This is a genomic window from Bifidobacterium sp. ESL0775, assembly GCF_029395475.1.
Classification (GTDB): domain Bacteria; phylum Actinomycetota; class Actinomycetes; order Actinomycetales; family Bifidobacteriaceae; genus Bifidobacterium.
The window spans coordinates 403,701-461,371 of sequence record NZ_CP113917.1; the positions used below are offsets into that span (position 1 = coordinate 403,701).

The 57,671-nt window shown below is 54.7% G+C and carries 42 protein-coding genes and 3 tRNA genes (2 of these 45 cut by a window edge); 27 read left to right on the top strand and 18 right to left on the bottom strand.

Annotated features, from left to right (window positions below; translation table 11 throughout):
- Positions 1-191, bottom strand: the beginning of a protein-coding gene (locus OZX73_RS01245; protein WP_277149899.1) for an ABC transporter permease. Its footprint begins 673 nt before the window's first position; 191 of the gene's 864 nt are visible here — the first part of the coding sequence; it begins with the start codon at positions 189-191; the stop codon falls past the left edge of the window.
- Positions 192-356: 165 nt separating this feature from the next.
- Between OZX73_RS01245 and OZX73_RS01250 the strand changes: the two genes are divergently transcribed.
- A complete protein-coding gene (locus tag OZX73_RS01250; RefSeq protein ID WP_277149901.1) occupies positions 357-1,193 on the top strand; it encodes an NAD(P)-dependent oxidoreductase in 837 nt (278 codons plus the stop codon).
- 70 nt (positions 1,194-1,263) lie between these two features.
- Here the strand turns inward: OZX73_RS01250 and OZX73_RS01255 are convergent, their stop codons facing one another.
- From OZX73_RS01255 to OZX73_RS01270, 4 genes are all read right to left on the bottom strand, one after another.
- Positions 1,264-3,204: a rhamnan synthesis F family protein gene (locus OZX73_RS01255; protein ID WP_277149903.1), complete on the bottom strand. Its 1,941-nt coding sequence runs from the start codon at positions 3,202-3,204 to the stop codon at positions 1,264-1,266.
- Between the two features lie 108 nt (positions 3,205-3,312).
- A complete protein-coding gene (locus OZX73_RS01260; protein WP_277150873.1) occupies positions 3,313-5,232 on the bottom strand; it encodes a rhamnan synthesis F family protein in 1,920 nt (639 codons plus the stop codon).
- Between the two features lie 242 nt (positions 5,233-5,474).
- On the bottom strand, positions 5,475-6,851 hold the full coding sequence (locus OZX73_RS01265) for a DUF6056 family protein (RefSeq protein WP_277149905.1): 1,377 nt from the start codon (positions 6,849-6,851) through the stop codon (positions 5,475-5,477).
- Between the two features lie 505 nt (positions 6,852-7,356).
- Positions 7,357-8,391: a glycosyltransferase family 2 protein gene (locus tag OZX73_RS01270; RefSeq protein ID WP_277149907.1), complete on the bottom strand. Its 1,035-nt coding sequence runs from the start codon at positions 8,389-8,391 to the stop codon at positions 7,357-7,359.
- A 196-nt stretch (positions 8,392-8,587) separates the two neighbouring features.
- On the opposite strand from OZX73_RS01270, the gene OZX73_RS01275 reads away from it, so the two are divergent.
- Positions 8,588-9,535, top strand: a complete 948-nt coding sequence (locus tag OZX73_RS01275) for a glycosyltransferase family 2 protein (RefSeq protein ID WP_277149909.1) — start codon at positions 8,588-8,590, stop codon at positions 9,533-9,535.
- Between the two features lie 259 nt (positions 9,536-9,794).
- Here the strand turns inward: OZX73_RS01275 and OZX73_RS01280 are convergent, their stop codons facing one another.
- On the bottom strand, positions 9,795-10,910 hold the full coding sequence (locus OZX73_RS01280; protein WP_277149911.1) for a glycosyltransferase family 2 protein: 1,116 nt from the start codon (positions 10,908-10,910) through the stop codon (positions 9,795-9,797).
- 142 nt (positions 10,911-11,052) lie between these two features.
- A complete protein-coding gene (locus OZX73_RS01285) occupies positions 11,053-11,223 on the bottom strand; it encodes a YjzC family protein (RefSeq protein WP_348519458.1) in 171 nt (56 codons plus the stop codon).
- A 220-nt stretch (positions 11,224-11,443) separates the two neighbouring features.
- Here OZX73_RS01285 and OZX73_RS01290 point away from each other — a divergent pair, with 220 nt between their 5' ends.
- The 7 genes from OZX73_RS01290 to OZX73_RS01320 all read left to right on the top strand — a co-directional run bounded on the left by OZX73_RS01290 (position 11,444) and on the right by OZX73_RS01320 (position 20,031).
- Positions 11,444-12,505: an ATP-binding protein gene (locus tag OZX73_RS01290; RefSeq protein ID WP_277149913.1), complete on the top strand. Its 1,062-nt coding sequence runs from the start codon at positions 11,444-11,446 to the stop codon at positions 12,503-12,505.
- Positions 12,498-14,795 carry a S8 family peptidase gene (locus OZX73_RS01295; RefSeq protein ID WP_277149915.1) on the top strand — a complete coding sequence of 766 codons (2,298 nt, stop codon included), beginning with the start codon at positions 12,498-12,500 and terminating at the stop codon, positions 14,793-14,795. The genes OZX73_RS01290 and OZX73_RS01295 overlap by 8 nt, the downstream gene beginning before the upstream one ends.
- Before the next feature lie 191 nt (positions 14,796-14,986).
- Positions 14,987-16,171, top strand: a complete 1,185-nt coding sequence (gene mvk / locus OZX73_RS01300) for a mevalonate kinase (RefSeq protein ID WP_277149917.1) — start codon at positions 14,987-14,989, stop codon at positions 16,169-16,171.
- A gap of 238 nt (positions 16,172-16,409) precedes the next feature.
- Positions 16,410-17,384, top strand: a complete 975-nt coding sequence (gene mvaD, locus OZX73_RS01305; RefSeq protein ID WP_277149919.1) for a diphosphomevalonate decarboxylase — start codon at positions 16,410-16,412, stop codon at positions 17,382-17,384.
- Positions 17,385-17,593: 209 nt separating this feature from the next.
- Positions 17,594-18,136 carry a GtrA family protein gene (locus tag OZX73_RS01310; protein ID WP_277149921.1) on the top strand — a complete coding sequence of 181 codons (543 nt, stop codon included), beginning with the start codon at positions 17,594-17,596 and terminating at the stop codon, positions 18,134-18,136.
- Between the two features lie 103 nt (positions 18,137-18,239).
- Entirely contained in the window at positions 18,240-18,911 is a 672-nt protein-coding gene (locus OZX73_RS01315; RefSeq protein WP_277149923.1) for a histidine phosphatase family protein, read from the top strand.
- A 154-nt stretch (positions 18,912-19,065) separates the two neighbouring features.
- Entirely contained in the window at positions 19,066-20,031 is a 966-nt protein-coding gene (locus OZX73_RS01320) for a hypothetical protein (protein WP_277149925.1), read from the top strand.
- Between the two features lie 135 nt (positions 20,032-20,166).
- On the opposite strand, the gene OZX73_RS01325 is transcribed toward OZX73_RS01320, so the two are convergent.
- The 3 genes from OZX73_RS01325 to OZX73_RS01335 form a co-directional block, all read right to left on the bottom strand.
- The gene (locus OZX73_RS01325; RefSeq protein WP_277149927.1) at positions 20,167-21,771 is read right to left on the bottom strand and encodes a DUF805 domain-containing protein; all 1,605 of its coding nucleotides are present in this window, start codon (positions 21,769-21,771) and stop codon (positions 20,167-20,169) included.
- 192 nt (positions 21,772-21,963) lie between these two features.
- Positions 21,964-22,779 (bottom strand): ABC transporter permease, encoded by an 816-nt coding sequence (locus OZX73_RS01330; protein WP_277149929.1) that lies wholly within the window; start codon positions 22,777-22,779, stop codon positions 21,964-21,966.
- Between the two features lie 145 nt (positions 22,780-22,924).
- Positions 22,925-24,103, bottom strand: a complete 1,179-nt coding sequence (locus OZX73_RS01335; protein WP_277149932.1) for an ABC transporter substrate-binding protein — start codon at positions 24,101-24,103, stop codon at positions 22,925-22,927.
- Positions 24,104-24,463: 360 nt separating this feature from the next.
- Here OZX73_RS01335 and OZX73_RS01340 point away from each other — a divergent pair, with 360 nt between their 5' ends.
- The 4 genes from OZX73_RS01340 to OZX73_RS01355 all read left to right on the top strand — a co-directional run bounded on the left by OZX73_RS01340 (position 24,464) and on the right by OZX73_RS01355 (position 27,923).
- A complete protein-coding gene (locus OZX73_RS01340; RefSeq protein ID WP_277149934.1) occupies positions 24,464-25,939 on the top strand; it encodes an FAD-dependent oxidoreductase in 1,476 nt (491 codons plus the stop codon).
- A gap of 406 nt (positions 25,940-26,345) precedes the next feature.
- Complete coding sequence (gene htpX, locus OZX73_RS01345; protein WP_277149936.1) at positions 26,346-27,314, top strand: zinc metalloprotease HtpX; 969 nt, start codon at positions 26,346-26,348, stop codon at positions 27,312-27,314.
- A 201-nt stretch (positions 27,315-27,515) separates the two neighbouring features.
- Positions 27,516-27,586 (top strand) — tRNA-Gly (locus OZX73_RS01350).
- A gap of 124 nt (positions 27,587-27,710) precedes the next feature.
- Entirely contained in the window at positions 27,711-27,923 is a 213-nt protein-coding gene (locus OZX73_RS01355; protein ID WP_277149938.1) for a hypothetical protein, read from the top strand.
- Positions 27,924-28,132: 209 nt separating this feature from the next.
- Here the strand turns inward: OZX73_RS01355 and OZX73_RS01360 are convergent, their stop codons facing one another.
- A complete protein-coding gene (locus tag OZX73_RS01360; protein ID WP_277149940.1) occupies positions 28,133-28,438 on the bottom strand; it encodes a hypothetical protein in 306 nt (101 codons plus the stop codon).
- A gap of 30 nt (positions 28,439-28,468) precedes the next feature.
- On the bottom strand, positions 28,469-28,717 hold the full coding sequence (locus OZX73_RS01365; protein ID WP_277149942.1) for a hypothetical protein: 249 nt from the start codon (positions 28,715-28,717) through the stop codon (positions 28,469-28,471).
- Positions 28,718-29,118: 401 nt separating this feature from the next.
- Here OZX73_RS01365 and rhuM point away from each other — a divergent pair, with 401 nt between their 5' ends.
- Positions 29,119-29,604: a RhuM family protein gene (gene rhuM, locus OZX73_RS01370; protein ID WP_277149945.1), complete on the top strand. Its 486-nt coding sequence runs from the start codon at positions 29,119-29,121 to the stop codon at positions 29,602-29,604.
- A gap of 87 nt (positions 29,605-29,691) precedes the next feature.
- Complete coding sequence (gene fbaA / locus OZX73_RS01375) at positions 29,692-30,837, top strand: class II fructose-bisphosphate aldolase (protein ID WP_277149947.1); 1,146 nt, start codon at positions 29,692-29,694, stop codon at positions 30,835-30,837.
- Positions 30,838-31,145: 308 nt separating this feature from the next.
- Here fbaA and OZX73_RS01380 read toward each other — a convergent pair whose 3' ends face one another.
- Together OZX73_RS01380 and OZX73_RS01385 are read right to left on the bottom strand one after the other, a co-directional pair.
- Positions 31,146-33,326, bottom strand: a complete 2,181-nt coding sequence (locus OZX73_RS01380) for a DUF2264 domain-containing protein (RefSeq protein WP_277149949.1) — start codon at positions 33,324-33,326, stop codon at positions 31,146-31,148.
- Between the two features lie 187 nt (positions 33,327-33,513).
- Positions 33,514-34,596 carry a LacI family DNA-binding transcriptional regulator gene (locus OZX73_RS01385; RefSeq protein ID WP_277149951.1) on the bottom strand — a complete coding sequence of 361 codons (1,083 nt, stop codon included), beginning with the start codon at positions 34,594-34,596 and terminating at the stop codon, positions 33,514-33,516.
- 152 nt (positions 34,597-34,748) lie between these two features.
- Here OZX73_RS01385 and uxaC point away from each other — a divergent pair, with 152 nt between their 5' ends.
- The 3 genes from uxaC (at position 34,749) to manD (ending at position 39,044) form a co-directional block, all read left to right on the top strand.
- Positions 34,749-36,191: a glucuronate isomerase gene (gene uxaC / locus OZX73_RS01390; RefSeq protein ID WP_277149953.1), complete on the top strand. Its 1,443-nt coding sequence runs from the start codon at positions 34,749-34,751 to the stop codon at positions 36,189-36,191.
- Between the two features lie 36 nt (positions 36,192-36,227).
- Positions 36,228-37,655: a mannitol dehydrogenase family protein gene (locus OZX73_RS01395; RefSeq protein ID WP_277149955.1), complete on the top strand. Its 1,428-nt coding sequence runs from the start codon at positions 36,228-36,230 to the stop codon at positions 37,653-37,655.
- A gap of 141 nt (positions 37,656-37,796) precedes the next feature.
- On the top strand, positions 37,797-39,044 hold the full coding sequence (manD, locus tag OZX73_RS01400) for a D-mannonate dehydratase ManD (RefSeq protein ID WP_277149957.1): 1,248 nt from the start codon (positions 37,797-37,799) through the stop codon (positions 39,042-39,044).
- A gap of 204 nt (positions 39,045-39,248) precedes the next feature.
- On the opposite strand, the gene OZX73_RS01405 is transcribed toward manD, so the two are convergent.
- From OZX73_RS01405 to OZX73_RS01415, 3 genes are all read right to left on the bottom strand, one after another.
- The gene (locus tag OZX73_RS01405) at positions 39,249-40,112 is read right to left on the bottom strand and encodes a nucleotidyl transferase AbiEii/AbiGii toxin family protein (RefSeq protein WP_277149960.1); all 864 of its coding nucleotides are present in this window, start codon (positions 40,110-40,112) and stop codon (positions 39,249-39,251) included.
- The gene (locus tag OZX73_RS01410; RefSeq protein ID WP_277149962.1) at positions 40,109-41,002 is read right to left on the bottom strand and encodes a hypothetical protein; all 894 of its coding nucleotides are present in this window, start codon (positions 41,000-41,002) and stop codon (positions 40,109-40,111) included. The genes OZX73_RS01405 and OZX73_RS01410 overlap by 4 nt, the downstream gene beginning before the upstream one ends.
- 476 nt (positions 41,003-41,478) lie before the next feature.
- Entirely contained in the window at positions 41,479-43,125 is a 1,647-nt protein-coding gene (locus tag OZX73_RS01415) for a glycosyl hydrolase family 30 (RefSeq protein WP_277149964.1), read from the bottom strand.
- A 389-nt stretch (positions 43,126-43,514) separates the two neighbouring features.
- Here OZX73_RS01415 and OZX73_RS01420 point away from each other — a divergent pair, with 389 nt between their 5' ends.
- The 5 genes from OZX73_RS01420 to OZX73_RS01440 all read left to right on the top strand — a co-directional run bounded on the left by OZX73_RS01420 (position 43,515) and on the right by OZX73_RS01440 (position 51,552).
- Complete coding sequence (locus OZX73_RS01420; protein WP_277149966.1) at positions 43,515-44,870, top strand: extracellular solute-binding protein; 1,356 nt, start codon at positions 43,515-43,517, stop codon at positions 44,868-44,870.
- Positions 44,871-45,134: 264 nt separating this feature from the next.
- Positions 45,135-46,142, top strand: coding sequence for a sugar ABC transporter permease (locus OZX73_RS01425; protein WP_277149968.1), 1,008 nt, complete (start codon positions 45,135-45,137; stop codon positions 46,140-46,142).
- 1 nt (position 46,143) lies between these two features.
- The gene (locus OZX73_RS01430) at positions 46,144-47,049 is read left to right on the top strand and encodes a carbohydrate ABC transporter permease (protein WP_277149970.1); all 906 of its coding nucleotides are present in this window, start codon (positions 46,144-46,146) and stop codon (positions 47,047-47,049) included.
- Positions 47,050-47,184: 135 nt separating this feature from the next.
- A complete protein-coding gene (locus OZX73_RS01435) occupies positions 47,185-48,120 on the top strand; it encodes a hypothetical protein (RefSeq protein ID WP_277149972.1) in 936 nt (311 codons plus the stop codon).
- Between the two features lie 24 nt (positions 48,121-48,144).
- Entirely contained in the window at positions 48,145-51,552 is a 3,408-nt protein-coding gene (locus tag OZX73_RS01440; protein ID WP_277149974.1) for a family 78 glycoside hydrolase catalytic domain, read from the top strand.
- 119 nt (positions 51,553-51,671) lie between these two features.
- Here OZX73_RS01440 and OZX73_RS01445 read toward each other — a convergent pair whose 3' ends face one another.
- Complete coding sequence (locus OZX73_RS01445) at positions 51,672-54,143, bottom strand: AAA family ATPase (protein ID WP_277149976.1); 2,472 nt, start codon at positions 54,141-54,143, stop codon at positions 51,672-51,674.
- 199 nt (positions 54,144-54,342) lie between these two features.
- Between OZX73_RS01445 and gltX the strand changes: the two genes are divergently transcribed.
- From gltX to OZX73_RS01465, 4 genes are all read left to right on the top strand, one after another.
- Positions 54,343-55,866 (top strand): glutamate--tRNA ligase, encoded by a 1,524-nt coding sequence (gltX, locus tag OZX73_RS01450; protein ID WP_277149978.1) that lies wholly within the window; start codon positions 54,343-54,345, stop codon positions 55,864-55,866.
- 348 nt (positions 55,867-56,214) lie between these two features.
- Positions 56,215-56,287: transfer RNA gene (locus OZX73_RS01455), tRNA-Glu, on the top strand.
- A 42-nt stretch (positions 56,288-56,329) separates the two neighbouring features.
- Positions 56,330-56,401, top strand: a tRNA-Gln gene (locus OZX73_RS01460).
- Positions 56,402-56,573: 172 nt separating this feature from the next.
- Positions 56,574-57,671, top strand: the 5' portion of a protein-coding gene (locus OZX73_RS01465) for a metallophosphoesterase (protein WP_277149980.1). The gene runs 243 nt beyond the window's last position; only the first 1,098 of its 1,341 coding nucleotides appear in the window; it begins with the start codon at positions 56,574-56,576; its stop codon lies beyond the right edge, outside the window.

The window sequence follows — 57,671 nt, forward strand, 5'->3', positions numbered from 1 at the left end:
ATGGCGACATAGAAAACCAAGAACTGCGTAAGCGGCTTGATGTATGTCCAGACCATTCCAAGCCACGAACCGCGGTAACGGATGCGGACTTCCTTTTTGACCAGCAGCTTGAGCAGATATCGGTATTGGAGTACGCCAAAAAGCCCTTTACTGGTTCCGGGGCGTGAGATGACATCAGACTTTGTGCTCATCGTGACCTTTCGTCCTGTTCTTCACACCGCCAACGCGGCGCTCAAACAAGTTAAGTTTAGACTTTACCATAGAGATAGAAATCGAAACATGATGAGTTTGTGAAAACTGTGTCATTATGTTTCGTTCCCTGCCAACGTTATGGAGCACTGATAAACTTGCTATTCATGGCTAGAAGAATATTGGTAACTGGAGCCGGGGGCTATATCGGCCGGCATGTGGTAAAGGCTCTGCTGGATCGCGGGCAAGAGGTTATCGCCGCTGACCGGCATCCTAATGATTTGGATCCGCGGGCCAAGCAGGTGGCGATCGACCTGTTCGCGCCCGATGATGATTTGTTCGAGAAGTTGGGAAGCCCGGACGTTTGCCTGCACATGGCGTGGCGCGACGGCTTCAAGCACAACTCCGATGCGCACATGGGTGATCTGTCCGGCCATTACCGCTTCATCAAGCAGATGCTCGACAGCGGCCTGAAGCAGATCGCCGTGATGGGCACGATGCACGAGGTCGGTTATTGGGAAGGCGCAATCGACGAGAACACGCCCTGCAACCCAGCTTCGATGTACGGCATCGCCAAGAACGCGTTGCGTGCCGCGACTCTGCAGCTGGCCGACGAATATGATGCCGTCGCCCAATGGATCCGCGCATATTACATTGTAGGCGACGACCTGCGTGGCAGCTCGATTTTCTCCAAGCTGCTTCAGGCCGCGCAGGATGGCAAGAAGACCTTCCCGTTCACCATGGGCAAGAACAAGTACGATTTCATCAATGTCGACGTGTTGGCCGAGCAGATCGCCGCCGTCGTCTCGCAGGACAAGATCAACGGGATCATCAACTGCTGCAGCGGCAAGCCCGTTTCCCTGGCTGATCGCGTTGAGCGTTATATCAAGGAAAACAATCTCGACATCAAGCTTGAATACGGCGCCTTCCCGGATCGTCCGTACGATTCACCGGCCGTTTGGGGCGACGATACTAAGATCCGTCAGATCCTTGATAAGGCATAGCGAAGGGATTGATGGAGAATCACGGGATGTTGAAGTCGCCGATGTAGATGCCTGTAGACGCCAAAGACAATCAGGCATCTTCTGTTTGGTTAGGCTCGTCCTCTTCATCCCCTCTCATCTTCTTGCGGATTCGCACCAGCAGTGGCCCAATCAGGGGGATGTGCTTGATGATGTTTTTGATGACGCGCAACAGTGTGTAGCGTAGACGCTTGCCTTTTTTGATCTTGTTTTTCGTGTCCTCGAGATCTCCACCAAGCCATACGTCACCGAATGCGCTGACGAGTTCACGTTGTTCGAATGCCAGGTTGGTGATTTCCATGCGGGCGAACCGGTCTGAAAGGATATAGGCCGGATAATAACCTTGCGCTTGGGCGACGTATGCATAAGAATGCACAATAAATTGATTCATCAGGTCTTTGAGCCTGATTGGCTCTTCAGGAAAGTCATCGTATGACCATTTGTGTTCCAAAAGCGGTTGTAGTGCCTTTGGACGGAACCAGGTCGCACCGGTCAATGGTGCGATGGCTTCCTTGTGGGAATCCAATGGCGGGATTTCCGGTCCCAGTATTTCTCTGAGCAGTTTTTTAGTTCCAACGATTGTTCCGTAAGGCCCGATGCCCCATGTGTAGCTGAAGCTTGGGAAATAGTAAGCTTCGTTTTGCAAGGTCGGCATGGCGATGCCAAGGCGGGGATTGCTCTCGAAAAGATGGATGACGTTTTCGACGTACTCTTTGGTCACAAGGGTATTGTCAAACGATTTGGAATAAAAACCGTAACCAACATTCTGCGGGGAGATTGTCGTGAGTTTCTTGTCATGTATACAGCAAACATAGTCATATTTGAGAAGATCTTTGCCAACGTTGACGAGCAGGGCGCTTACGTCGCGCCCGCGGTTTTTGACCATGCGGATATCGATGTTGTAGTCGAAAAGGTATCTGTCGCAATAACTGCGGGCAATCGCGGCTTTTTCCTCTGAGGCGACAGTGAGGATGACATCAGTGCCTTTGGGCATCGAAGAAACATACGACAGGCTTCGTTCAATGCTGTTTTTGTAGTAAAGGTGCATGACGAGTGCGATGCGCTTGCCTTCTGGCAATGGTGTGCCAATACTTTGTGGGAGGACAAAGTCGAGGTGGAGGTTTTTGACCAGATCGGCGAGGTTCATGGTCCGCAGGGCGTTTTGCCAGATCAAATCAGTGTCATAGCTGGTCTGATCGCGCAGATATTCATAAAGGTCGAGAACGTTATTGCCCGCCGCTTGGATGAGCTGGTCGTCGTAATGATGGAAGAACGAGCGACGCTTGAAAATCGGGCAGCGCTTTTCGGCGATGAGCTTGGGCGTGAAGAACATGATGGGGCCATAAGTCAAATCGTCAAGGTCGTCGGTGTTGACGTAGACGTCCCATTTGAAGCCTTTGTCGGCGAAACGTTTGGTGAATAGGCTTTCGTGCAGGCCTACGGAGTCGTCGTAGTTTCTAATTTCGGGAATATGATCCCAGTAGTTCTGAAATGCCTCGCTTTTCACCAAGCTGTGACGGTAGGCATGGAAATGGGACTGAATATGCTCGGGAAGGTAGCCATAAGGGCTGCGGCCAAACGGGTCTTTTTCGACTTTGTTGTATTTGGTGATGCCCCAGAAATCGAGATCACGCTGGTCCATCGCCTCGAACATTTCGGAGAACGGGTAAACCGGGCCCATGATGGTGTGGTTGAAGAGGCAGATTTCGTCGAACTTTTCGAGTTTTTCCCAGCCGTATGAGTCGAGTGCGGTTTTGTAGGCCCAGACGTCGAAGCCCTTGTTCTCGCGTACGATGAGTTTGTCCTCATCGGTGTAGTGCAGGAGCTTGGCGCGGCCCTCGTCGGTCAGCTTGCCGTTGACGACGATGGTGAGCTCGGAGAAGAATGGCTTGAAGCCATAGAGAAGTGTCGTGACATAGTCGTCCACGACTCCGTCTTTATCGTAGAAGAAGAAGATTCCCAGACGTTTTACGTCCTTCTCGCTCAATATCATGCGGTTGAATCACTTTCTTTAAAGAGAATGCCCTTATCCGTACCTGCAAATGCAAATCCTATAAAAACGTGCGGAAATCATGGTTTGAGGCAGGACAGGACTTAGTGCTTATTTGTTTGTTTTGGCGGGCTTCGTCTTTCTGCTGACAACCCATTTTCTGTGCAGGCCCACGAGGAAAGCTCCGAGGAATGGTATGCGCTTGATGGCGCTTTTCCCAGAACGTACCGCCTTGTATGTGGCGCCTTTTCCGTTGATGACGTTTTCCTTAGTCACCTCGACATTGCGCCCCAACCACTTGTCGCTGATGGCTCTGACAAGCTCGCGTTCCTCGAAGGAGAGGTTGGTGATTTCGATGCGTGCAAATCGGTCCGAGAAAATGTAGGCCGGGAAGTATCCGTTTGCCTGGGCCACGTAGGCATACGCCCGTTCGATGTAATGAAGTAGCGAGGCATCGGTTTTGTTAGGTTCCGGCGGAAAATCCTCGTATTTCCAGCCGTGGTCAAGTAGGCCGCGCAAGGCCTCCGGGCGGAACCAGAACATCGTGCCCAATGGTGCGACGGCTTCGGTTTTTTCATCCAGTGGCACCTGCATGTTCAAGGTGTCTTTCAGGAATGACTTGGTACCTTCAAAATCAAGCCCCCAATTGAGGGTATAAGGCGCAAAATAGTCGCCATGGTTCGGAGGTGTGGGCATGGCAATGCCCAGCCGCGGGTTGGTTTCGAAGAGATGGATGACGTTCTGCACGTATTCTTTGGTGGCGAGATTGTTCTCAAAGCATTTGTAACGGAAGCCGTCGCCGATCGATTGCGGTTGCACCTGCGTGACTTTTTTGTCATGCATGCTGCAGACGTAATCATAGTTGAAGAGGTCTTTGCCGGCCCCGACAAGGAGGGCGCTCACATCGCGTCCACGGTTTTGGATGACTCGGATGTCGATATGATAGGGCATTTCGTGGGCGTCGCACCATTCGCGCACGATTTTTGCCTTTTCCTCTGAACCGACAGTCAGAATCAAGTCGCTTCCCTTGGGCATTGAAAGAGCGTATTGCATCGTCTGATCGAGAAGGTCCATGTAATAAAGGTGCATGACGAGTGCGATGTGTTTGCCTTGTGGCAATGGTGTGCCGATGCTTTGTGGGAGGACGAAGTCGAGGTGAAGGTTTTTGACCAGGTCGGCGAGGTTCATGGTGCGCAGGGCGTTTTGCCAGATCAGATCAGCGTCATAGTCCGTGTGGTCACGCAGGTATTCGAAAAGATCGAGCGCGTTGTTTCCCACGGATTGCGTCATGCTGTCGCCATAGGGGTGGAAGAACGAGCGACGCTTGAAAATCGGGCAACGCTTCCGCGCCACCAGTTCTTTAGCCGCAAAAGTGATGGGGCCATAAGTGAAGCCTTCAAGGTCGTCCGTGTTGACGTAGACGTCCCATTTGAAGCCTTTGTCTGCGAAACGTTTGGTGAACAGGCTTTCATGCATGCCTACAGAGTCGTTGTAATCATTGATTTCCGGCAGATGATCCCAGTAATTTTGAAATGCGTTGCTCTCCACAAGGCTTCTTCGGTATGCGTGGAAGTGCGATTGGATATGCTCCGGCAGATAGCCATATGGGCTATGTCCAAATGGGTCGTAAGGAACTTTATGAAACTTGGTGATACCCCAGAAGTCCAGGTCGCGCTGATCCATCGCCTCGAACATTTCGGAGAAGGGATAGACCGGGCCCATGATAGTGGAGTTAAAAAGGCAGATTTCGTCGAATTTGGTGAGTTTTTCCCAGCCGTATGAGTCGAGTGCGGTTTTGTAGGCCCACACATCGAAGCCCTTGTTCTCGCGTACGATGAGTTTGTCTTCATCGGTGTAGTGCAGGAGTTTGGCGCGTCCTTCATCGGTCAGTTTGCCGTTGACCACGATGGTCATCTCGGAGAAGAATGGCTTGAAACCTTCAAGCAAGGTAGGAACGTAGTCGTCGACTACTCCGTCTTTGTCATAGAAGAAGAAAATTCCGAGGCGGTTTACGCTTGATTCTGATAGCATCATGTGACGAATATTCTTTCTTTTCATTCAAGACCCAGCAAATAAGTCAACTATACATTGAAGCCATGGAAGAACAGAAGGGGAAAATTCCCGTTTTCTCGGATTGCCTCTGTTTCTTGTCCATGAGAACGTAGACATCTCCCGTCCTTTTCCTCTTCGTCCAATACCGTTGACTCTCTTCATAAGCGGCTTGCTGTTTTAGAAACGGGGCAGGAACGACAGGCTAGCGGAACAAACTTTACTCAAGTAAACAAACCGAGTCGGAATCCTTGGCTTACAACTCGGTGGAGATAGCCGAATAGATTCAGAATTGCCGGGATATAAACGGCAATATACACAATCCTATTTTTAAATTGTTGTTGTACCAGAGCTATAAGAATGACTATCAATATAGACGAAACATACATTGTCCGTATGCCAGAGGCATAAATCGTCGGCGAGAAGAACATTATGGCGCCAGAGCACACTGAGGCCAATACCAGGAACAGGGCAGTAAACTTTCGCTCCATGAATCGCAACAGGAGAGTCATAATACAGACCGCAAAGACCGTCCAGAAAAGATAAGGGTAGAGGAACGCCAAGGCTGATCTCTGATTGGAATATGGTCTAAAGACAAATACTGAGGCATAATTCATCTTGGAATCGGCGCTAAGAACGATAAGTTGCCCGAAAACAATTACCAATAATGTATAATCACATGTCTCTAAACCATTTTTTTTGTTTACCGCCAGATCAGTCGAAGAATCATGTCCTCGTTTCATGACGATTGAAACGAGAATCGTCAACGCCAAAAACAGGAAAAGAGCAAGCATGTAATTGGTGGCTTCTCCGTATTCCCAAATTATTCCTCGATATATTTTCTTATACATTGGCAAATGTGTATATTCAGGATACCAGAACGAGGCTTCGTGCCCTGAACGGTAGCGTGAGCCTGGTGAAAGACGATTAATGATTAAACCTATTCCCCCAGCGCATGCTGTTGCAAGGACCCACCAATTCAAGGTTCGTTTTTGACGATAAACATAAATCAGAGAAATCACACCGAAAGCGATAATACAAGGAGCCAGTTGTTCGACTCCTAAAGCTCCGAATATTGCGGCTATGACACAAAGAATCTTATATCGAGTTTGCCGTCCACAAACGGCATCGCTCAATAGAATGCAGGCGAAAACAGCCAATGCGGTAGGCCATAAATACACCACGGATCCTGCAAGCCAGAAGGTAGAGCTGAGTATCATCTCGGGATGAAGCAACCAATATAATGCAAAAACAAAGAGAATGTCGCTTGCATGAAAATTCTGGAACACGATGCGTGCAATGCTGTATATGAGCAAGGTGAGAAATAGGGCGTCGCAAAAGCGCCAAACTATTTGAGGCAGAGGAACGACTACAGCAGCGACCGCATCCGAAAAAACTCTTCCAGACCACGTTTCATATCGGCGAACTAGCCATTGGAGCCCACTCATCTTAGATAGTTCGCGAGCGTATAGCGCGTCATCGCCCGAAATCCTTGTGGCAAACAAAGAAACTAAAAAAGTTATTAACCAGCAAGCAAATAAAGATGCAGCTCGCTTAAACCCATCTTTTTCGGTGGCTTTTTTGATTTGTTGAAGATCCAACAATCATCCTTTCGGTATCTGCAAAACAAAGAGTGCATGTTACGAACCAGCTTCACTATATGCTAGCACCTATCTAGCTGTTCTTGAGTTTGGACGGTTTTGATGAGGAAGGTGCCATTTAACGCAAGCACAATCAGAGATTATGAAATATGCCTTTATCCTTTTTGAAGGATTAAAGGCATATATGGAATCAGAACGATGACTGATAATAAGGAATATCGTCATCTCCCACCTGTTGATGGAGGGATAGTAATCCGCTTCCATCTTTGATTTATGGAACCAAGCAAGAAGGATACCCCTATACCTGAGTTTTATCGTTTAATACCGTTATTCGGACGACAATGCCCATCACGATGAAAAGCGATTTAGAGCCCAAATTGGCTGAGTATTTTCAGTGGTTTCCGGCTTGTGTATTTTGTAGCTGTGCAGATAATTGATCGGATGGAATCGCATAAGAGTGTTGGTTTCGCTTAAATCCATCGTCGTTATTTTTTGTGTTTGGGTTTTAAACTTCTTCCTCAATAATATACCGTGGTCGAGCTTTCACTTCCAAATAGATACGACCGATATATTCGCCAACGACTCCCAATGCCACAAGGATGAGGCCTCCGATAATCCACAACGAACACATTAATGAAGTCCAGCCGGCTTGTGCGTGCCCATTGGACAAAGACAGAAGAGTGTAAATCAAAATAATAATGCCGACGATAACGGAAACCCCACCTATCACCGTGATCATGTGTAACGGCTTGACTGAAAATGAGGTCACACCCTCGATGGCGAATGAAAGCATTTTATGTAACGGGTATTTGGACTCGCCTGCCACCCGCTTGTTGCGTTTGTAATACACTTTCGCGGTTTTGAAGCCGAGGGACGGAACGATGCCACGCAGAAAAAGGTTAACTTCAGTGTATTGTGACAAAGCGGCTAAAGCGGCTTTCCCCATTAACCGGTAATCGGCATGATCGGGAATGGTCTCAGTGCCTAGCCAATGCATTAATTTATAGAAGGCGTGCGCCGTTCCTCGTTTAAAAACGGTGTCTGTGTCTCGGTTGTCGCGTACGCCAAACACTATTTCGGCGCCATTCCGATATTCAGCTACCATTCCATCGATAGCATTGGGATCGTCCTGTAAATCGGCGTCCATTGATATTGCGGCGTCCGCTCCAAGCTGGCGAGCGTACATTAAACCAGCATAAAGCGCATTTTGATGACCCCGGTTGTGGGAGAACTTTAGGCCGTGGAAAACGCCTTCGTGTGTTTTGTGAAGTGTGAAAATCTCCTGCCACGTTTTGTCCGAAGAACCATCATCTATAAAAATGGCAAAACTATCATTTGCAATTTCTTGTTTGTCTTTAAGGCTCTCCAGCTTCTCGTATACGACATTGGATGTTGTTTTAAGCGCCTCTTCCTCGTTGTAGCAGGGGATGACTAAGGCGATACGTGGAGTTTTAAGTTGAGGCAGTTTCGACTGAATAGATGACAGCTGCTCAATTGCTGGCTTGCTATCCGTCGAATCAGAAGCTTTTCTTTCGTTCATAGTTTACAGTATATAGCCAACGCAGAGGCACGGCTCGGGTCCAAGAAATGTGTTGTTGATAAGATGCTTTAAGCGGAATTTGCGAACTGTTTTTGATAAGCCCGAGTTCTATTGAGAACTCGGAAGAATAGTATGGCATTAGTTCGTGTGTAATATTGGAGAGATGGGGACATGAATCAGAAACGTTGGTGAACAGATGCGTATAGCGGCGGGGATGGTGACGTTTAACCCCTCTTTGGGCGATTTGCGGGGGAGCGTGCCTGCGTTGCTGAAGCAGGTCGAGGCGCTGGTGGTCGTCGACAATGGGTCGGGCAATGCGGATGATGTCGCTGCCTTTGTTGGCAGATATCCGCAGGTGACGCTGCTGCGCAACGGCAAGAATCTTGGCGTCGCCTCGGCGCTCAATCGGATTTTCGAGTGGGCGGAAAAAGCCGGGTTCGACTGGGTGCTTACGCTGGATGACGATTCCGAGATTCCCGACGGGATGATCGACGGGTATCGGAAGTGTCTCGAGGATTGGAGTGGCGCGGCGGCTGTTGAACATAAACGGCTGAACGATTCTGGTGACGTTGCAGACCCGGCCAATTCAGGAAATGGTCGCAAGCATGGTGCCGATACCAAAAAACCACCGCGAGTCGGCATCGTCTGCCCGCTGCTGGTCAATCGCAAGGACGGCACCGTCTTTCATAGCAAGCGCAACGAAAGCGAATGTATTACGTCCGGTAGTCTGACCAATGTCGTTGCATGGCGCGCGATCGGCGGGTTCGACGATTGGCTGTTCATCGATGGCGTCGATTTTGATTTCTCGCGTCGGCTGGTGGCCGCGGGATATCCGATCGTCGAATGCAAGGCCGTGCTCATGCCGCACCAGATTGGCGAAAGCCGGACGGTCAACCTCGGCTTCAAGCACCCGATCGCGTGGAACCACGCGCCGTTCCGCTGGTACTACATCGAACGCAACGCCTTATACGTCGACAAAAAACTCGGCACGTATTCCTGGCCGTGTTCGGTGGCGCGAATCGCCCAGGACATGCTCATCGTCCTGCTCTTCGAGCGCGACAAAGGCAAGAAAATCGGCGCGATGCTCCGCGGCTGGCGTGCCGGCAAGCGCAAGATTCGCGAGATGAGCAACAGAACGAAATGAACGTGTCGGCTGCAACGGTTAGCGTGCTTCTGTCGCGCGGGTTATTGCGTGCATGCGAACAGAGTTTCCACCTTGATTACCTTTATATATAGTCGTATCGGTTTGTTAGACAACGCAGTGTATTCCTACGAAGGTGAGAGAGCCTTGTGGACAGAAACGGTCTAGGCAGGAATGAAGTTAACTCCATTTAGTGAGTTATTTCAATTATCTCTATGCATAGACGGCCAAGGCCGAAGCGGAGTTAACACCGCCCTACGAGTCACTTCATGTTCTTGATCTCGCGGTCGTAGACGAACTTTTCGGCTAGGCGGATGGTGCGGAGAGTGGCACATTCCAGACGCTGGAGGGGGCCGAGCTGTTGCAGGACCTTTGCGGTTTGTGCATTGTCGGTTTTTGCCGTATCAAGTGTTTGCGCGATTTTCTTTTCTGGAGTCGAGACAGTGGTTTTATCGGCGGTTTCGCCGGAATTGCCGGAATCGCTGCTATCGAGGCTTGTTGATTCCAGCTTCGCGGCCTGTCGCTCGTATTTGTTGTTGCTGACCAGCGTGTAGTAGCTGCGCGCGGGAAGCACACCGTGTTCGCGGCAGATGTCCATGTTCTTGAGCGACGCGGCGACGTGGTCGTGGTAGAACGAGGCGCTGCGCATGTTGTGGGTCACCGAGTCCGGGCGCTGCAGCCAGTTGTAAAGGTTGACGTCGATGTCGGCCACGGTGTTCATCCGCGCGTATAGCTTACAAGCGGCGGCGGTGTCCTGCGCGTAGACGCCTTCGGGGAAGCGGATGCCGTCCCATAGCTCGCAACGGTAAAGGCGGCACCAGTTGGCCTCGTTGAAGTATTTTGTTTCGGTGCTAAAGCCGAGTGCCGAGCCAAGCAAACGCAACGATTTGCAGAATACCGTCTGGTAGGCGTGGAGCGGGTGCGCGAACACCGCGGTCTTGGCCGGATTGGGAGCGCCTTGTTGTGCTTCGGTAGCTACCTCTTCGAGCTGTGAGACACCGAATTGGCGCCAACGGGCCTTACTCATATCCGCTCCGGTGGAAACCAGCGCGTGCAGCAACAGCTCGATGTTGCGCCGGTCGAGGATGTCGTCGTTATCCGAGAACGCGATATAGTCGCCGCGCGCCGTGTCGAGCCCGGCGTTCTGCGCTTTGCCGATGCCACCGTTGGCCTGGTGGATCACCTTCACCCGCTGGTCGGCGCTCGCGTATTCGTCGCAGAGTCCCGCCGATCCATCGGTCGAGCCGTCGTCGATGAGGATGACCTCAAGGTTGCGATAGCTCTGTCCCAAAATCGAATCCACGCAATAATGCAGGTAATCGGCCGCGTTGTACACGGGCACGATGATGGAAACAAGCGGTTCGGCAGTGTCAGTCATGCCTACCAGTGTAAATGGAGGCTCGGGCATGGAGAGGTGGGTAACTAATATTTGAATTTTGTTTTTTTAGTATTAAAAATAAAGGCTATGGTTCAACGCCGTTAATGGGGTTGACCACAGCCAGCTCATTTAAGAATAATGGTTATCGATGTTCCCAACGGTGACCTTGTTCTTGAGTAGGAGGAAGCCTATCACCCGGATCGATGTGAACGATTCGAGGATTGGGGACATTCCCGCCTCGTGGTCCCACTTCTATATAAGAACCGTTGGGAAGATTATCTTCTCCCGGTTTGTGTAAATTATTGCTCATCATTCTTCTCCTTCGTGAGAATAAAATACTTTGAGTTTACTTGTTGTTGAATAATTAGAGAGCATTGTGAAAACTACTCTAGACGGCTTCACTGCAATGCAGTAGCTTATTGATATTTCATATTGTATATCTTGGGACAGAAAAAGAAAAATTGAGAATTATTTTTAAAAAATGTCATTGTCTCAATGTAACTTAGTTTTATTAGTTACCTGAGGACGGTGTTATGAAAAAGCGTGATGTACTGAATCTTATACGGTACTATTCTGAGCACAACGATGCTGCGTTCCGTAATGAAGCTTATGGCATCGCGAAGGATTTTGATCGTTCTGGTGACACGGAGTTGGCTGAATATGTGCTTGCTCTGCTCTCTGATAACAACACATTTGTCCCACAATCATCGCAGGCTGTCCATTCCGAATTTTTGCATAAAGAGCTGGTTTCTCAACCTTCTTTGCCTTTACCGGAACGAATCATGAAGGATCTTCAAGGGGTATTGAACGCTATAGGCCATAATGCCGGTGTCAATAGATTCCTTTTCTATGGCCCTGCCGGTACGGGTAAGACGGAAAGCGTCAAGCAGCTTTCTACGATATTGCAGCGTGAGTTATATACGGTTGATTTCAATGTATTGATTGACAGTAAGCTGGGGCAGACATCTAAAAACATCGCAAACTTGTTCGCTGAGATGAACAGTTTCACTCATCCTGAGCAGGTTGTGGTGTTATTTGATGAGATTGATGCACTCGCCATGGATCGAGTGGACTCTCATGATGTGCGAGAGATGGGCCGTGCCACCTCGGCTTTATTGAAAGGTTTGGATTCATTATCTGACGGTAAATTAGTTTTATTCGCTACGACGAACCTTTTTGACCGGTTCGATAAGGCGTTGGTACGCCGTTTTGATGCCACAATCAATTTTGGAAAATATTCTCAAAAAGACTTGGCTGAAGTTGCAAGTTCTTTGATGAACGGTTATGCGGAGCAATTCTCATTTGTGAATAGGGACATGCGTTTATTTAATAAGATTATCGGACTTATGGGAAAAATTCCATATCCCGGAGAACTCAAAAACATGATCCGTTCCTCTATTGCCTTCAGTTCACCAGGAGATGGGAACGACTATCTTCGAAGGCTCTATGTTGTTGCGATACCGGATGGTGAACGTAAAATCAAAGACGTGTCGTTGCTTGATGCCCAAGGTTTTACCCTGAGAGAGATTGAGATTCTTAGTGGTGTTTCGAAGAGCACGGCCTCCCGCGAACTGAAAGGAAAGTCTCATGAATAATGTACTTCAGCTCAAGGGTGAGTTTCAGTCGAAGGCGGCTCCTAAGAATAGAGGACCTTTGACATTGCCTGCAGGGTCGAAGGTCACGAAGCTGGAAGTAACCGCACTTCGAGATGATCTGAATAAGGTTATTAAATTTTGGAAAAATGAGAAACGCGTTGCAATCAATGCATTGGTTGAAGTTCATTACAATACCGTAATTGCGAAAAGCAACAGAATCCGTAGACTTCTGGCAGAGAACGGGACTGACTCCAGTAACACCATCGTTGGTGCCAGGTTTGAAGATGCGAATACACGGCATCCCAAACACGTAATTACTCATTATGTTTCACGTGCAACTCTGCAGAAAACCAGCAATGAACTATTGCAATGTGCTCAGATTCTAGGTGAGATTGGTGGCTCGATTGATAGCGATGGGCTAAAACGAATCGTTAATCCCAAGAACGCTTTTCCGCTCGGGCGTAAATTTAATCTAGGGAAAACCGTATTTGCGCAAATCTTGCGTGATGTACATTATGTTCGTTGTTTCTCTGTGCCTCAAGGAGGGTATGAAGGTGATACGCAATATTCAGAAGAAAAAGAAAATAAGAATTCGAGGCTGATAACTTTTTACGATATCAAGCAAGATGCTCGAGATCTTTTAAGACAGCTAGGTATTGATGTATTAAAGGCTGAGACAATTGATCGGATTACTGTACGGTTGAATGCCGATCAATACCATCAGCTTATGAATGAAGCGCCATATTTGGTTGCGATAAAGATGCCAGATATGTCGCAACTTATTTATGAGCCTCATGGAGAGGGCAGTAGGGATACGCGGCGTATTCCCAGCCCTGGTAATGAGCCGATCGTCGGCGTCATTGATTTTGGCTTTGATTCCAGTGTTTATTTTTCGGACTGGGTGGACTATCACGACGAGGTGGATCCAGAGATCCGTGCAGGTCACGAGTCAATCAAAGATTTTGCCCATGGTACTGAAGTGACATCTTTGATTGTGGACGGACCATCCTTAAATCCTGAATTGGATGATGGTTGCGGAAGATTCAGAGTGTGCCATTTTGCCGTGGCCGTAGATGGTAAAAACAGTATTTTTACCATGTACCGGAAGATTCAATCAATCGTTAAAAACAATCAAAATATCAAGGTGTGGAATCTTAGTCTGGGTTCAGAAGATCCTATTTTTTCTAATGCTATATCCTCTGTTGCCTCGTTGCTTGATGAATTGCAGCACAAATATGATGTTCTTTTCGTCGTTGCTGGGACAAACAAAAAACGTAGTGAAAAAGAGATGATAAAGCCCATAGGTTCTCCCGCAGATTCCATCAATTCAGTTGTCATAAATGCGGTTACTAAACTTGGTAAGTCAGCGTCCTATACCCGCGTAGGGCCTGTGCTTTCATTCTTCAGGAAACCTGATATCGCTTATTTTGGTGGAGACGATGAGGAACCGATGTGGGTCTACGGCCCTAACGGAATTACTCCGGAAGGTGGTACTTCCTTTGCCGCTCCGTGGATTGCTCGGAAGCTGGCATACCTGATTGGAATAATGGGGTTAACTAGAGAAACGGCAAAGGCTCTACTGATTGACGCAGCTGCAGGGTGGCAGCCAAGTGGCAAGGATGGCAAGAAAATTGGCTATGGGATTGTTCCGCGACGGATTGAGGATATCCTCAAGACTCCTGATGACGAAATTCGTTTTGTGTTCCACGGTATCGTCAATGATTTCGAGACATACAATTATCGGATTCCTGTTCCGATGAATAAAAACAAGTATCAATATACTGCGCGGGCAACTTTATGTTATTTTCCTGAATGTCAGCGTTCACAAGGAGTTGATTATACCGATACGGAGCTGGATTTCTATTTTGGGCGAATGGATGGCAAGGGTGTACGTTCACTTGAGAAAAATGAACAAGATTCAGAGGAAGCATTTACATTTGAGGGCGATGCTCGAAAGCTGAATCGAAAATGGGATAATGTCAAACACTTATCCGATGTTCCCAAAAGTATATTTATTCCCAGAAGTACTTTCGGACAACGATTTTGGGGTTTCAAAATCCGTAAGATTGAACGGAGCAATACACAAAAAGGGAAAGGTCTTCATTTTAGTGTGGTGGTTACGCTCCGTGAGATGGAAGGTAAGAATCGTATCGATGAGTTCAAACAGCGTTGCCAAGCAAGTGGTTGGGACTTTACGGAACTTAATATGAAGAGAATGATTGATGTATATCAGGCTGCTGATGTTGACATTGATTTTGTCGAAGATGTTCACGGTGATGCTGATGTTTAATATTTAGTAATGAGGCATGAAGATTCTGTGAAGGTGAGTTATTTCCATAATCTTTTTGGCGTCTTCTCAATTTCTTTACGTGCGTTCGCGCAGAGTTCACAATTCGATTTCTACACTCGGGAAGTGTTGACTTAGGAATTCTGGCGGCGAATGGATGCCGCAATTGTTTGCGCGCGGGCGCACGAAAGGTGATGGCTCAGATGGTGCACATGGGGTATGGTGAGACCTGGGCGAAGGTCATTCTCATGGGCGAGCATTCCGTGGTTTACGGGTATCCTGCCGTCGCGGCGCCGTTGCTTTCGCTGAAGATGCGGGCGTGGGTCACGCCGGTTTCGCGGACGCAGGGTGACATCAAAAATGGCTTTGACACTGTGAAAAAGCGGAATCAAGCCGTCATGGATTCCAAGGCCCCGCAAACCGTCATCAGCGATTTTCGCCATTCCATCGATGATTCATCGTCTTCGCTTCAAGAGCAGGCATCGTTCGCCTCTTCTTCCAAACCGCGAGTAGGGACGCTCAAAGCTCTGAACTATGAAGGTTCGCTTTCCGACGCGGGAAGCCGGTTCGGCGGGCTGGAGCGTGCGGTCAAGGTCGCGACGGAATTCGCCGGATATCCGAGGCTCGCGTTCGATGTGGTCACGGACAGCTCATTCCCGGCGGGTCGCGGCATGGGGTCGTCGGCCGCCAGCGCGGGCGCGGTGATCCGCGCGATTCTCGACGCTTGCGATGTCAAGACAAGCGAGCGGCAGATTCTGAAGCTTACCAACGAGGCCGAGGTCATCACCCACGGCAACCCGTCGGGCCTTGACGCGGCGACGACGTGCTCGCGCGATTTGGTCGCCTTTGAGTCCGGCGAGATGCAGAAGATGAGCGTTGACATGCCGGCTTACCTGGTCATCGCGGATTCCGGCATCGCCGGCAGCACGCGCGAGGCCGTGGGCAATGTCCATAAAGAGGACGAGCGGGATCATGCGCATGTCAAGTCCATCATGGATGAGCTCGGCGAGTTGGCGCGCGCCTCCGAAACCGATCTTGAGTTGGGCACGGTCGCGATGCTCGGCAAGCGGATGAACCTGGCGCATGGGCTGCTCAACGAGCTCAATGTCAGCCATCCTCTCGTCAATCATCTGGTCCAAGCGGCGCGTGCGGCGGGCGCGAGCGGCGCGAAAATGACCGGTGGCGGCTTGGGCGGATGCCTGATCGCGTTGGCCGCCGATGCGCAGACCGCCAAGAACATCAAACGGACGTTGCTTCAAGAAGGTGCTCGCGAGGTTTGGATTCATTCGCTCGCTGGTGCCGAGAACGAGGATTCGCGCCGTCATGCGATCGATACGCGTTATGCCGATCGAGGCAGATCGTTCGTCGCGGCCCAATAGATTTCATCCAGAATTCTGAGGGTTTGGTGGATAGTGGCGGTTTTGCATAGTCTGGCGTGACGAGGCGCGATAGACTCGTGAAATTGTGAAGGTCGGTATATCGAACATGGCGGAAACGCGGGAGTCGCGGCGAACGGGGGATGTCGCCTCGAAGCCTGCGTGTACCCACGATATCGTTTCCGGGCAAACTGATATATCATTCGGGAAGAAGTCGAAGCCTGATAATCGTAATGCAAATGTGGCCACGGCCGTCGCCAACGCCAACATCGCGCTGATCAAATACTGGGGCAAGGCCGACGAACGCTTGATTATCCCGCGGGCTTCGAGCCTTTCGTTGACCCTTGACGGACTTTCCACGCGCACCAAAGTCGAGTTCATGGAATCCGATTCTCAATTCATCGCGGATTCTTTGACCATCGATGGTCAGGCGCAACAGGGGGCGGCGCTGAGCCGTGTCTCGAAATTCCTTGATATCGTGCGCGACAAGGCCGGTATCGACTCGCCCGCCCGCGTGACTTCGGCCAACACCGTACCGTTCGGGGCTGGGCTGGCCAGTTCGGCATCCGCGTTCGCGGCGCTCGCGGCGGCGGCTTCCAAGGCCGCCGGGCTTGATTTGAGCCCGCGCGATCTGTCCCGTCTGGCTCGTCGTGGTTCGGGCTCGGCCTGCCGTTCGGTTTTCGGCGGGTTGGTGAAATGGAACGCGGGACATGACGACGAAAGCTCCTACGCGGAGCCGGTGGATTGTGGCAATATGGATCTGGCCATTATCGTCGTGCTCATTTCCGGCGCGAAGAAACCGGTTTCCAGCCGTGAGGCCATGCGCCGCACCATCGCCACTTCGCCGCTTTACCGGGCGTGGATCGATTCCTGCGGGCAGGATCTGGACGATGCGCTCGCGGCGATTCGCGCGGATGACGTCCAACGCTTGGGTGAGATCACCGAGGCCAACGCGCTCGGCATGCACGCGGCGATGATGGCCTCGCGCCCCGCCGTGTTCTACTGGCTCCCGCAAACGGTCGCCGCGCTGAACGCCGTCGCCTCCATCCGTGAGACCGGTTTGGGTGCGTGGTCCACGATGGACGCCGGTCCGAATGTCAAGGTGCTCACCGATGGCCGCGACGCCGAGCATGTCGCCGACGAGTTGCGCAACCGCCTGCCGGACTGTGAGATTGCGGTGCATCGGCCAGGTTCCGGTGTGCGCTTTGAGGCATGACCGTCTCAGCTGTGTTAGCGGCAATCATCATAATCGTGAATGTATTACGTAATTTTTAATACGACGAACGAAAAAGATGTCTCCGTTGGCTCCCAACGCGGGTATTTCGCTTTCGATTACGGTTATTGACATGATTTCATGCGATGAATCAGTGGTAATTATGCATTTTCGTAGAACTTTGGCAGGCACGGGTAGTTAAATGGTCTCTTGTGAAAAAGCTTATTGAACAACTGGTGAAATTCGGCATCGTGGGTGTCATCGCCGCCGTCATCGATTTTGGCGTGCTGAATATCTTGGTGGCCGCCTTCCACATGAACAACGTCGTGGCGAGCACCATCTCGTTCCTGGTTTCGTTGGCGTTCAATTACTGGGCGAGCATGAAGTACGTCTTCAAGCGCCGCGCCGACATGGCCCGATGGATGGAAGGCTCGATTTTCCTCGCGGCCGCGGTCGTCGGGCTCGGCATCAATGACTTGATCATCTGGGCCAGCACGCTTGGCATGGTGGCCAACGCGGCCGTCGCCCAGCACGCGATGTATGTGTTGCGCACCAACATCGGCAAGATCGTGGCCACTGTGGTCGTCGCCATCTGGAACTTCATCATCCGAAAGTGGTTGCTCGACGACCGTTCCGAACAAAACGGCAAGGCGGCGACCGGTTCCACGACCTCAGCTTCGCCCCCCGAACGCAAGACCTTCGCCCAAAAGCTCGGCGAATGGTCGATCGCCCACACGCCCAAGGGTTGGCAGTAAGGTTAGAGTTATCGCGTGAGCCGCTGGTATCCTGTTACTTGTCATGCGGCATTTGCGATCCGTGATGTCCAGTATGAGTCATCAGTTAGTGTGAAAGGCCATTATGTCGTCAAGTGACCAGCAGACCACGTTGAATTTCGTCCGTCATGGCAAGGTCGAGAACCCGAACCACCTGCTCTATGAGCGCCTTCCCGGTTTCCATCTTTCGGCGTTGGGATTACGGATGGCGCAGGCCAGCGGGCGTTACATCGCGGCCGATCCCAGCATGAACCAGGCCGTGGCGCTGTATTCGTCGCCGTTGGACCGCACGCGCGAGACCGCCCAGGCGATTCTCGCCGAACTCAACCCGGTGCGCGCCTCTCGCGGCGAAGACGAGCTTTCCATCGAAACCGACCCACGGCTCATCGAGGCGGGCAACGAGTTCCGCGGTTTGCGTGTCGGTTATGGCAAGGCGGCGCTGTGGCGTCCGCGAAGCATCAAGCTGCTGCACAACCTTTGGCGGCCGAGCTGGGGGGAGAGCTACCAGCACATCGCCGCGCGCGTCAGCGATTTCACGCAGGAGGCCGTGCGCAACCATCCCGGGCAGCAGGTCATCATCGTCAGCCACGAGTCGCCGATCTGGAGTTATCGGCACATGCTGGAGGCCGGCCATCCTGAGCACAACATGTTGCTGCGCCACACCGCGCTCGCCTCGATCACCTCGATCACTTATGACAGCGCGACCGGCAAGATGCTCAAAATCGCCTATGTCGACCCGGCCAAGGATGTCGAATAGGTATAGATAGGTACGAGTAGGTGAAGGTAAACGGCTTCGGAATAATCTTGTGGAAGCTCACATTTTTAGCTGTATCTGCCTCGGCGTTGTGTGACCTCCTATGGATTACGATAGAGTGGGTATGGCAGTTGGCGGTAACGGCAAAGGAGCGAATATGGCGGTTGATATCGAGGGTGGCATCATCAAGGATGGTGAGTTGGCTCGTCTGGCTTTGATGCCTGAAGTGCGAGATGCGGCGCAGGCCGGCGTCGATCTGATCGCGCTTTGGCCGTTGGACACCGCGCAGAAGCTCAGCAACGACGCGAAATACGCCGAGGATCTGCAGGTTCTGGTCTGCAGGGCGGTGGCCGAGGTCATCACCGGTGAGGAAATCCCGATGGCCGATGCCGAATTCGTCTATGAAGGCGCGGTCGATATCCCCGGCCGTCCGCAATCGATGGTCGATGCGCTGATCGACGTCAACGATGCTTACGAGCAGATGGAAGACTATTCCCGCAACGGCGACACGACGCTCGTCATGGCGGGTGCCGGCGACCTCAATGTGGGTTGGGGCGAGAAAACGGTGAAGGCCGTGGCCGCCGCGCTTGAGGAGATCGAAGAGGCGGCGAGCAAGAGCGCCGTCAGCGCTTCGGCTGGCGAGGGCGATGACGATTCGACGCCGCATGGGCCGGACGTCGAGAGCGTGGCACAGCGCCTCGCGGTGGTCTTGGCCGCGATCAACGGGTTGTTTGGCCTGGTTGAAGACAACGCTGGCACTGCTACTGACGCCGAAGCGGCCGCACGCAACGCGACGCCGATCATGCTGTATATCAACGAACTGTGCGAGCGGATGTCGATTCCGCGCATGAACCTGACCAGCCAGCAGTTCAAGGACTTGGTGGCCAAATACCGTGAGGCGGCGGGTTCCGGTGACGGCGACGCAGCGCTGGTTGCCGTGGCCGAGTTTGTGGCCCCGCTGGCGAAGGCCGAGTGGGAGAAGCACCACAACGACGTCATCTACGATCCCGTCGCGGTGGCGAAGGCCGAAAAGGAAAAGGAAGAGAAGATCAAGAAAGCCAAGCTGGCCGAGAAGTTCAAGGACATTCCAGAGGGCAAGGACAAGCCGCCGGTGGAGCTCTAAAAGCCGGTAGCCGAACGGAGGTATCGCCGCATACGCTAAAGTAATACAAAATCTGCCTCGCCCATAAATCGTTCGGGCGAGGCGGATTTCATATATCATCACCGGCGGCGTTGCGCCGCAGGCTGGGTGGTTTATCTACTGTGCGTAGTTTCCACCATTGCCGGAGGCCGGCGGGAAGCCATTGTCGCCGGTATTGGTATTGATATCGGTATCGGCGGAGGGCTGCTCGCCAGCATAGTTCTGACTTTGGCTCGGTTCTTCCGCGGGTGCCGTATACGGGTTGTCGGCGGAATTTTGCGGCATGGATTGCGGCGGATACTGATTGCTTTGCTGCTGTTCGGCAGGTGGCATGTATTGCGCTGGTTGCGGCTCGGCCTGCTGTGCGTAGGGATTGTTCTCCGGCTGCGTGTACTGGGCGTTCATCGGAGCCTGCGGATTCGCGGAAGGGGTGTATGGAACGTTCGCTGGAACTTCGTCGAATCGCGCACCTTCGGGCTTGGGGCCCAGCACCATGAAAACGATCGCCACGATGAACGCCGCGAGATAGCAGAGCAACAGCAGGATGGCCGTGCCGACAATGCCCGCGCCCGCTCCGGCCCCGATATTTGGAGCGTATCTGCCGTTCGAACTGAGTGCGGCGCCGATGCTTATTCCCCCGGCGATGGCGGCGATGACGAAAAGAATCGTGCTGCCGATGACCAAACCAAAGGGCAGCATCAGCCACCAGCCGGATTTGTTGGAATCATGCAGGCGACGGATGGCGACGGCAATGCTGGGAATGAAAATGGCCAGCCCCCAAATGTTGTCGAGGAAACTGGAGTCATCGTGGAGGACGTGGTTGTCGATGATGAAGATGACCAGATTGACCAGGACGATGAACAAATAGGACCACCAGAACTCGCTGCGGCTCGCGCGGCCCGAGAACTTGACGTACTTGAGGAAGAAGCGCTTGACGGCCTCGATCGGCGGGCAGCCGTAGTACGGGACGTCCAGTGGCACGGTCAACGGTGCGGTGAAGGCGTTGGCGTTCGGGGCACCATAGTTTTGGTCGCCGTATGGCGGCTGGCCTGGCGCGGCTGACGGGAACGCGGGAGCGCCGCCTGGTTGCGCCGCGTTCTGGTACGCAGGCTGGTATTGGGTGCTCTGGTATTGGCCGTTCTGATACTGATTGTTCTGATACTGCTCGTTCTGGAATTGTTCGCTCTGGTACTGCTCGTTCTGCTGTGGGGCGTTTCCGGCGTCTTGCTCTGGAGCGTTGTATTGCGGAATCGCGTAGGCTTGTTGGTCTTGACTTGGCTGTTGGTCCTGACTCGGCTGCTGATCCTGACCTGGCTGCTGGGTCGGGCTGGCTTGCGAAATCGTATCAGCTTGCGGATTCACGTTCTCCTGGGGCGCGTTGTATTGCGGGACCGCTTCGGCCTGTGCCTCCACCGGGCTGGCTTGCGGAGTCGAGGTGAAGTCCTGCGAATCGGCGGAATACGTATTACCTGTGTATGGTGCGGCGTTCTGCGCAGGATTTTCTGGTTGCGTCGTTATCGGACTGGGCATGGGCGGCAGATCGGGCACGATCGGATTGTATGGCGTGGCGTTTTCTGGTTGCGTCGGTGTTGATGGCGTCGGGAAAGAGGCCTGCGGCGACGCGGCGAAATTATCGGAAGTGCTCGAAGGATTCTCGCCAGTATTCGCGCTCTGCGCAGGATTGGTGTAGCCCCCGTTGGTTTCCGGGTTGGTGTCGTTCATCGATTTCCTTTCGTTGAACGGATGTTCCTTAATACATGTTCCAATAACCGTGAATATCCGCGTAATTCAGTCCTATCGCGGATATGCGGCTTTCACATACGCTTTCAAGCTTAGCCGATAATGTCGGGACTAATCAACTTGGGACAGTATTATCAAACGATTTTGGACAGGCAATAACAGATGGTGCCTGATTCAGAGTTCACTGTCATCCAGCGATATCGCATCGTCCTCGTCGGCAGGGCCGAGCAGCAGGCGTTCGGTCAGTGAGACGAGTCCCAGGAGAATTCCGGTCAGCGTGACCACGACGATGGCGGCGGAGAAGATCATCGCCGTCTGGAAGGAATTGAATGCGCCCTGCAACCAGACGCCGAGGCCGTTGGTGGCGCCGAGATATTCCGCGGTAACGGCCGTGCCGAAGACGTAGGCGGCACTGATGCGGATGCCGGAAAAGATCTGACGGGCGGCAACGCGAAGTTTCACGTGGAACAACGTCCATGGCTTTGTCGCCCCGCAGGTCAGTGCCACATCCTGATAGAAACTTGGTACAGCGGCGAGGCCGCGTGAGGTGTCGACGGCGATGGAGAAGAGGCCGAAAATGGCCACGAGCGTGATCTTGCCGGCCGGGTTGAAGCCGAACCAGATCATGAACAGCGGCGCGATGGTGATGATGGGGATGGTTTGCGCGGCCACCAGCAGCGGGTAGATGGCGCGGTTGGCCGTTTTCGAGGCGTAAAGGCCGATACCGATGGCGATGCCGGTGATGACCGCAATAACGAATCCGGTCAACGCCTCACCGGTGGTCACGGCTGTTGCCGCCATCAGATCGGGCCAAGTGGCGATCATCGACGAGACGATGGCAACGGGGGAGGCGAGCGTGGTTTCGGAAACGAGGTGTGCGCTCGCCGCCACTTGCCAGACAACCAACACGGCTCCGATGGTGGCGGTCGGCGGCAACGCTTTGCGCCACCAGCTTTGGCGCTTGTTTCGCGTTTTCGTATCGTTTTGCATCAATTACCTCATTGGTATAAATACAAAGAAGTGAGTTTAAATCTAATGGAAATTATCTCCAGCAGATGCAACCGGAGTGCCGAAAGTTAGGGAAAACCTTGCGTTCACTTGGATTCCAACGTTTTCGGCACTCTCTCATTCGTAACTATTCCACATACTTGTTGGTCGAAAGCTCGGCGGCCTGGGGCGCGCGGGCGAGCTTTTTCTTGTGCGAATCGGTGTAGGTACCGGCGTTGTATTGGAAGTCGAGGTACTTCTGGCCGTCTTCGGTGTTGACGGTGGCCGTGAGCTTCTGGTCGGTCTTGCCGTTGGTCGTCTCGTCGTTCATGCCGTTGCCGCTCCAGTAACCTTCTTTGACGACTTTTTCCATCGAGGCGCGGGCGAGCTTTGGGTCGAGGTGTGAGGTCTTGGTCTGCGCCACGAGGATGTCGGCGGCCTTGTCGGGATTGACCAACGCGTAGTCGTATCCTCGGCGTGCGGCCTTGAGGAACTTCTTCAGATTGGCGACGTTCTGCGGATTCTTGAGCCACGAGTTCTTCACCGCGAAACCGAGCTGGTCGGGATTGCCGGGCACGCCCCACTTGTCAGCAGCGAAGCAGTTGAGCGCTGGTCCGTTGAGCTGCGATTCGACCTCTTCCCAATTGGCGTAGAACCCTGCAAAATCGCCTTTGCCGCTGGTCAGTGTGCGGAAGGTGTTGGTGCCGGCCGTCGCGGTTTTGAAATCACCGTCGCCGCCGGCGTAACGGATCATCTGACGCACCGAAGCGCTCTGCTCGGCCGAGCCGAAGGTGACGAAGATTTTGCCCGCGAAATCCTTGGGCGTTTTGATGTCAGCGCGGCTCTTCAAGCTGCACCAGCGTGCGATGGGCTTTTGCGTCAGATCGAAGACGAGCTTCAAATCGGCTCCATGCGCGTCGGCGTTGGCGAGATCGGTGAGTTTCGAGAATCCGATATTGGCCACGCCGTTTTCGACGCTCGTTTCAGCGCCGGCCTGGGTGGTCGGCAGGATCTTCACATTGACGCCGGCATCCTTGAAATAGCCAAGCTGCTGGGCGACGTACAGGCCGACATGGTTGGTGTTCGGCGTCCAGTCGAGCATGAAGGTCAGCGTCGGTTTGCCGTTGGGTCCTGCCGCGCTGCCGCTATTGGAACTATTTCCGCACGCGGCCAGCGAAAGTCCGAGTGCTGCGGTGCCGATAACTGCTGCGGCCTTGCGTAGCGTTTTGTGATAACCGTTGAAATTGGTTCTTGTATCGTTTCGGGAACTGCTGAATCGTTCGTTGCCCTTGAAAATCCGCGAAAACTGTGTCTTAATACCCACCATGAATCACCTTGTCTTCTTCTGCGGCCTGAGGCGACGCATGCGGAAAGGTGAGGAGTCCGCGCGACGAAACAAGCCGGTGCATCGAGTTGGGAATTGGTCTATGACCGTGGCATTGCGGATATGACTGGATTTACCTCGGTCGATATTGCCGCAAAACCTGTAATTCCAAGCTTTTTGCGTTGTTAAATCGTCTTGGCGCAGCTGCTGCCACCAACCACGCGAACAAGTTCCAGTATAAGCGTGAGGGGCCACCAAATATACGTTCTGCGGAGGCGATGACGCATTGCTCGATGTTTAAATGTAAGAAATCTCTTACCTTTTAGCCTTTCGTGGTATGGCCGGTTGGGTTAATCTAGGACTATGAGCGAAAATAACAACACACTCCGCATCGCCGTCGTCGGTGCCGGCCCTGCGGGCGTTTATTCATCCGACATTTTCCTGCGCGAACTGAAGAAGAAGGGCGAATCGCTTGGCCTGCCGACCAACGCGCGTATCGACCTCTTCGAGAAGCTGCCGGTGCCGTTCGGCCTCGTGCGTTACGGCGTTGCGCCAGATCACCCGGCCATCAAGTTCATCGCCGACGCGTTGGAGAAGACGCTGGATAATCCTGATATTCATTTGTATTGCGATGTGGAATTTGGGAAGGATGTCACGCTCGATGACCTGCTGCCGCGCTATGACGCGGTGCTGTTCGCCACCGGTGCGGTGGCTGATCGTCCGCTGACCATCCCTGGTTCTGACCTTGACGGCGTGTATGGCGCTGCGCGATTCGTGGAGTGGTACGACGGCTATCCGACCGGCGCACGCACGTGGCCGCTTGACGCCGAAACCGTCGCTGTGATTGGCGGTGGGAACGTCGCGATGGACGTTTCGCGCGAGTTGATGCGCAACGCCGACGACCTCAAGGCTCGCACCGATATTCCCGACAATGTCTACGAAGGCATCAAAACCAACAAGGCTCGAGAGCTGCATCTTTTCATCCGCCGCGGCGTGGCCCAGGCCAAGTTCAGCGTGCAGGAGCTGCGCGAGCTCGAGAAGCTGCCGGGCGTGCAGATCATCATCAACGAGGACGATTTCGACCTCGACGATGCCACCGTCGAGCAGGCCGGCAAGGACAAGCTGACCCGTCAGATGGTCGAGGAGCTTTATGCCATCCGCGACATGGCCGAAGATATGGAAGACGACGGCGGTGTCGATTTCGAAGGCAACCCTGCGCCGAAGAAGTATTACTTGCACTTCAATTCCGCGCCCGCCGAGGTGCTGGGCGAGGACGGCAAGGTCGTCGGTCTGCACGTCGAGCGCACCGAAACCGGCGCCGACGGCGTGATGCGCCACACCGGCGAATTCACGGATTACCCGGTCGAGGCCGTCTACCATGCCATCGGCTACAAGCCGGCGAGTGTGCCGGGCGTGGCCTATGACGAGCAACGTAGCGTGCTGGCCAACGAGGAAGGTCGCATTCTGGCCGAGCCTGCGTTCACCGCCGAAACCGGCAAGAGCACCGTCCGCCCGCGTCTTTACGCAACTGGCTGGGCCAAGCGCGGGCCGGTCGGTCTGATCGGCTCCACCAAGTCCGACGCGCTGCTGATCGTCGGCAACATGCTCGACGATCTTTCCAAGGCTGAGGACGTTGACGGAAGCGGCAAGGGTTGCATCGCCGCCGACCGTGACCCCGAGTCCATCGACCGCCTGCTCGCCTTGCGCGGCGTCAAGCCCATCGACTTCGCAGGCTGGAAGAAGGTCGACACCTACGAGCGTGCCGAGGGCGCGAAGGAAGGCCGCGAGCACAAAAAGGTGATCGACCCCGACCAGATGCGTTCGCTCGCGCTGGGCTGAGCGCAGTCACGTCTTAGGCCGATTGCGGTTCTGAGCTGAGTACGCTAACCGATTAGTCAGAGGCGTCGAGTCCGCGTTTTGGGTGCTTTCTGCTGATGCGACAGAAAGCACCCTTTTTCGTGCTTTTCGTCGCGTTCAATAATTCGCTGCGACCGAAAGCATGTTTTCTCATGTTTTTTCGTGCTTTTCGTCGCGTTTACCGGATGGATGTGCTTGCATGATTAGCGTCGTGGCAAAATGCTCACGCTGAACATGCGATGATAATCAGGATTTCAGCCCTGTTTTCTTGATTTTGCTCGCAAGCTCGATGCGGGAAGATGGGCGGAGGTCTGTTGTGGCCAAGATGCCTGCGTAGTCACAGCCGGCGTTCAGCAAAAGCACAGCCTGAGCCGTTAGGCTCAGATATATGGACGGCAAGATTAAAGTGCATGGCCATTTGAACGGCCTCAAGACCACACTGCTTTTCGGCGTGATGTGGGCCATCATCATGCTCATTTGGTGGCTCACCGGCGCCAGCCGCGACACGCTTGTCTACTACATTTTCATCGGCCTCGCCTCGACGTTCATCTCCTACTGGTTCTCCGACCGCATCTCCATCGCCTCGATGGGCGCACGTCAGGTCTCTGAAGCTGAAGCGCCCGAGCTCTACCGTATCGTCCGCGAACTTTCCGCACGCGCCGGCAAGCCGATGCCGCGCATCTACATCGCGCCGACCATGAGCCCGAATGCGTTCGCCACCGGCCGCAACGAGCGTCACGCCGCCGTGTGCTGCACGCAAGGCATCCTGCAGATTTTGAACGAGCGCGAGCTGCGTGGGGTGCTCGGCCACGAACTGATGCACGTCTACAATCACGACATCCTCACTTCGGCGGTTGCCAGCGCGATGGCGACGGTGGTCACCTATCTTGGCTATATGCTGATGTTCTTTGGCAGAGGGCGCGACAATGATGATCGAGATTCCGGAATTTTCGGGCTGCTCGGCGTGGTCCTGAGCTCGATTCTCGCTCCGATCGGCGCCTCGCTGATCCAGTTGGCCATTTCCCGCACCCGCGAATACGACGCGGACGAGGACGGCAGCAAGCTCACCGGCGACCCGGCCGCGCTCGCCTCGGCGTTGAGCAAGATCACGTCTGGCGCGCAGGCCAATCCGATGCCGCAGACCGCCGGCACCCAGTCCGCCGCCGCGATGATGATCGCGAACCCCTTCTCCGAAGAGGGTTTCAGCCGTCTCTTTTCCACGCATCCGCCGACACAGGATCGTATCAACCGCCTGATGCAAATGGCTCAGGAGATGCAAGGCGTCTCCGCCGGCCCGAACCGAGGCCAGCGCTGGAACCGTTTAGGATCCGACAACGAAGCGCAGGTAGCATACTAAAGCTGAAACGCTGTGTCTCAGCGGTGTTTTGGTAGGTTACGAATCTTTACAAGCAAGAGGTTCGGTTGAAAAGTCAGTGGCTGGGTGAGCGAAGTGTCGGAATTGCGGGTCTACGGCGGTATGTCATTCCGGTTCGGCACGCTGTTTCACGGCTCTGTGCTAGACTCATAACTTGTATGTGCGCGGCATGCGTGCGTTACTGCGGATGTAGTTCATCGGTAGAATGGAAGCTTCCCAAGCTTCAGAGGCGGGTTCGATTCCCGTCATCCGCTCTCTTGGCTAGTTCCTGAAAACTGTTGCAAATAAAGGTGTTTCGGCACAGGGATTTCCTCCGAAAACTTCGCGATGGCACGCCGTTGGTTATTCATGCGAACCGTGCCACCAAGGGCTTTAACGATGAAATCAGAAAGGGCGGTCATGAGCCGGAAAAGCCAGAAATATATAGCCGACAACGGTACTGTCATCACTGATGACATGGTGGACCAGTGGGCGCAGGAGGCCGAGAGCGGCTTCCAAGGCGCCGAGGTCAGGCCGTTCGAAGGACGTGCCTGGGAGGTCAAGAGCGAGCCATTGAAGCCGCGCACCATTTGTGTCGGTGATTCGGCATGAAATTGGTTGAGTAGCAGACGAAGGCGAAGGATGTTGAAAGCCGAGTCGGGTGATCACAAGCTGTTCCTGATCAAAGCGTCAGTGCCGGGCGACACGATCGATACTTTTTTGAAATCCGTCGGCATAACGTTTCTTTTTTCGGCTGGCCCGCGTTGCTAATGGTTGCTAGTGTGCGTTATGTCTTGCGAAAACGCCTAGTGGAAAGTCTCCTATGCGGTCTGCAGCGCGCCGTGTATGGTACGTCGCAACCACTCCGAGCGGCTTTCGCCGAGTTTCTTGGCGGCCGTGTCGAGTTGCCGCTCCCATGACTCGGGGACGCGGACCTGGAGCTTCACGGTGGGTTGCGCCTGTCCGGCGCGCGGGCGGCCAAGCAGCACCCGTTCCGCCTCGTCGGCGCTTTCCGTCCCCGCCGCCCGCATGAGCAGGGCGTCCATCTCCGCCTGGGCCCGGGTCCCGGTGGTCTTCACCGCCTTGGCGTCGTCCCACGCCCATCCGCTGTCGTTCTTCTTGGTCATCGTTCCGTCCTTTTGCGTTGCCTGGTTGGTTCAGTCCTTGTCGAGGAAGCCGCCCTGCTCGGCGTTCACGTGGAACACGCGCAGGTTGCCGTCCCTGGCGAGCTTCATGGCGACCTCCAGGCTGGGCACGAGCGGGTCGCCGTGGTGGGATCCGGTGAACTTGAGGTAGGTCTCGCCGTCCTTGCGGTACTCGAGCTTGCCGGTGACGTGCCGGGCGGCGTAGACCACGTCGTCGAGCGTGTAGCCGTGCCGGTCGGCCGACTCGTCCCATTCGATCACTTGGCCTCCCTCGTCCGTATTCCATTAATGTACTCCGATATTGGACTACGCGCAACTTGTGGTCACTCGGGGCAGTGATTTCGGCAACGTTTTGAACGGAATTTCGATATTGACGGTGCTGATAGGTGGCACGGCTCTTGAGTTAAGTAAACAAAGGTGTGTCTTATTTTCGGGGCATGACCATTCGTTTGATTCGATTTCCGCCATTCGCTCTTTTTTATTTAATCTTTTGAGATTTGGGCAATGTGCTTTCGTTTTCGAAAGTAAAAAATGTCATAATCTCAAGAAATCTTGATTTTTCCTTGATTCAAGGTTTTCCATTCGTTGATTTTTGTCTCGTCCGATAGACTCGAAGATGAATCGGTTGGCAGGAGATCCGGAGATTGAAGGAGCAGCGTTTTATGGATAATGACATGATGAAACAGCCTCAGGGCGAAATAGTTTTATATCAGCAAGATGACCGAAATGTTCCGGTTCAGGTGGTGTATCGGGACGAGACATTCTGGATGGCGCAGAAGAATATCGCTGAGTTATTTGGTGTCAAAATACCAATTATCTCCAAACATCTGGCGAATATATATTCAGAGGGTGAACTTGAGGAAAAGGCAACTGTTTCCAAAATGGAAACAGTCCAAAACGAAGGCGGCAGAACGGTTCGCAGGGAAATCGCCTTCTACAATCTCGACGCGATTATCGCCGTCGGCTACCGTGTGAACAGCAAACGGGCCACAGTTCTATTGATGGGAATGGTCATGTGCAAGAAAAGTGGAGGAGGCAGGAATCGAACCGTGCATCTCCGCCTTGCGGCGGGCTCTACCATTGAGCTAATCCCCCAATTCGCACACCGGCGAAGTTCGTTTTTGCCGAAGCCGACGCTGAGCGCTTAATTACTATATCATAGTATTTTTGATTCCGTTAAGGGCGAAGTATCGCTCGTTAACCTCAATGGCGAGGTGGGCGGCAATAATGGAGGCATGACCATTGCAACTCCTGAACGATACCGTGAAATGCTGGAAACCGCGCGGCACAACGGCTACGCCTATCCCGCAATCAACGTGACCAGCACCCAGACGCTTAACGCGGCGTTGCAAGGGTTCGCCGAGGCTGAATCGGACGGGATCATTCAGGTTTCCGTGGGAGGCGCGTCCTATTTTTCCGGGCAGCGCGTCGACGACCGCGTCACCGGCTCGTTGGCTTTCGCGGCGTTCGCCCGTGAGGTGGCCGAGAAATACCCCAACATCTCCATCGCGCTGCATACCGATCATTGCGCCAAACCGTATCTTGACGGCTGGGTGCGGCCGTTGCTCGCGCGCGAGGCCGACGAGGTGGCGCACGGCAAAGAGCCGATGTTCCAGTCGCACATGTGGGACGGATCGACGGTCCCGCTGAAGGAAAACCTTGATATTGCCGAGGGCTTGCTTGACCTCTCCGCGAAAGCCCATACCGTCCTTGAAATCGAGATTGGCGCGGTCGGCGGCGAGGAGGATGGCCATCGAGCCGACATCGACGAGAAGCTGTATTCCACGCCGGCTGACGGCATCGAGGTTGCGCGGCGGCTTGGGCTGGGGGAGCGCGGCACGTATATGGCGGCGTTCACCTTCGGCAACGTTCACGGCGCCTATAAGCCCGGTGTGGTCAAGTTGCGCCCGGAGTTGCTCGGTGAGATCCAGCGCGCGGTCGCGTCGGCCGCGAAAACAGGCCAATTGGAAGCCAAATCCGAAAGCCGCGCCAACGATGATCTAGGTTCGTCCGCGACCGGGGTTTCCGCCGCCTCGTCATCACACGGGCATATCTACACCGATTACGAATTGCATGACAACAAGCCGTTCATGCTCGTCTTCCACGGAGGTTCCGGGTCGTCGAAGGGCGACATCACGGCCGCGGTGCATTATGGCGTGGTCAAGATGAACATTGACACCGATACCCAGTACGCCTTCACCCGCGCGGTCGCCGGCCACATGTTCGAGCATTACGATTCCGTGCTCAAGGTTGACGGCGAGGTGGGCGAGAAGCGCTACTACGACCCGCGTTCCTGGGGCCGCACGGCCGAGGACGCGATGGCCAAGCGCGTGGTCGAGGCCTGCGTCGAGCTGGGTTCGGCGGGCAAAGCGCTCAAATAGCTGCGTCGCTTACTCGTTGCTAGAAGGATCGAAATAATTTTCATGAGGTTTTAGGGCTTGGCTGCTGACGATAAAGTAAAGTGCGATTCGGGTCGTGTTAGGGGCAGAATCGCGAATTCCTGCCCCTAAAGCAATAACAATTTGCGGTTCTGATTGGTTGAGAGGCAGGATTGCGGCTCTGTGCCTCTAATGCAAGAGGAACGAGTTGTTCCCGTAGGGTTAGAGGCACAAAGTGCGATGTCAGTAGGTCGCCCGCCCCGGGTTGGGGATTGCGCGTGGAGATGGTCGGCTGATTTGCCTCTTTTGCTTCATTGGTCGTCCAGTTCTGCCAGCTTCACCATTTTGGTCCTGCCTCTATAGTCAATACGCAACTCGTGGCCGGCCAGAGTCGCGCTCGGCATCGCAATCGATCCGTCCTCGCCCACGCTTTCCAGCTCGCGGTCGCCGAGATATGCGGAAACGAATATATAGTGGCCGGGTTCGATAACGCGCATTTGCATTGGAATCCGTGTCTTGGGGTAGAGCAGGTTGGTGTTCGGCTCGGGAGTGGACAGTTCTAAAGAAAATCCTTTTGCGGCGATCAGACCGGTGAGTCCTATCTTGGTGCGGTAGAAAATGGCCTGTTCTGGGTTGCCGAAGGTCGCTGTTGCTTCCGGCGTCCGCTCATTCGCTGAATTGTCATGTCCGTTACCACCACTTCCTTCCCAGCCGGAGGCGAACGAGCCATCGGCGGAGTGCTGTGCCGCCGTCGCCGCAAGATCTCCGACCGCGTTGATGTTGGGCGCGGCCAGTTCCTCCCCGAAGTCCGGCATCGCAAAACCGCCTTCGGCCAGATGCAATGCGCGCGCCGAATCGATGACGTGCACGCGGATGTGCCACGGCATCAGCGGCACGATGAAGTTGCGGATGGTGACGTCGTTCCACGGCTCCCAGCGCGAGTAGACGTAGTCCCCGTGCACCGCGTAATCGGCGTAGCCGAAGGCCGTGCGCCAATGGTATTCGGATTCGGAAACCGCCAGGGTGTTGTCGCAGGCGAGCTGTTTCAGAACGGTTGCGGATTTCGGCGTCGAGAAGCCGAAGGTCGTGGAATAGACGTATTTCTCGTATTTCGCGTCGGTGTGGTTGTGTTCCGGCGCGTGCTGTCCGGCGGTGAACGCCTGCACCTCAAAGCCGTTGCGGCTGTGCGCCACCAGCATGCGTGGTTCGGGCTGGAGCTTCAACGCCTCGAACTTGAAGTCCTCGCTTTCGCGCGTGGTCCAGAAGAGGCTGGATTCGGGAATGCACAGGAAAATGAACGTTTTGAGCGCCCAGTAGGCGGAGGCGGGCCCGTTGTAGCCTTCCGCCATGTTCATGTTCGGATAGGCGTAACCGATAGGAATTAGTCCATCAGACTGAAAAATATTCTGGCGGAACCACCAGCGCAAATTGCCCAGCAGCAGATGTTTGACGTCCCCAAGCGTCCATCCGCCAGGCAGGTCGATTCCGGCAAAGGCCGCCGCCGCCCAGAACGCGGCCTGCGCGAACCGGTAGTCCAAGCTCCTCCCGAACGGCAGGCAAGCCCCGTCGGCCGCGAACCAGTTGGCGTAGCTTGGCACGAAGGACGTCGCGCGTTGCTTGAGCAGCGTATAGCGTTTCGTTTCGGCGTCGCTTGCGTTGGCGGGGCTTGTCTGATTGAGAATTTCGGCATCTGTTTCGTTGGCGGTTTTGGAAGACGCGTCGGCATTCGTTGCAGTCGGTTCTGGTTTGCTGGACTTGGCGCGATCGGAAGCGCCAGATTGGCTGCGATTGTCCCGTTCGGCGAGTCCTGCGTTCATCAGCGTGAAGAACTGATAGGCGAACGGAATGTAGTTGTCGATTTGGTCGGCATAGCCGTCGTACGACCAGCCGTGTCCGAGATAATGCGAGGCGGTGATGTCGAAATCAGCCTGTACCAATGCGTCGTATTCGGGATGTCCGGTGTGAACGAACCAGGTGTTGACCATCTGCCGGAACCAGAGCCAGTTGGTTTTCGGCAGTACATGGTGGTTGATCTGGTCGAGCCAGACCAAGATGTTACCTTGTTGCGTGCGGCTCAAATGGTCCCAGAAATCACGTCTGGTTTCGAAAAGGAACGCCGTGATCGCGCCCATTTCCACGAACAGTTGGTCGTAGTCATCCAGCGGATCGCCCCAGAAATCGGGGTCGTCGGGTGTGGTGCCGTGGATGATGCCGGCGCACGAAAGCCGCCACCAGTGCGGGAAACGACGGATGTTGCTGCGATTGGCGAAGAGCGGCCCGAGCCCCCAGAGCAGTCGGCAGAAGCCTTCGATCGAGGTGCGGTCCTGACTGTAGACGGCCCCGCTGTCACTCATGCGGAAGCGTCCGTAACGGCCGCCGCTCTCGACAAGCCTCATCGCCGGCGCGAGGATGTCGACCAGCGCCTGTTCGCAATCGGCTTTCGTGCGCAGCGGGTTGGCGGCGACGTTTTCATTGAACGGCTTTGTTTCCATGGATCCTCTTTCCGGTGTTCCATCATCATGGTCTATCGGGCGGTTCGCTGTGCGCAAGCTCTAGGAGGGCACGCCCACCGAAGGCGCGCGAAGCGGCACGAATGAGCGCCGTTTTATTTTGAGAATCCATGGCAAAATCTGGCAATATTCCGTTTTCGGGAATTGCCGGACGCTGTTTCAGGTCGTTTCAGACATGGATCGCGGAGACCAGCGAAGGGTTGGCTTTGCCCGTGCTGGCGCGCACGACATACGAGGATTCCAGCATGATCGGCTTCCGGTCGTTGGCCGGCTTGGTGTGGTGGATGAGGCCCAGCACCTCGTCCACGGCCTTCGTGCCCAACTCCTTTCGGGGCAGGCGGACGGTCGAAAGCGCGGGGGAGACGAGCGAGCTGAATTGCACGTCGTCGATGCCGACCACCGAGACCTCCCCGGGAACGTTGATATTCCGGGAATGCAGGGCCGCGATGAAGCCGATGGCCATGATGTCGTTGTAAGCGATGACCGCGTCCGTCGGGTTGTTGAGGAACGGCTCGCCGGTGCAGAACCCGCCGCTGAACGTCGGCGCGTTCGAGGGGATGCGACGCAGTTTCAAGTGCTGGCGCGAGCAGATCGACGAAAGCGTCCGCCAGCGCACCCCGTCCTGCCACGAGGATTCCGGCCCGCTCAGGTACGTGAAATTGCGGTGGCCGAGCGAGACGAGGTGCTCGACGGCCTTGCTCAACCCGTCCTGCACGTCGCCGATGACCGACTGGATGCCGCGGATGGAACGGTTCAACGTCACCAGCGGCTTGGTTTGGGCGAGCTTGCGTATGCCAGCGTCGGAAAGGCGCGAGGACGCCAAGATGAGGCCGTCAATGTGTTGAATGGCGGTGTGGATGGAGGTGCGTTCGATGATCGCGTTCTCCTCCGAGTCGAGCACCAGCAGGCCGAAGCCGTTGGAAAGGCATTCGTGCTGTGCGGCTCGGGTGTATTCGGCGAAGACCGGGTTGCTCAGGTCCGCCACCACGATGCCGAGCATGCCGTTCAAGTGCTCGCCGTCCGTATGAGCCCGGATGGCCGTGGCCCGGTAGCCGATCTCGTCGGCGATGGTGTAGATGCGCTCGGCGGTGGCCTCGTTGACCCTGCCGGGCCTCGCGAACGCCCTTGAGACGGTGGAAGGAGCGACGCCCGCCGCTTTGGCGACATCCCTGATCGTGACGTTTTTCCCGGGCGTGCCGGCGCTGCTGGCGTGGCTTGTGGCCTGCTGTGCGTTATCTGTTGTTTTCGTCATGGTGCTCCTTTGCGTTTTCCAAGTATAACCAGTTCTTGGCAAGTAATGGCAACAGAGCGCGACGCCAACGTCGTCCACGTACACTAGGGAGGCGAAAGGCTACGGCATCGAAGCGGGCCAATCCGTTCATTGTGAATATAAGGATGGTATCTATGAAGGGCAAGGCAGATAAATCTGAACCTGTGCTGTCACCAGATCGTTTGTTACCGGCTGAAGGGCTGCCATTGCGTGTGGCGCGGGAGCTTTATGAATCGGTCAAGGATTTGCCCATCATCTCGCCGCACGGCCATATTCCCGTCGAGTGGTTCGCGCAGGACAAGCATTTCGCCAATCCCACCGACCTGTTCATCACGCCGGACCATTACGTCACCCGTGTATTGCACGCCCAAGGGGTTTCGCTGAGCGAGCTCGGCGTCGGCCAGCGCGATTTCACCGACAAGCAGGCGCGGGACGCCTTCCTCCTTCTGGGCCAGCATTGGTTCGCTTTCGCCGGCACGCCCATGCGTTATTGGTTCGAGGACTCGTTGGTCCGGGTTTTCGGCATTGAGGAGACGTTCGGCCCGGAAACGGCGGGCAAGATCTACGACGAGCTCAACGAGATGCTTAAGGCTCCGGAATTCAGCACCAGGGCGCTCGCCAACCGCTTCAATATGGACTTCGTGTCCACCACCGACGACCCAGTCAGCGACCTGAAATTGCATGACAAAGTCAATGCCGATCCGGGATTCAAGCCGTTCGTGGCCCCGGCGTTCCGGCCGGATAAATATCTTGAGCCGGGCCGCGCCGATTGGCCGCAATCGGTGCGGGCTTTGGGCGAGAGCGCCGGCATCGACGCTTCCACGTACGTTGGATTCACCGAGGCCATGCGCCGCAGGAGGTGGTATTTCAAGGACCACGGGGCGGTCTTAAGCGACCACTCCCACGCGGATCTGCGTTCCGGCAGGTTGTCCGACAAGGAGGCCCGCCTGCTGTTCGCCAACGCTTATGCCGGCCATATCGACGCGGATGACGCGGCCCGTCTGCGCGCCCATCTGTTCAACGACCAGGCCAGGCTCGCCCAGGAGGACGGTTTGGTGATGACGGTGCATCCCTCCATCGCCCGCAATTACGATGCCGCCTCCTACGCGAACTATGGCGCGGATATCGGCGACGACATTCCCCAGCGCGCCGAATTCGTGGAGGCGTTGCGCCCGTTGCTGAACGAGTATGGCAACAACCGCGATTTCCATTTCGTCGCCTTCACCACCGACGAGACGGTGTATTCCCGCGAGCTGGCGCCGCTCGCCGGTTTCTATCCTTCGTTCTATATCGGTGCCCCATGGTGGTTCATCGATTCGCCCGACGCGATCTCGCGGTATTTCAGCGCCGTCGTCCCCTACGCCGGGTTCACCAAGCTTTCCGGGTTCATCGATGACACCCGCGCGATCTGCTCGATTCCCTCGCGTCACGACATGAACCGCAGGATCACGGCGAGCTATGTCGCCTCCCTGGTCTGCGATCGCCGCATCTCCATGGACGAAGGACTTTCGATTGTCCGCTACGAGGTTGTCACGCAGCCGAAACGGGTGTTCAAAATTGGTCAGGCGCAGCTATAGCGCAAGCTACGGCAAGCCGAAGCGTAAGGAGCAGCAATGTCAACGGTTAACGCTTCAATCCCGGCGATCAGCCGGCAACGGGACGGTCGCCCCGCGGCGCCGGAAAGGATCGTCCATCTGGGCATCGGCAATTTCACGCGTGCGCACCAGGCGTGGTACACCGAGCATGCGCCGGACGCGGCGCAATGGGGCATCGCCGGGTTCACCGGTCGTGGGCCGCGCATGCGCGACCTGCTCAACGGGCAGGACGACGTCTATACCTTAATCACTTCCGGCGCGACAGGCGACCAATTCGAGGTCATCTCCTCGATCTCTTCGATGCATAGCGGCTCCGACACCACCGCCTTGCGTGCCAGGTTCGCCGATTCCGGCATTTCCATCGTCACGTCGACGGTTACCGAGGCCGGTTACATGCGCACCCACAACGGCGACCTTGATATTGACAATGCCGATGTCGCCGCCGATCTGCAGGCGCTCAAGTCGGACCCGCAGGCCGATGGGCTCAAAACCGTTCCCGTGCGCATGGTCGCCGGATTCCTCGCCCGCAGAAGCGCAGGCGCAGGCCCGATCACGGTGCTGCCTTGCGACAATCTGGCAGGCAACGGGGCCGCGTTCCGCAAGGTCGTCGAGCAGGCCATCGCCGAGGTCGACCCTTCGTTGCTTGACTGGACGCGGGTGAACGTCGCATGGGCCACGTCCATGGTCGACCGCATCACCCCTGCCACCACATCGGCCGACATCGAGCTTGTCGCACATGCCAAAGGCTGGCGTGACGCGGCGCCGGTGCGTACGGAGCCGTTCCGCGAATGGGTGATCGCAGGGGACTTCCCGGCAGGGCGGCCGGCTTGGGATGAGGCTGGTGCCATCGCCACCGACGACGTCATGCCTTACGAGCAACGCAAACTGTGGATGCTCAACGGCTCTCACTCTACCTTGGCCTATTGCGGCCCGCTGTTCGGCTATGAGACCGTGGCGGACGCCGTGTCCGACCCGACACTGCGTTCATGGATCAACGAATGGTGGGATTTGGCCGGGCGCTATGTCAGCGTGCCCACCGACGAATACCGCAAGCAGCTGCTTCAACGTTTCGAGAATCCGAACATCCGCCACTTGCTGATGCAGATCGCCACGGACGGCAGCGAGAAGCTGCCGGTTCGCATCGTTCCCGCCGCGCGGAAAGCCTTGAAAGATGGGGCTTCCGCAGTTCCAGCCGCACGTGCCATCGCGGCTTGGATTCTCTTCCTCCGGCGGTTTAGCGACAAACTCGCCGATGTCAACAAAGGCAAGGTCGTCCCGCTCGCCGCGGCTTGCGCGGACGCTGACGGGAACGTTGACGAAAACGCGGTCAGGCAGGTCGTCACCTACCTCGATCGCGGACTCGCCGGCTCATCGTCCTTCGTCGACCAGGTCGTGCGCCAGATTGGTGAGGTGGGCAAGGCCGCCGAGACGCATCGTGCATCGTGATCGGCTGGTATTCGGCTTCGCAGGGCGCTTATGGAGGTCTACGAAATCAATGCCGGAGCTTGGAATCCAATAATCTATATGTAATACAACTAAACAACAGCGGCTCAGCCGCAATGATTTGTGCAGTAGAAAGGAATCGATATGGCTATTGAAAAGGCCGAGGTTTTCGTTACGAGCCCGGGACGTAATTTCGTCGTCCTCAAGCTCACGACAACGGATGGAATTGTGGGACTTGGCGATGCCACACTCAACGGGCGCGAACTGGTCGCCGCCGAATATCTCAAAACCATCGCTCCCGCCCTGATCGGCAAGGACGAGGACAACATCGAGGATATGTGGCAGTACCTCTACAAGGGCGCCTATTGGAAGCGCGGGCCGGTGACGATGGCCGCCATTTCCGCGGTCGACGTGGCGCTTTGGGACATCAAGGGCAAGAAGCTCGGCGTTCCGGTCTACGACCTGCTCGGCGGCGCGTCCCGCAAGGGCATCCTGACCTACGCGCACGCTTCCGGCACCGATCTGCCGAGCCTGTTCGACTCGATTGACATGTACCGTGACATGGGCTTCAAGGCCACGCGCATCCAGTACGCGTTGCCCGGCATCCCCTCGACCTACGGCGTCGCGGCTTCGGCCAACGCGCAGGCCGGCGAAGGCGAGAAGGGCGTTCGTTACGACTACGAGCCTGCCCGCCGCACCAGCGTTCCGGTCGAGGAGGTCTGGGATGCGCGCACGTATCTCAACACCCTTCCTGGCGTCTTCGAGGAAGTGCGCAACAAGTACGGCAAGGACCTGATTCTGCTGCACGATTCCCACCACCGTCTGCGCCCGATCGAGGCCGCGCGTTTCGGCAAGGCGCTCGAGCCTTACGACCTCTTCTGGATGGAAGACACCACGCCTGCGGAGGACAACCAGCAGTTCCTGCGCTTGGTGCGCGAGCACACTACCACCCCGATCGCCATCGGCGAGATCATCAACTCCTGGACCGATTACATCACCCTGATCGAAGAGCAGCTCATCGACTACGTGCGTTCGGCCGTCACCCACACCGGTGGCCTTACTCACATGAAGAAGCTCATGGCCTTCGCCGAGCTCTTCGGCGTGAAGTCCGGCTTCCACGGCCCCACCGACGTCTCGCCGGTCGGCATGGCCGCGAACCTGCACCTCGACTTGGCGATTCCGAACTTCGGTATCCAGGAGTACATGAAGCACAGCGACGAGACCCTCGAGGTCTTCCATACTTCGTACACGTTCAAGGACGGCTACCTGCACCCGGGCAACAAGCCGGGCCTCGGCGTCGACTTCGACGAAAAGCTCGCCGCCAAGTACCCGTATCAGCCCGCCCCGCTCCCAGTCGACCGTCTCCTCGACGGCACCATGCACGAGTGGTGAGTGATTTTTCTTAGTTACTGCCGCGATGGGACGATATATACATTGCTCGACACGCTCCGGGCCGCTCAGGCCGAGTCTTTACGGTCGAGCAACGCATATATCGTCCCCATCGCTCTGGCTAATGGTGTTTTTTTTGAAGCGAATATGATGAAGCGCCGCCTTCCTTTGGATGGGGAGGCGGCGCTTTGCGCTGATTAGTGACGACTACAGTGCGTTGAGTATTGCTATCAGCGCGTCCAGCACGCTCTTTTTTGCGTCTGCGAAGTCGATGCGCTCGTCAAGCGGAACTTGGTCTCTGCTCATATTGTTGTATTCTTCGCGGTATTGGTCGCTATAATCATCGAGATCTTGCTTTAATGCCAGAAAATCTGTCTTACCCACATTTACATCTTCCATCATCGTTTTCAAGACAATGATTTGATCGGTTTGGATTATTTGAATTCTTGTTTCATGTTTTGATTTAAGAATCGAAGAAATGTCGAACAGGTCTTTGGCTCGCAAACTTTGGTCTGTATTACCTTTTCCTGGGTGTGTTAGCTTGTAATTTGGAGCGTTTTCGCACAATGACAGCATCTTTTCGTAGATAATTCTAGCTAGAGACGAAACGATTATTTCGACGCCATTAACATAGATTCTATCCAAAAGAAGCATCCTGTTTGATAGCGAGATTTCTATACTAAGACCCTTCTTATTCCCAAAACGATGAATTGGGGACTTCCGGGTTGGTTTCATCGAATGGCTTTGATTGGCAATTTCAACAGTGATTTTTACTAGTTTTTTGTCTTTGGATTTGCTGGGCAGATAAACTCTGCGAATCTTTCTAACTTCCAGACCATAGTCGGTGAACTGTTCGGTTAGTGAATCCTTTATGAGAGACACTTCGTGTTCGGTGATGGTATCTTCTTTGCAAAATGCATCTATGTCCCGAGAAGCACGATGACTAATACCATAGGCAATCAAAGCTTGGCCGCCGTGCAATGCGATTCTATCGGCAATTTCATCAATTGAGAACAGGGCAGACAAAGCTTTATCGATGATTTCTTGATCAGTCAGTTCCATGTCAGTCATCTGGCGCCCAATCCTTTCGGATAGTAGATCCCGATATTAGAATCAAATGATTTGTTGCGCATGTCCTTTTGCAGATACATGTTCAATTTTTCCTTACCTGAGTCCAATCGTTCGCGTACAAGACTTTTCTGCTGTTCCGGGTACTTGGCACGATCCATATAAAATAGTATGTTTTTCCCGTAGGGGTACAGGAATTGGCCATTGTGAAGCAGTTGCATCATCCTGAGTACTTTTAAATCCCCTTTGGCTCTTTCAAATGCATTCAATATTTCTTGAGTCCCCCCCGAATATTCTGGTTTAACGGTGCATTCGACAAGAGTCTTTTCTATGCCACTCACCGGTATTTCTGATGGGGCGTTTGCCACGTGCATTTTGGTAATGCCCATGTCCACAGTGGCAGATTGTTCAAGCAGATAGACTTCATATGTTTTGTTTTCGTAGTCGAATATGTATATGTTGTTGGTCACTCTTGCCGGAATCGAAAAGGCCTTATCTATCTGAGATTGAGATATTTCCTCACTTCGCTCGGACATTTTAGGCTTTGTTCTTTTCTTTTTGACGTATATGGGCTTAGGAACGTTCAAGGTCAAATCATTCAGGTATAGGGCAGAATAGTGCGAAACATAGGTGTGTGCAGCAAGAGAAAGTGCTATGGCATAAGGAGAAACGGGCTTGTTTTTAGGAATCAGCCTGATGAGATTCATTTCTTCGTTTTTCTTGGATATTCGTATTTTTTTGTACAGGTTTGCCTCAGGGGAGACCAGATAATCCCTGAAGTTTGCAAAGGAGACCTTTTGCAGGAGAAACCCACGTTTTTGGAGGTTATGATAAATTATTTTGATTGCGGAAAAGCTCAATACATTATTGAAGGCGGCGCTCTCTTCTTTCACCGCGTTGGATATTTCCTTACGGCTTTTCTTTTTATAAAAAACATATCGCGCAACCATTCTTTAATACTAGTCCACACGCTATGATTTGACAAATAAATAAAATATTGATAAAGTACAAGTACTTTATCAATCTCCAATAAAGATATAAAATAAATGGAATTATTCCTGATAACATGCCGATGATTTGACAAATAAATATAATATACATAAAGTACAAGTACTTTATATATTTTGCTTAATATAAGATAAAATACATATCTTTTACCAAGACACATTGAAAATTTGACAAATTTGTTCTCAATGGCTAGAGTACATGTACTCTAGCCATTGACCTAACGTAATACGTAAATAGAAGTTGTTTCATTAATTAACAACAGTAAACTAAAGCACATTCTGATTTAAATGAGGAAATTACGACGAAGCGCCGTCTCCCTTTGGGTTGGAAAGCGGCGCTTTGCGCTGGTTAGCGGTGTCGTTTAGAAAATGCGCTCGTCGTGATCGTCGGCGGGGTGCGGGGTGTAGGTGATCTTGAAATCATCGTCCGCGGGAGCCTCGCTGACGTTGATCGGCGAATACGAGATATGGAAGGTCACGGTGCCGTAGGCGGGAACGGTGACATGGCGCCAGGCCGCGCCTTCGCCGGCGAAAGTGACAGCCGCATCGATGGGCTCGTCGGTCGGGTTATAAAGGAACCCGGCGAACCCGCGCCCGTCCGCTTCGATGAACGCGACCGAACCCAGGCCGCCGTGCCGTCCGTCGGGAGTGTGGTTGGTGGAGGCCACGCGCCTGGAGCCGGGGCGCACGTCCTGTCCGAAGTTGCGCAACATGAAGTACTCGAGGTTGCGCTTGACCTTGCCGGTCTTCGAATCGATGGTGATGACCCCGCGACGGCCGCGCGTCTTGGCGTAGCTCGGGAAACCCTGCTCGTCCAGCGCGATGTTCCACAGGTTGATCAGCCCGACGTTGTTGCGCACCAGGCCGGTGCCGATCTCGCCGAACATCACGTGGCTGGCTTCGTCGACGGTCTCGTCGAGCATGCAGCGGCGCTCGCTCATGCAGGCCTTCCATTGCGGGAATTGTCGGGTGCCATTGAGCACCCACTTGGGCAGGCCGGAGTAAGTGTGGAACGCGACGCCCGCGAAGCATTCGGCTTGGGCCTGGGTCATGTAGTCGCTCACCGGGCGTTGGAAGAAGCGCAGCCCGTCGTCGCCGAAATAGATCTCGACGTCGGGGAAGGCTGCATCGAGGCAAGGCCGCAGGTATTCGCTGCCCCATTCCGTCAGCTCCTCGGGCGTCCAGATGGCCATGGGCCATTGCGGCGAGTTGCTCGGCTCGTTCTGCATGGTCACCGAAGTGATGGGGATGCCGTAGCTGGCGTAGGCGGCGATGAACTTGACGAAATACTGCGCGTAGACGTAATCGATGGTGTCCTGCCTGCGGAAGCCGTTGCCGCAGTATTCGCCGAGGCGCAGCCTGCCGTCGCCCTCGAGCTTGTGGTTGGTCTTCATCCAGGCCGGCGGGCTCCACGGCGAGGCCATCACCTTGACGGCCGGGTTGATGGACATGATCTCCTGCAAGACCGGAATCACGTTCTTCAAATCCTTGGTGGCATCCGGCGCGCCGGGCTCGCCGGAACCGATGGAGAAGTAATCGAGGTTCGGGTCCGTGCCGACGTCGTCTGGCAGTTCATCGTAGCTGTAATACTTTTGGTCGACGAAATCGCAGGAACCAATCGAGATACGCACCGACGAGAACCCGCCTTGTTCCGGGCTGAACATCTCTTCGAGAATGGCATGGCGCTGCTCGGCGCTCATGCTATGCATCAGCAGAGAGGCGCTGGAATCGGTGATGGCCGCGCCGGCCCCTTCCCAGAGCTGGTATTGACGGGTGGGGTCGATGACCACGGTGGTCGCCCTGCCGGGTTCGGCCGTGGGCGCCGGCGTTTCAAGGTGTTGACGCCGCTGGGTCAGGTCCCCGCTGGTCGATGTCCATAATTGCACTGGCGCGTGGCTCGTCGAAGACGGAGAACCCGACATATCTGGCTCTGGTAATGGATTAATCGAATGCACGCCGACGGATTTGTCTTGCTGCGGTGACGTTTCGCCGTTGACTATGACTGCCATGGGCTGATACTCCTTTGCTATCTGTCCGATGCCTCGTCCCGCCCTGGCTGGCAGGGAGGAATTTCCGGTATGGATGGACCTAAATCTCGTGCCCTCAAACGCGGATTTCGTAGCCATCCCATGTCTTCGAGCCTAGCAGTGCCCGGGGCGCGGCGACGCGGGAATACGTGACTCGCTGACAGCTGAAAAGGCGTCTATCGGCGGATTTCCGCGGCTTCGGCAATAAACACAAACGAATAGTTGTTCTATCAAATCTGACAAATAATGGCAACAAACGCTTTCCTTGTTGCCATTTGTGTACTCTGACAATCAAGGACGACGACGAGTCGGGGTTTGTGGCTCGTGGTCCTTGCAGAAAGGCGAGGAAGCCTCAAGGAAAGGATTCGATTATGAAACTCTCACGTCCAGTAGGCGCCATAGCGGCGGTCTCTGCACTCGCAATGCTTCTCGCGGGTTGCGGTGGCGGCGGCGACCAGAAGAGCGGCGCCTCTGATTCCAATACGTTTGACAAGAATGCGAAGACCGAGATCACCATGGGTGGTTGGTCGCTGAAGATGACCCCCGAGTTCCAGAAGCTCGTCGACGGTTTCGAAGCGGAGTATCCGAACGTCACCATCAAGCTCAAGGAATACAGCGCGGATGACTACGACAAGCAGCTCACCGCCGACATCTCCGCCGGCGCGCAGCCCGATGTGTTCCCGCTGAAGAACACCGTGAAATACAATACCTACGCCAAGTCGCAGGGCCTGGCCGACATCAGCGATATCGCCAAGAAGTTCGCCGACCACAAGGGCTTCGACGACTCGATGTACAAGACCAAGGACGGCAAGTACTTCGCCCTGCCGTACCGCGCCGACCACTGGGTCCTGTTCTATAACAAGGACATGTTCAAGAAGACCGGCGTGAAGGAGCCCGACGCCACTTGGACCTGGAACGACTACACCAAGGCCGGCGAGGAGCTCAAGAAGAAGCTGCCCGCCGCCGGTTACGACGCCAATTCCGTCTACCCGATGTACCAGCACAATTGGCAGTCCCTGACCCAGTCCTTCGCGCTCGCCCAGAACGGCCAGCCCGCGGAGAAGACCTACCTCAAGGGCAACTTCGGCTACATGAAGCCGTATTATGAGCGCGCTTTGAAGTGGCAGAACGACAAGCTGACGATTGACTACAACACCTCCTTCACCAACAAGGTGCAGTACCAGGCGCAGTTCGGCACGCAGAAGGCCGCCATGATGCCGATGGGCACTTGGTACGCCGCTTCGTTCCTGAGCCAGCAGAAGACCGGCGACTCCCAGAAGTTCGATTGGGGCATGGCCCCGATCCCGCAGAACCCGAGCAAGAAGGTTCCGGCCACCCCGGTCACCTTCGGCAGCCCGACCGGCCTGATGGTTTCGGCCAAGTCCAAGGGCCAGAAGGCCGCAGCCGCCAAGAAGTTCGTCGAATGGGCCGTTGGCGAGGGCGGTGCTGATGTGCTCGCCAAGCTCACCACCACCCCTGCCTATATCAACGACAAGATCACCAAGGACTTCTTCGCCGCCGATGGCATGGCCACCGACCAGGAATCCAAGGATGCTTGGGCGAAGTTCGACATGAAGCTCGAGGCTCCTGTCAGCGACGCCACCGATACGGTCCAGACCTTGCTCAAGACCATGAACTCCTCGATTCTCACCGGTACGTCGAAGACTGATGGCGCGATCAACCAGTGCCAGGACGATGTCAAGAACCAAGGTGTGCTTCAGCAGTGAGCGGGCATTCTGAAACCGTCTGATTGTCTGCGCGGCCGTTCGCAACGTAACGGCCGCGCGGATGGACGGCAGACCGGCAGTTCCATATCGGGTTTCCATATCGGGTTGGCAGGTTTGATTCCCGGGTAAGGGCTGGTCGGTCTTTTATCGCTAAACATATAATTGTTATGAATTAATAACAATTAACAAGACGCAGTAAGTCAATGTCGACGAAGTGGTTGACGGCTTGTGTGCATTGGCTGCATATTCAAGGAGGAGGCAGCGATGTCGGATTCTTCTAGTTCGGATATTGCCGAGGTGGGCGCCGATCTCGCCGCGGTGGGGGAGGCGGGTGCCGTCGAGGCGCACAACCAGCCGCCGGAACCGCAACGGCAAAAAGGCGGAAAGATGGACGCGAAGGCGATCTCGCATCGCAACCTTCGCAACGGCCTGATATTCATTTCGCCGAACTTCATCGGCTTCATCCTGTTGACGCTGGTTCCGGTGCTTTCATTGTTCTACATCGCGTTCACCAAGTGGTCGGCGTTCGGCATGCCGGTGTTCAACGGCCTGGTGAACTGGGTGCGCCTGGTCCATGACCGCATCTTCTGGCAGACCGTTTGGCACACGTTCTACTATTCGCTGGTTCACATCCCGCTGACGTTGGCAATCGCCTTCGGCCTGGCGGTCTTGCTGAACTCCAAGCTCAAAGGGCGCGGATTCTTCCGTACGGTCGCCTTCATGCCGTATGTCACCTCGATGGTGGCGGCGGCGCAGGTCTGGGCCATGCTCTTCGACCCGAAGTCCGGCCCGATCAACCAGTTCCTGAAGCTCTTCGTGGGCTCGGGCAACGTCCCTGGATGGCTTGGCTCGACCAAGTGGGCGATGCCCGCGGTCATCATCGTCGGCACCTGGCGCGAGGTCGGCTACTACATGATTCTTCTGCTGGCCGGTTTGCAGACGATTCCCAGTGAGTTGTACGAGGCGGCCGAGCTCGACGGCGCGAACGGCTGGAAGCGTTTCTGGCACGTCACGGTGCCGTGCATGCGCCCGACGCTGTTCTTTGTGATGGTCACCTTGACCATCGGCTCGTTCAAGATCTTGGACCTGACACTGATCATGACCGATGGCGGACCTGGCACGACCACAGAGGTGCTGGCCCAGTACATCTACTCGGTGGCGTTCGACAACGGCGATTACGGCTATGCGTCGGCGGTGTCTTTGGTGCTGTTGTTCATCTGCATGGTGGTCACGCTGATTCAGTTCTGGTACAACAATTCGAAGGAGAACTAATATGTCTACGCAAGCAGTGGCTCCTCAATTGGCTGAGGCTGGTGCCGTGGCACCCGAGATCCCCTTCAACAAGAAGCGCAAGTCCCCGTTGAAGATCATCGGCACGATCATCGGCTATCTCGCCATGATCTTGGTGGCGGCGTTCACTTTGCTGCCGTTCTTCTGGATGGTTCTTTCATCCCTGAAGCCGAACAACGAAGTCTATACGGTCCCGATCAAGTGGTTCCCGTCGGTATGGCAATGGCATAATTACGCGGCCATCTGGACCAAGTCCAACATGACCACGTGGATTTTGAACACCCTGTTCTTCGCGATTATCGTCACGGCCCTGCAGGTGTTCACCGGCTCGTTCGCCGCCTACGGCTTCTCGAAGATTCCGTTCCGTGGCCACAACGCCCTGTTCCTCGTCTACATCGCGACGATGGCCGTGCCGTGGCAGGCCTACATGATCCCGCAGTTCAAGATGATCGCCGCCGTCGGCCTTTCCGACACGCGATGGTCGATCATTCTGTTGCAGGCGTTCGGCGCGTTCGGCGTGTTCATGATGAAACAGTTCTACGACACGATACCCGAGGACTTGTCGGAAGCGGCGAGGCTCGACGGCCTGAGCGAGTTCGGCATCTACTGGAAGATTGTGCTTCCACTTTCCGGCCCGTCGATTGCTGCGTTGGCGATCATCACCTTCACCAACACGTGGAATGACTACATGGGCCCGTTGATCTACTTGCGTTCCGCGAACCTGTGGACCATCCAGATCGGCCTGAAGCAGTTCATCTCCCAGTACAACGCGGATTACGCGATGATCATGACCGGCTCCGTCATTTCGGTACTCCCCATCATCATCGTCTTCCTCATCGGCCAGAAGCAGTTCATCGAAGGCATCGCGACCTCCGGCATGAAGGGCTGATACCAAAGGTTTCCGTGAGAGGCGAGAATCCGATGTATGTTGCCTGCAGTGGTTCCATTGCACGCATGCGTCGGATTTTCGTTTCTCTTTTTCATTATTCACGGGCGAAGCCCCCGGACGGTAGACTCTACGGTGATGAGTTTGCACGTCGTGCGGGACGGGACGGAAGGGAAGTGCGTGATGGCGGGTTCGTCGAATGGCAAGAACCACAACCTCGGTGAGGCTTTTGGCCTGATAGCCAACAGCGTCTACGTCCTGCTGATGGCGGGGTGGTGCATTTTCGTCGGCATCATCCCCCTGATCGCCATCTGGGTGGTGGTGCAGAACCTCGACTATTACCCGGCGCTGACGCTGGCCTTGGTCCTGAGCTCGCCCGGCATCGCCGCCGGTTTCGCCCTGTTCCGCGACCAGCCGACACTGTTCGGGCGCGCGAGCAAGCGCCGGGTCCGCATGTTGAACGAAGGCTATCGGCCTCCCGACTGGATCGCCGGCCCATACGTCGCGCCCGATGATACCGCGGCCTGCATCCGTCCGTATTTCCGCGCCTTCATCCGTCTGCTTCCCCGCGCGATCGTGCAGGGGGCGATCTACGGGTTCTTCATCTTCACGTTCTCCTATTCGATGCAGATCATGGTCAAGCTCGGTTTCGGCGCCTTGATGGTGCCGGTGCTTTCCATCTGCATCATTTTCCTCATCCAGTCGCTGCTGGTCTCATTGGTCTTGGTTGTGGAATATCCACATGCGAAATGGTATGCGGTCATCAAAAACGGCGTGCTACTTTCGGCCCGGAGGATCTATATGATTGTGATCAGCGGTATCGCCGTGTTCGGCTATTTCTGGGGGATGGCGAGTTCACCGATCATCACCGGCCTGCTGTTCACCGGCATCATCTGGTTTATCGTCTGGGCTTCGGCGCGATGGCAGGCCGATGTGCTTTTCGAGGCGATGGCGCGTGAAAGCGGCGACAAGAAACTCATCGAGCTCTACACCGGCGATAGCGAGAAACCTGCGGGTGGCTCCGGCGGCGGCATGTCTGGCCTCTTCTCGTCGATGAGCGATTACCGGCAATGACCGGACGGTTTGCACTATGGTGCGTTGCGCTCTTTATTATTATGGTGCGCTCGGATCGTTCGGATTACACAAGGCAGTGTGATTTTTGTGATACAAATATTGATTGACGACCGGGTTAATCCCGTCGATTTGACTTGCGATTCCGTTCCTGTGCTGCGATGGCGGGAAAGTGGGGACGGACTTGGAGCTGGCGATGTTGCGGCCTATCAAGTGGTGGTTTCAAGCAACCCGGACAAGGCTGTAGCGGGCATTGGTGATATTTGGGATAGTGACAAGGTGCTCGGCGACGGTTTCGAAGGCGTCGCATTGGATGAAGTGCCGCTTGAACCGGGGCGGAGATATTGGGCATCGGTTCGTTTGTGGCATAGCACCACAGAATCTGCGGAAACCGGCACGTCGGGCAAATCGCAGAACGTTGAGACCAGAACGGTTTCTGGCACTGCGCCATCTGAACCGGATACCACAGCCCATGATGGCAGAGGCAGTGTAGGTGAAGAAACTGCCGGTAAATTCGACACTACTGATGACAACGAATCCGGATGGGCCGCCCCCGTTACTTTCGGATTCTGGCCGGCAGGGCAATGGCAGGCAATGCCAATTTGGGCTGACACGTCGGCTATTCCCGAAAACGCAGGCGACTCACGCGGATGGGCTTTTCTGCGTGACGAAATCACCCTGCCTAATAAACCCATATTGTGTGCGAGTTTATATGCGACGGGATCTTCCACGCGCCCGGCCCGGCAGTTCGTCTATCGGCTATGGGCCAACGGATCGTTCGTCGGTTGCGGGCCGGTCTTCCCCATTGGCGACGAGGCGCGGGTCGACGGTTATGATGTGACGTCCCTGCTGCATTCCGGTGGCAATGCCCTCGCCATTCTTGCGTATACGCTCAAGGACCAGTGTTTCGCCGCCCAACTCGATGTCGAATTCAGCGATGGCGAGGTACGTCATTATGCCACTGATTCCAGCTGGAAAGCCATGCCCGGTAATCGTGTCTATCCGGACAGCGCTTCGATAGGCACGCAGTATTTCGAGGCGCCGGCCGAAAACATTGATTCGCAATATTATCCATTCGGTTTTGCCGATTCTGGTTTTGATGACTCCTCATGGCCCGATGCCATCGAAAAGCCTCATTTCCCAAGACTTGAGCCGACACCGACCGACAAGCTGTGGCTTCGCCATCGTCGTCCGGTCGCTGTCTCGGTCTTGCCGGATGGGGGAGTGGTGCTTGATTTCGGCACCGTCCAAATCGGCGGTGTCCGGGTGCGATCGCGTTGTCCGCAACCGCTGGAATTAGACATCCGATATGGCGAGGTATGTAACGACGACGGAAGGGTAAAATATCATCTCAACACTTCCAACATCTACGAGGATTGTTGGCGTCTCAAAAGAGACGATGAGGGCAATGAAAGCCGAGACGGAGCCGGCGATGCGCTCGAGACGTGGGGGATGCGTGTGTTCCGCTATGTCGAGCTCCATGCCAGTAGTGGCGCTGGAACCAATGACCACGATTCTTGCGGGAGGGCTGATCCCACTGAACGGAATAGCCAAGTCCCTGGGCGAGACGGCGCAGACGGGTCTGAATCTCAAGGTATGAATGCCTTCGTTGTGGATGTGGCTGAACTATTCGATTCAGGGCAACTCAATATCGAGGCTTCCGCGTTGGTCTATCCGAAGACGACGAATGACGCGGATTTTCATTCCTCGGACACGATGCTGAATGATGTCTGGTCGCTTTGCGCCCGCACCATCGATGCCTGCAATGACAATATCTACGCCGATTCCTGGACCCGTGAACGCGCCCCTTACGAGGCGGACGCGTGGATCCAGCAGCGATGCCACCTCGCGCTCGACGACGCCCCCTCCCTGGCCCGCTACACCATCGATTACCTCATCGCCAACCGCACCTGGCCCACCGAATGGCCGATGTACCTGATTCTGGCGGTGCACGATTGGTGGATGCACACGGGCGAGGACTCGCAGGTCCGCGCCCAGTATGAGCGCCTTAAAACCCTGTTGCCGCAACGCTTTTGGAACGAACGATTCGGCCTCATCGTCAAGGACCCTGGCGAGGCGAGCCATACTGACGGCGACCTGGTCGACTGGCCGCAAAGCGAACGCGACGGTTTCGTCTTCGGCCGCGTGAATACCGTCATCAACGCGTTGGCCTCGCAGGCGTATGCGGATATGGCGGACTTGGCATACCTCGTCGGCGAGGATGACGATGCCGAATTATTCGACACCCGTTCAAAACGTATCCGTAAGGCAATCAATACTTGGCTTTATGACGAAATACAGGGCGCATATTGCGACGGTCTTATCGATGTCCCTCAATTGGCAAGTGATAAATCAGCAGTTTCGCATTGTCTGAAGTCGGAAAATTCTTTGTCAAACGTCTCTCAACAAATTGGCGATGAAAACACAGCAGAAAATCGACAACGGAACTCTGCCGATTCGGCCATTACCGAAACTTGTAATGATGCTGAACTCGCTCAATCAATCGCGGCCTTACGCATCAATCATTATTCATTGCACGCTTCGGCCTTCGCGCTCGCATTCGGGCAGGTGCCGGAAGAGAGACTGCCGAAAGTCGCCGATTACCTGCGCTCCCGAGGCATGGTTTGCAGCGTCTATGCGGCCGCGGTGTATCTTGATGGACTGTATCGTGCCGGTTATGGAGCCGATGCCAATGCGCTGATCGCCGCACCAGAAGGCCAGCGAAGCTGGAGCAACATGCTTCACGCCCAAGGCGGCGGCACCATGGAAGCTTGGGACCCGGGCCTCAAGCCGAACCTCACCTACTCCCATCCTTGGGCCGCGTCTCCCGCCTATCTTCTGCCGGAGGGCTTGCTCGGCATCCGCCCGATCGAACCCGGCTACCGCACGTTCCTGGTCATGCCGCAGCTTGGCGACATCGGCGAGGCTGAGGTAAAAGTCCCCGTTCGCACTGGTTCCATAGCCGTCCGTTGCCAAAAAGTAGGCAGTGGCATGATTTCGACGGTGATGGATTCGGCGGATTTCTCCTCGGACAATGCGGACATCCCGACATTCCCGCTTGATCCGGCAAATTCGTCTGTGAAAAGCGGCATTGTGGATTTTGGTCTTGCCAAGCAGGGATTGCATTCCATGGCAGATTCGTCGGCGAAAAATGGTGTTGCGGATTCTGCCAAACCTTCTCGGCGAGAGAATGCATCCGATGGATGTGTGCAGCTCGATATTGATGTGCCGCCAAATTGCAGTGCGCTGGTGGTGTTGCCGCCGCTCGCCGACGGCTCGATGGGCATGGTGCTGGTCGACCGCGAGCCTTGCGGTGCTGGGCAAATCACCGAGTCCAGATATATCGCCGGCGTTCGTTGCCCGCCCAATTCATGGTTGCTGCCTCCGCTCGAATCAGGCCATCATGTCGTCAGAATTGTTGCTCTACCTGACTGATTGCCGATGGAATGTTAAATAGTGCAACATCGTTGAAAAAGCTAATGTTGGATTATCGATAGTTCTAATGTCGTATTGTCGCAACTAATGATTTCTGATTAAGTGATGAAAGCAAAGCATTAACGGCTAAGTGCATCGAGTTGTTCCAATAACGTATCGCACATTTTCCTTATATCGCCAATTAAAGTGATTAAACGAAGTAAGGCTGTTGACAAAGGCTGTAGTGGGTGGAATATATTACCGAGCATGGGAATCATAGAAACCATTTGCTGGGTCTCTTCAGGAAGAGTTGTTCCCTGTTTGATTTCGTCCAAAGCGTCGGTTAGTGAAGCGATTCGCGTTGAACGAATTTCGCCTGCGGGCATTGTCGCTATGAATTGGCAACTATTTGCAAGTGTGCGATAGATCTTGTTCCAAGATGCATTGATATCACTTATCAAAGTTTCCAGATTGGAGACATCATCGCGAACAGCAAGAGCGATGTCGCCACACCAGATTTGCATTTGAGCCGGCGTTGCGTCGGAAGGGAACGGTTGTTGATTGATATGTTGGGAGAGTGAAGCGAAAACGGTTTCAGTTCTGGTTCCGTAATCCGTAAATTTCGGAAGCTCTTCGCTGGCTTCCTGAAATAAGGTGATTAAATCCGGTTCCTCTGGTGAAGTAACGGTATCGGCTTTCTTTTTGCGAACATTGTCATGGATTGTGGGGCTGGCTTGTTGAGACCGGTTATTCTGTTTTTGAATAACGGTCTGCAGTTTGCTGGCGAGTGTTCTGGTTAATTTGTTGTACTCAACTGTTTGAGGTAAAAGATCTGGAAGCTGTTCAATGGAAAGCCATTGGTATTGATCGACGATTTGGGAGATAGGATTTTCGTTATCTCGGAGGTTGTCGTAATTCTGAAGTTTGAGCGTTAGTATTTTATTGTCGGTTTTCGCATTAACTCGTGAGTTAAATGCAATAAGTTCACTTCTGCAGTTAGTACTATTCAAGTAATTCGGTGAAATGATTGGGATTATGATATTGGCTATTCCTATATTGCTGTCAATGGCTTTTTTCCAGTCGTCTCCCCAATCGATGCTGTTGGCATCGGTGAAAAGGTTAAGCGTATGCCCACTGATGTACTCGTAAGCTGTGACCAAATCGTCTGCAAGACTGAGAATTTTGCCATTAAGGAAAGAATTGTCCTTATGACTGTAACTCAAGAAAATATTGGCATCCACTGGAGCGCTAGATACGGATGGGCTCATCTTGGTTTTGGTTTTGATGGGAGCAGTCCGCGTATTAAGGCTTGATAGTGTTTCTATCAAAGGATTGCCTGTTTTTGATTCGTTGAGGAATCCGTCACTGTTCCATAATGCGGAAATGGGTATGGCCCAATACTTCTGTGAACGTTTAATTACCTTTTTGCCGGTATACAGCACAAAGCCTCGTTTAAAACGTGAATCGCTTTTTTCCAGTTGTACCAAGCCGGCAAAATCGTCACGTTGAACAGTAGAGTTTGCCTTCACTTCAATCCCGATCAATTCGTTTCCGCTTACCAGAACGAGATCAACTTCTTTCGGATGTTGGCCAGTTTCTCGCCAATAGAAAACCTCCGGCATATGTGTCGACCACTGGATTTCGGGAATAATCTGGTTGGTAACAAACGCTTCGAGCACTTCACCGAACAGCACGCGATCTTTTGTGAAGTCCTTTCCTGCTCTGGTCAGTGCATTCACGCTAAAAGAGGTGTCAACTGGATGAATCTTGACTCGCGAAAATGTTTGTTTGTTGGCAGCTAAGCGAAGGTTTGGCAGTGCGGATACTAAAAAGCGATTTTCGAATATGCTTAAGTATCTGGTTACCGTTCGGTGATCTATTTTTAATTGTTCTGCCAATTTCTGTTGATTGAGGATTCCTCCTGGGGTAGTAAGTAATTCCTGGAGCATAGATAAAGCGCAGACTGTGTCGAATCGGTCGTCATTAATGGTAGTGTCGCCGATTACGTTTGCGAGATCTTCTCGAACGGATTGCTTCCTTTCCATTTCAGTCATTAATGATGAATTGAGAAGATAGGTGGGAAAGCCTCCCACGGTGATATAGCGTTGTAATTCAGTGTCGGTTGTGTTCCCGTTATATTCTTCATTAGGTGTCTCATCCCAGAGTAAATCGACGATGCTTTTTTGGGTGTTTTTCAAATATTCGCGGCGCGTAAATGGATAAAGCCGAAATCGGCGAGATCTACGAGTCAGGGGATCCTGTCCGTCCAAACCATTACGAGTGATAGCGGCGGAGCCCGTGAGAATGAACTGGGGAATTTCTGTATCTTTTTTGTCAACGATATTTTTTATTGCCATGGGCAGTTTATTTATTCGCTGAGCTTCGTCGATGATGGCATATTCCGGAAGGGACTTTACCCATCCATCTATGTTGTGTGTGGCTTCTTCATATGTAGCGTTATCGGACAGTGAATAATAATGGTAGACATTATCTGCCAGCTCAGTTTGTGCCGTTAAAGATTTTCCTACGGCTCTGGCGCCTTCTAATATAGCGACTTTTTGGTGCGTGCTCTTTACGACGTCTGCCAAAGGGCGATGAATGTATTGACTCATAGAAAAAGTATACATCCAAAATAAAAAGTTGGCATTCAATGTAAGAAAAAGTATACATTCAATACTAACTTTTAAAACGGAATGTATATTAATTATGTTTCTTGAAATACTGTAGAGATTCGGATTTTTGCAGATGCGGCAAAACTGGAGTTCTTCTCGATTTTATATTCCCGTCAATCACGCGCGGCATAATGGGAATATGACTGAAAATTCAACTGATTCACGACCTGAACTGCCCAAAGATGTCCGTGTTCGCTTCTGCCCGTCGCCCACGGGCACGCCGCATGTCGGCATGGTGCGCACCGCCCTGTTCAACTGGGCCGAGGCGCGGCATACGCACGGCACCTTCGTCTTCCGCATCGAGGACACCGACAACGAGCGCGATTCCGAGGAAAGCTACAACCAGATCATCGACGCCCTGAACTGGCTTCATATCGACTGGGACGAGGGCATCAACGTCGGCGGACCCGACGGCCCGTACCGCCAGTCCGAGCGCGGCGACATCTATCGCGACGTGGCCAAGAAGCTGCTCGACGCCGGCTATGCCTACGAGTCCTATTCCACCGCCGAGGAGATCGAGGCGCGCAACGTCGCCGCTGGCCGTCCGAAGGCGTTCGGTTACGACGGCTACGACCGCAACCTGAGTGACGAGCAGAAGGCCGAATTCAAAGCCGAGGGTCGCAAGCCTGCGCTGCGTATCAAGATGCCTGACGAGGATATCGCCTTCGACGATCTCATCCGCGGCCATATCGAGTTCAAGGCCGGCAGCGTCCCCGACTACGTCATCGTGCGCCCGAACGGCGACCCGCTCTACACGCTCACCAACCCGGTCGATGACGCGCTCATGCGCATCAACGTCGTGCTGCGCGGTGAGGACCTGCTGAGCTCCACGCCTCGTCAGGTTGTGCTTTACCGCTATCTCATCAAGCTCAGCATCGCCAAGGAAATGCCGCTGTTCGGCCACATGCCCTACGTCATGGGCAAGGGCAAGAAGAAGCTCTCCAAGCGCGACCCGGAGTCCAACCTTTTCCTGCACCGCGAACACGGCTTCATTCCTGAAGGCCTGCTCAACTATCTCGCGTTGCTTGGCTGGTCGATCGCGCCCGACCGCGACGTTTTCAGCATGGATGAGATGGTCGAAAAATTCGACATCCGCGACGTCAAGGCCAACCCGGCCCACTTCGACATCGACAAGGCCATCTCCATCAACGCCGAGCACATCCGTATGCTTGAGCCGCAGGACTTCCTCAATCGTTCCGTGCCGTACCTGCATCGTGACGGCGTGGTTTCCGCGGTTTCGTGGGACAAGCTCACCGACCGCGAACGCCGGATCTTGACCGCTTCCGCGCCGCTGGTCCAGCCTCGTGTGCGCTTGCTGGGCGAGGTCGCCGGCATGGCCGGAAGCCTGTTGAGCGAGGACGAATACATCAAGCCCGAGGACGACGCCCGCAAGACGCTCAAGGACTCCGCCGCCGAAGTGCTGGACAAGGCCATCGCGGCGCTCGCTGAGGTTGACGAAGCCGATTGGAAGACGGACAACCTCCACGAAACGCTCAACAAGGCGCTGGTCGAGGACGGCGGTTTCAAGCCACGTCTGGCGTTCGGCCCGGTGCGCGTGGCCATGTCCGGCCGCCGCGTCTCCCCGCCGCTTTTCGAGTCCATGGAAATCGTCGGCAAGCCGCTAACCCTCGCCCGCTTGAAGGGCCTCAAACAGCACCTGTGATGTGACTGCGCTGAAGGCTGCACACTAATCTTCGATTTGCGCCATAAATAAGCCACTGCCATCTTCAAGCGGCTTATTTATGGCGCGAAATAATAATTCCGACATAATTGGGCCGTTGCGGGGTTGTGAGTGGCTTGAATATGGCGCAGTTTTTCGGTTTCGACATATTTGGGCCGTTGAGTGGCTGTGAGTGGCTTGTTTATAGCACCATTCGTGAGAAAGATTAGGCCGGATAGCAGGCCAAAAAGGCAGGCGCGGGATATGCTGAGAGCAACACGCCGGGTTGCGCTTATTCGCGCTTTCCTATAAACTATTAGTTTGTTGCCTTGGGAAGGCAGCAAAAAGTTAGCCTCCATCGTCTAGCGGTCTAGGACTACGCCCTCTCACGGCGCCAACACCGGTTCAAATCCGGTTGGAGGTACGAAGTGCTATAGTTGCTTTTCGGCTACGGCACCAAGCCAATTGGGGTATGGTGTAATTGGCAACACGGCTGATTCTGGTTCAGTTGTTCTTGGTTCGAGTCCAGGTACCCCAGCAAAGATGCAGAAAGCCTCGCAGCTTAGGTTGCGGGGCTTTTTCGTTGTCTGATTCGGTTGCGATGTAATGCATGTCGCGCGTAGGCGCGTTGCCGGAAGGTGACGAGACCGCCGTGCTGATGTATGGTGATGAAAGGTAACAGGTGCTAGCGCCAAGGAAAAGGTTGAGCGATGACTGAACTTACGCGTGCGGCCAAGGATTCCGCGGATTTCGAGTCCAAGCCGCGCATCCAGCCGGTCCATCCGGGCGACACCCGTCCGGTGTCCGTCTCGACGCGCCTCGGGCGCTTGCAGTTCCACGATTCTGGCAAGTTCCGCGTGCTCGTTCTGGCCGATATCCAGGACGGCCCCAAGGTTAACAAGGACACCATCAGGCTCATCGAGGCCGCGTTGGACAGCTCGCGTCCCGATATCGTCATTTTCCCTGGCAATCAGATCGCCGGTTACGACAAGGCTTTCGCCAAGACCTTCCGCAAACGCACGTGGACGCCGCAGAAATGGTCGATGGGTGCGGCGGCCACCAACCAGCGTGACGCCGAACTTGAGCATACGCGCGAACTCGTCCGGCAGGAGATCTCGCAGTTCGTCTCCCCGCTGATCGAGCGCCACATTCCGTGGGCCGTGACCTATGGCAACCATGACTTCCAGTGCGGGCTTTCCACCGCCGAACTCGATGAGATCTACCGCGAATTCCCGGGATGCCTGAACCCCGAGCCAAGTGTCAAGCGTTCCGACCGGCCGCGCAAGCAGCCTGGCAGCGGTCTGCCCGACCAATACATTTACCCTTGCGAGCCGGGCACGTTCGCGCTGCCGGTCAGCGAGGACCACAAAAGCGGCAACGTGCTGGGGCTGGTGGTCTTCAATTCCGGTGATTACGGCAAGCTCGGCGGCTATGGCGCCCCCAGCCAGCGCGCGCTCGATTTCCTGAAGGTCGCGCCGGGGCTGATTGGCGCCAAATCGATGGTTTTCCAACATATTCCAGTGCCGCAGTATTACGATTTGCTCAAAGAGGTGCCGCCTACCGCCGCGCACGCGATCGAAGGCTATCGCACCTTCGCCGGCCACAACTACGTCATCGATGAGTCCAAGACATTGCCCGGAAGCTTCTTGGGAGAGGGTATCAGCTGCCCCGACACCGACACCGGCGAATTCGGCATCCTGAAGTCGACCGATGGCTATTTCGCGTTGCTCGCCGGCCATGACCATCGCAACCGTTTCGTCGGCACCACCGACGGCCTGACGCTGTTCGCCACGCCGACCTGCGGCTTC

Bases quoted from the DNA above. Each gene is read 5' to 3' on its own strand.
- OZX73_RS01250 (WP_277149901.1), top strand. From the start codon at position 357: ATGGCTAGAAGAATATTGGTAACTGGAGCCGGGGGCTATATCGGCCGG.
- OZX73_RS01255 (WP_277149903.1), bottom strand. From the start codon at position 3,204: ATGATATTGAGCGAGAAGGACGTAAAACGTCTGGGAATCTTCTTCTTC.
- OZX73_RS01260 (WP_277150873.1), bottom strand. From the start codon at position 5,232: ATGCTATCAGAATCAAGCGTAAACCGCCTCGGAATTTTCTTCTTCTAT.
- OZX73_RS01270 (WP_277149907.1), bottom strand. From the start codon at position 8,391: ATGAACGAAAGAAAAGCTTCTGATTCGACGGATAGCAAGCCAGCAATT.
- OZX73_RS01275 (WP_277149909.1), top strand. From the start codon at position 8,588: ATGCGTATAGCGGCGGGGATGGTGACGTTTAACCCCTCTTTGGGCGAT.
- OZX73_RS01280 (WP_277149911.1), bottom strand. From the start codon at position 10,910: ATGACTGACACTGCCGAACCGCTTGTTTCCATCATCGTGCCCGTGTAC.
- OZX73_RS01285 (WP_348519458.1), bottom strand. From the start codon at position 11,223: ATGATGAGCAATAATTTACACAAACCGGGAGAAGATAATCTTCCCAAC.
- OZX73_RS01290 (WP_277149913.1), top strand. From the start codon at position 11,444: ATGAAAAAGCGTGATGTACTGAATCTTATACGGTACTATTCTGAGCAC.
- OZX73_RS01295 (WP_277149915.1), top strand. From the start codon at position 12,498: ATGAATAATGTACTTCAGCTCAAGGGTGAGTTTCAGTCGAAGGCGGCT.
- mvk (WP_277149917.1), top strand. From the start codon at position 14,987: ATGGCTCAGATGGTGCACATGGGGTATGGTGAGACCTGGGCGAAGGTC.
- OZX73_RS01315 (WP_277149923.1), top strand. From the start codon at position 18,240: ATGTCGTCAAGTGACCAGCAGACCACGTTGAATTTCGTCCGTCATGGC.
- OZX73_RS01320 (WP_277149925.1), top strand. From the start codon at position 19,066: ATGGCGGTTGATATCGAGGGTGGCATCATCAAGGATGGTGAGTTGGCT.
- OZX73_RS01325 (WP_277149927.1), bottom strand. From the start codon at position 21,771: ATGAACGACACCAACCCGGAAACCAACGGGGGCTACACCAATCCTGCG.
- OZX73_RS01330 (WP_277149929.1), bottom strand. From the start codon at position 22,779: ATGCAAAACGATACGAAAACGCGAAACAAGCGCCAAAGCTGGTGGCGC.
- OZX73_RS01335 (WP_277149932.1), bottom strand. From the start codon at position 24,103: ATGGTGGGTATTAAGACACAGTTTTCGCGGATTTTCAAGGGCAACGAA.
- OZX73_RS01340 (WP_277149934.1), top strand. From the start codon at position 24,464: ATGAGCGAAAATAACAACACACTCCGCATCGCCGTCGTCGGTGCCGGC.
- htpX (WP_277149936.1), top strand. From the start codon at position 26,346: ATGGACGGCAAGATTAAAGTGCATGGCCATTTGAACGGCCTCAAGACC.
- OZX73_RS01355 (WP_277149938.1), top strand. From the start codon at position 27,711: ATGAAATCAGAAAGGGCGGTCATGAGCCGGAAAAGCCAGAAATATATA.
- OZX73_RS01360 (WP_277149940.1), bottom strand. From the start codon at position 28,438: ATGACCAAGAAGAACGACAGCGGATGGGCGTGGGACGACGCCAAGGCG.
- rhuM (WP_277149945.1), top strand. From the start codon at position 29,119: ATGGATAATGACATGATGAAACAGCCTCAGGGCGAAATAGTTTTATAT.
- fbaA (WP_277149947.1), top strand. From the start codon at position 29,692: ATGACCATTGCAACTCCTGAACGATACCGTGAAATGCTGGAAACCGCG.
- OZX73_RS01380 (WP_277149949.1), bottom strand. From the start codon at position 33,326: ATGGAAACAAAGCCGTTCAATGAAAACGTCGCCGCCAACCCGCTGCGC.
- OZX73_RS01385 (WP_277149951.1), bottom strand. From the start codon at position 34,596: ATGACGAAAACAACAGATAACGCACAGCAGGCCACAAGCCACGCCAGC.
- uxaC (WP_277149953.1), top strand. From the start codon at position 34,749: ATGAAGGGCAAGGCAGATAAATCTGAACCTGTGCTGTCACCAGATCGT.
- OZX73_RS01395 (WP_277149955.1), top strand. From the start codon at position 36,228: ATGTCAACGGTTAACGCTTCAATCCCGGCGATCAGCCGGCAACGGGAC.
- manD (WP_277149957.1), top strand. From the start codon at position 37,797: ATGGCTATTGAAAAGGCCGAGGTTTTCGTTACGAGCCCGGGACGTAAT.
- OZX73_RS01405 (WP_277149960.1), bottom strand. From the start codon at position 40,112: ATGACTGACATGGAACTGACTGATCAAGAAATCATCGATAAAGCTTTG.
- OZX73_RS01415 (WP_277149964.1), bottom strand. From the start codon at position 43,125: ATGGCAGTCATAGTCAACGGCGAAACGTCACCGCAGCAAGACAAATCC.
- OZX73_RS01420 (WP_277149966.1), top strand. From the start codon at position 43,515: ATGAAACTCTCACGTCCAGTAGGCGCCATAGCGGCGGTCTCTGCACTC.
- OZX73_RS01425 (WP_277149968.1), top strand. From the start codon at position 45,135: ATGTCGGATTCTTCTAGTTCGGATATTGCCGAGGTGGGCGCCGATCTC.
- OZX73_RS01430 (WP_277149970.1), top strand. From the start codon at position 46,144: ATGTCTACGCAAGCAGTGGCTCCTCAATTGGCTGAGGCTGGTGCCGTG.
- OZX73_RS01435 (WP_277149972.1), top strand. From the start codon at position 47,185: ATGAGTTTGCACGTCGTGCGGGACGGGACGGAAGGGAAGTGCGTGATG.
- OZX73_RS01445 (WP_277149976.1), bottom strand. From the start codon at position 54,143: ATGAGTCAATACATTCATCGCCCTTTGGCAGACGTCGTAAAGAGCACG.
- gltX (WP_277149978.1), top strand. From the start codon at position 54,343: ATGACTGAAAATTCAACTGATTCACGACCTGAACTGCCCAAAGATGTC.